This is a genomic window from Stenotrophomonas tumulicola (assembly GCF_014117215.1).
GTDB classification, from domain to species: domain Bacteria; phylum Pseudomonadota; class Gammaproteobacteria; order Xanthomonadales; family Xanthomonadaceae; genus Stenotrophomonas; species Stenotrophomonas tumulicola.
This window is the reverse complement of sequence record NZ_JACGXS010000006.1, coordinates 114,984-170,865: the sequence shown is the minus strand read 5'-3', so window position 1 is coordinate 170,865 and position 55,882 is coordinate 114,984. Positions and strand designations below refer to the sequence as shown.

The following is a 55,882-nucleotide window of genomic DNA, read 5'->3' as shown; positions in this document are numbered from 1 at the left end:
CTTCTCTTCACCTGCCGCACGCGGCGGACTCACCGCTGGACGACAGCCGCATGGCTATCGTCCATGGCACACGAACCTCTTCCGCAAAGGACGTCACATGATCAAGTGGGCCATCATATTCGCCATCATCGGCCTGATCGCCGGTGCACTCGGCTTTGGCGGCATCGCCGGTGGTGCCATCGGCATTGCCAAGTTCCTGTTCTGGGCCGGCATCATCATCGCCGTGGTGCTGTTCGTGCTGGGCATGACCATCGCCAGGAAGGTCACCTAGGCGCAGCGCGGCCACGCCCCGTTGCCTTCAATAAGGAAAGCCGCCTTGGCAACGGAGCGGCTTTCCTGCTTCTGCTGGCCTGCTGCCCGCATTCAAAGCCTGCGGTCAAGGAACTCGATGATCAGCCCTGCAACATCCATGGCATGCGTTTCCAGCGCGAAGTGTCCTGCGTCCAACAGATGGATTTCGGCATCGGCAATGTCGCGTTGATAGGCTTTGGCTCCTGGCGGAATGAAGGCCGGATCATGCTTGCCCCATACCGCGAGCAGCGGCGGCTGGTGATCGCGGAAGTACTGCTGGAAGGCGGGATAGGCGGCTACGTTGCTGCGATAGTCCAGGATCAGGTCCAGCTGGATGTCTTCGGCCCCCGCACGCGCCATGTAATGGATGTCCAGGGTGTAACCGTCCGGCGACAGTCGCGTCGGGTCGGCACCGGTGCCGTACTGCCAGTCGCGGATGGTTTCCGGTGACAGCGAGGCGCGGCAGGCTTCGCGATTGGCAGCGCTGGGCTCGCGCCAGTATGCCTGCCATGGTCCCCATTGGTCGCTGAAACCTTCCAGGTAGGCGTTGCCGTTCTGGCTGATGATGGCGGTGACTTTCCCCGGGTTCGCTGCGGCCAGGCGAAAGCCGACCGGGGCACCATAATCGAACACGTACAGGCTGTATTTCTCCAGCTGCAGCGCCTCGGTGAAGCCTTCGATGATCGAGTAGAGGTTGTCGAACGTGTAATCGAAGCGACCGCGCGGCGGCGCCTTGGTGTTGCCGAAACCCGGCAGGTCCGGGGCAATCACCCGGTACCGGCACGCCAGCAATGGCATCAGGTCGCGGAACATGTGGCTGGAACTGGGGAAGCCATGCAGGAGCAGCAGCACGGGCCCGTCCTTCGGTCCCGCCTCGCGGTAGAACACTTCAACCTCGCCTACCTGCAGCGTATTGAAGGCAAGGCGGCGCGGGTCTGGCGGATCAGGGAGCGACATGGTGGTTTCCGGACAGGTAAGGAGGCCCACGATGCTAGGCGGCACCCAGCGCAGCGGGAATCACCGGCCAGGTCAATTCACCATTGCAGGCCGTGAAATGCAGCCATTCCTGCATCGGCGCCGCGGCCAGCTGCTTCGGCGGCGCGCAATTCGCGCTTGGTGTCATATGGGGCGGCCTCGCGGCTGCGGCGATCGGTTGGTTTGCTACGCGGCGAGCGGCCTGACAGTTCATTCCTGCGAAGTTGTCCCGCTGGGCGCGTCGCCAGGCTGGCCTGCTGGATCGACCCATCCGCCGGGTGGCACGACCTGTATCGCCACGGAGTGCCCGCGTGCGGCCTTGCGCAGTTGCCTGATCGGATCGGTCACTTCCTGATAATCCTGCATGCCGGTGACACCGTAGTGGATCGGCACCAGCATGCGTGCCCCCAGGATGTTGGCGGCGGCCACGGCCTGGTCCGGCGTCAGCACGCCCGGCTGGCCGCTGGCTGGCTTTCGCCAACCGAAGCGCGCTCCATTGATCGGAAGAAAGGCGATGTCGAAGGGGCCGAACTGACGGCCGATACGCCACCAGTTCCCGTGCCACGACGTATCGCCACCGTGGAAGATCCGTCGTCCGCCAGCGGAGACCACCCAGGACACCTGGGTGTCGCCGTAGCCATCCGCTGCAGGCACCGGCGTGGCGGTGAAGTCACCCAGCAGTTGAGGTTCCCAGAGAGGGCTGGGCCTGGCCCGCGCACCTGCCGGTAGCGGGAAAGGCTGGATGCCCGCTGGATACGCCAGCACGCCACCACGCCGCAGGGCGTCAGCCGTTGCCTGCGCATCGTAGTGGTCCGGGTGTGCGTGGGTAATCAGCACGCTGGTGTCGCCCACGCTGTCGGCTACGGGTACCAGGGGGTCAGCGAGCGCCTTGCCCCATGCCTCGGGATTGACCAGCGGATCGATGAACAAGGTCGCCTGGGGCAATTGCAGGCGGATGCCGGCCCACGCCAAGCGTTGGATCCTGAGCGTAGGCGCCTGGGCTGCCTGCGCTGGCCCTCCCGGCAGCAGCATTGCAGCTGACATGCCTGCCAGGCCGATGAGGAACTGCCTGCGTCGCACGTCATGCGGCGTCACGGTTGCGTCGGACGTCATGCCACCTGCTCCCGCAACATCAGCGAAGCATCCAGCGCGAAGATGGACTGCGCGACGATGGCTTCCAGGTTGTTGGCATGCCATTGGCGCTCGAATGGGCTTGGCTCGACCGATGGCGCCAGGCAGTCTTCGATGCGGATCGTGGCAATGCGATGGACTGCCTCCGACGTGTCCGGATGCGCTCGCACATGCATCACCGCATCACGCAGGCGTGCCAGGTAATGGAGCGCATTATCAAGCACGGGTGCGTCGAAGATGCCCATGTGCCCGCCGACGATCCTGCTCCGTCCGAACTGGCGTATGCGTCCGATGGCAGCACGTAGCAAGGCCGGGTCGGCCTTGGACAGATAGACGATATTGCCGACGATGTTGTCGCCAACGCAGGCCAGGTCGGCGCTTGGCACGTCCACGCTGACATGGTCCATGGTCTTGCCGGGATTGTGCAGCAGGAGCAGTTCATGCCGACCCCAGCGGATCGCCATGTTGTCGAAAACCAGCTGCGGTTCCCGGTAGAACGCATCGACCCGGCGATTCTGCGAAAGAAACGCATGGCGATGATGTCGATGCGCCATCAGCAGCGCATCCGGAAACAGCGACGCGCCGGCTATGTGATCGCTCATGAAGTGGGTGGCGGCGATCATGCGCACGGTCTTGCCCATCTGGATGCAGAGTACGTCGCGCAACCAGGCGGCGTCCTGCACGCTGCCCAGGGAATCGACCAGCAGCACATCCCCGCCGTCAACGAAGGCCGTGGCGACCGACTCGACTTCATCGCCAACGAACATCAACACATCGGACTCCAACTCTTCGATACGCACGACGATTGCCTCCGTTTAGAGGAAGCCATCGTCGCGGATGGGAAAGGGGGACGACAAACGAGTTGTTCTGCCGTTCGCTTTAGAAAAACTAACGCGATACGATGCCGATTGAGCCTGCCAGAGCCTGGTGCCAGTGAAGCCTCGCCATCCCGCTCCACTCAATGCACTGCGTTCGTTCGAGGCCGCTGCCCGCCACCTCAGCTTCAACGTGGCAGCGCGGGAGTTGTTCGTCACGCCGGCTGCGGTCAGCCACCAGGTCAAGCATCTCGAGGAGTATCTCGGCCTGTCGCTGTTCCACCGCAGCCATCGTTCGGTGGCGCTGACGCCGGAAGGGCAGGCGTTGGCCAGCACGCTGGGCGCGGTGTTCGGACAGATCGACCGGGCGCTGGATCGTGCCGGCTCCCATGCGAACGCGGAACTGCGGGTGACGACCATGGAATCATTCGCGGCCAAATGGTTGGCGCCGCGACTGCACCGGTTCCACCTTGCACAGCCGGACATCCGGGTGCGCATCGACACCGGGAACCAGCATGCCGATTTCGTGCGTGACGGCATGGATGTTGCCATCCGTTATGGGCCCGGTGGCTACACCGGCGTCCACGCCGAGTTGTTGATGAAGGCACCGGCCTATCCGGTGTGTTCACCAGGGTTCCAGCGCGACTCGGCGCCCTCGCTCGACTGCCCTGACGATTTGAATCGGCACCCGCTGCTGCATGATGAGAGTGCAGTGGGCAGGCCCGGCGTACCCGCATGGGCGGACTGGCTGGAGGAAGCGGGCGCCAGCAAGGTGGAGGCCAATCGTGGCTCCATGTTTCCCAGCATTTACCTCGCACAGGAAGCTGCGATCGCTGGCCATGGCATTGCGCTGGGGATCGACCCCCTGGTGCGGGAGGATCTCCGCCAGGGCCGCCTGGTAAGGCTGTTCCCCCATGTAGCTAACAACGCCTATGCGTTCTGGCTGGTCCAGCGGGATGAGGCGGGGCAGCGCCCCGCCGTCAAGGCATTCTGCCAGTGGCTGCGCGAAGAAGCGGAGACGGATTCGCGCCTCGACCAAGCGGACGTCCGCGGAGCATTTTGAGAGCGAGCCTGGATGTCAGGGTTGCATTGCTGCGGGGCGTCGTGCATCGGGTATCGGCGCATTCCGGGGGGGGCGGCTCAGAAAGATGAATGTGTAGCGCACATACGCGGTGCCGGTGCTTTGTGGCACAGTTCCCGCGTGGCCTGACCACGGCGGATCAAGGAGATGGGTGGTGAACAGGATTTTGTTGGCGCTGGTGCTTTCCCTGGCCGCGGCATCGGCGATGGCGGCCGGCAGCGTGCGGTTCGGGGACAAGCTGGTGAGCACCGGAGATGGCGCGGGCAAGGTGACACAAGTAGCCGGCAAGCCGGATCGTGTCATCCAGCTGGAAAGTACGTTCAGCGGGAACGTGGGGGAACGCTGGGAGTATTACCAGGCTCGAAAAACAATCCAGATCATCTTCCGTGATGGCAAGGTCGCGGATGTGCAGGAGGTCTACAACTGAGAGCGCGCCCCATGCCGATCCGGCATGACCGCTGCCGCGCGGGCGGTGCAAGCCTGGAACGCCGGCGTCTGGTGGTACGTAGCACGCGCGGGCGGATTTTGGCTTACTTCGCGCTTCCCGACGCCGTCGCAGCACCATCTGCGGCTAATGCTTCGGGCGTGAACCGGTAGCGCTCGGCGTTCCAGGAGGACGCGATGCCGATGTCGTAGCCATGCACCAGCGTCACGTGGATGGCCGACATGCTGGATGCCGTCTTGTCGTTGGCGAGGAGGATCCGGGCGATATGCTCCGCGAGTGCTGCATCCTTGGTACGCCGGTCGATCAGGGACACCTGCGCGACCACCGACTTTACACTTGCCGTGCCATCGCTGCCGAATGCCATGTTGTGGACGACCTGCGCATTCTGGACCCCCGGCTGGGCGAGGATGGCTTTGTGGGCAGACAACAGGCCCGCGAAGGACGCGTTCTGCGCCAAGGGCCCGGTAAGTGCAGGCAGCGCGGCTGATGCGGCCAGCAGCACCCCGACCACGACCAGATGCACGCGCCAGACAGGTGCCGGCTTGACCAGGCCGACCGGCATGGACGCGGTGACCACGCAGCTTCCAGCGGCCAGGTCGTGCAGCGAACGGCGGCCGCGGCGATTGAACAGGTACAGGTAGAGGATCGAGAAGATGCCGCCCAGGACCACCAGCGACAGCCCATAAGCGAATGGCGTGGGCAACGCCGCCACATCGATTGGTGCCCTGTTGAGGAAGAACGGAATGCCCAGCACGCAGTAACGCAGCAGCGATTTCGGCAACGACAGCAGCGATCCATCCTGGCCGACCACGCGAACCCGAAGCAGGCGCTTGCCCAGCGTCTGGCCCGAGAATCGCGCGCTGTTCATCATCCCGAAGTAGGCCAGCGCTACGATGAAACCGAGCAGCCGCCCGTAGCCGCCCATTCGCGCGAACACATCGAACAGCGCCCAGCCAGCCAACATGCCGACGATGCCCAGCAGCAGTGCATCGACAAGGAACGCGGCGGTTCGCCGCCAGAAACCTGCCGCTGCGGGCGCAATTACCGACGCTTCATCCTTGATATCGACTTCCATGTATTACCCGTTGTCATATTCCTGCCGGGCATGATGCCATGGCTGTAATCGGAACGTACAGCCGCCTGGCGATCCCTGGCTATCGTGCAATTCCGCTGCCGCCACCGCTTGCGCGCATGCCTCCGTCAAGGCCATCTGCGATCATGGCCATCACGTCCCATCGTGAAGAAGGCCCATGGACCGCATCCAGGAAATGACGCTGTTCGCTGCCGTAGCCGAGCAGTCCAGCCTCGCCGCTGCCGCGCGGCGGGTCGGCCTGTCCACGGCGACGGTAACGCGGGCGGTGGCGCAGCTGGAAAGCCGGCTGGGCGTGCTGCTGGTGGTACGCAGCACGCGCGGCATGCGCTTGACCGAGGCAGGGGAGCGCTTTGCCGTGGACTGCCGCCGCCTGCTGGCGGATATCGATGCGGTGGAAAGCGCGGCGGCCGGGGTGCATGCCGCGCCCAGTGGCCTGTTGACCGTGACCGCTCCGCAGGCATTCGGCGCGCTGCACGTCACGCCGTTGCTTATCCGCTTTCTGGACGCGCAGCCCGGGATCGAGATCCGCGCGCTGCTGCTGGACCGCGTGGTGCCGATGCTGGAAGAGGGTGTCGACGTGGCGATCAGGATTGGCGCCCTGCCGGATTCATCGCTCACCGCCATTCCGGTGGGCACGCTGCGCCGCATGGTGTGCGCATCGCCTGCGTATCTGGCCGCGCGTGGCACACCTGTCCACCCGGACCAGCTTCGGCAGCATGCCACCATCACCACATCCGCTGCTGACAGGGCGCGCAAGTGGCAGTTTCGTATCGACGGGCGCGCGCATGCGGTGGATGCAGGTTCGCGGTTGAGCGTGACCTCGTACCATGCCGCCGTCAGCGCCGCGCTGCATGACGGGGGGCTGATCCAGGTGCCGTCCTACCAGGTGCGCATGCCGCTGCAGCAGGGGCACCTGGCGTGCGTACTGGAGGAGTTCGAGATCGCGCCCGAACCGGTGCATGTGGTGTATCCGGAGGGCCGCCAGGGTTCGGCCAAGGTGCGTGCATTCGTGGCGTTCTGCGTTGATGCACTCCGCGATGAGTTGCGCGTGGGTTACTGAGGATGATCCTGATGTCCCAGCATCCACGTCAGCGCCAATGCGATGACGAGCAGGCAGCCCAGCAGGATGATCCATGCGCGGGTGCTGCCCGGTCGACCCAAGTGGTCAAGGACCACGCCGACGATGTGTGAGATGAAGTCCAGCACGTGCAATGAGTCCTTTCGCTGACGCCAGCATGGGCGCGACGGAGCGGGGTGGTGGGGTAGCGGAGCGATGTTCTCACAATCGGTACCCGCAGCCGACCTGTCACAACCAGCGGCGCGTCCGCTGGCACAGCAGAGCGAACTCTGCAGGAAATTTCTGTGCCAGCATGCGTTCCTCTGGCAGGATCTGAAAGCGGGTGATGTATGCCATGAACATCACGACGGACAGCGGAGCAAGGGCATGCTGCAGCCACAGGCACCAACTGAGCAGAAGGCAGGTTTGTCCCAGATACATGGGATTGCGTGTGTACGCATAGACACCCTGGGTTACCAACTGGCTGGCGCGCCCCGGCGTAAGGGGGTTGACGGTAGTCCCTGCACGCTTGAACTGTAGTTTCGGCAAGAGATTGAGCGCCAATCCTGTCGGCCCGATCACCATCGCCGGAATTGTGAGCCAAGCGCTGTGTGTTGGACTATTTGAGGCGTGATGGGTCGTACACCAGGCGAGCAAGCCACAGACCAGCATCACCAGCGGTGGTGGAATGCGTGTTTCAATTGCGTCGAGCATGTGGGCACCGGCGATCGATGAATGCCTGATATACAGGCGGATCCCCCCAGGTAGTCCAGTAGCCAGTCGGAAATGGTGATTAGGGGTGTCGCCGCTGGGACTTCAGCGGTCAGTCTCCCATGAAAACCGTGAGATACACGGACAGGGTGGCCAGTGAGGCCAGGGTTGTTGCCAGGATCACACGGGACGACATCGCGGCGCGGCGGCCATAACGCTCGGCGAGCATGAACGGACCGGTGCCGGTTGGTAACAGCGACATCAACATGGCCAGGTGCATCTGCGCGCCAGGCAGTTGCAACGCTGTTGCCATCAGCCAGGTCACGGCGGGCTGGACCAGCAGTTTCATTGCAGAAAGAGACGCCCAACTGGCCACGGGTAAAGTTTCATGCTGTGCCGGCGAAGCCAGGAACATGCCCAGCACGACCAGCGCGCAGGGGCTGGCCGCCGCGCCCAGCAGATCCACCGTGGTGAGTATGGAGGCGGGCAATGGCACGCCGCCCAGCGAGATTATTGTACCGGCGAGCGGCGCCCATATCAGCGGATTCTTCAGCAATGTCCATGCGGTCCTGCATGCCGTGGCGAGCAGGCCGCCGCCACGCTGGCGCCCCAGTTCGATCGTGGTCAGTGCAAGTGCAAATAGCAGGCAGGCGGTCATGACCACCGACAGGCCGACGCCGGGCAGTGCCGTCGCGCCCAGTGTCAGCTGGATCAGCGGAATGCCCATGAATCCGGTATTGGCATAGGAGGCGCCGAGTGCGTCGATGCTGGCATCGGTCAGGCTGGCACCACGCCAGTACAGCCATGCCATCACCGGCAGGTATACGCCCAACATTCCCACGGCAAATACCGTTGCCAGCCCAGGTTGGGCCAGAGTGGACCAATGCGCCTTGGCCATGATGGAAAACAGCAGTGCCGGCAGTGCCAGCAGCACCACGAACCGGTTGAGCTCGGTGACCGCCGCTGGTCCTATCCAATCGGAGCGACGGACCATCGCGCCCAGGCCAATCAATGTGAAAAGAGGAAGAACCGCGGTGATGACGGGGGACATGCAGGGCCTGGAGGGAGCTGGGTCGGAAGCGAATGTTCAATCATGACGCTGATGGATTTGTGTGCGTAGGAACTCAAGGGTCCGCCGGGAAGCAATATCGGCGCTCTGGGCATGATGATGAGGGTGGCCAGCGGGACGATCGAAATTGGTGCCCGTGGCGTAGCGGTATACCGCAGGATTCTGGCTGGATTCCTGTAGTGCAGCGGAATGACCAGTAAAATGAGGATCGTTCGTGACCTGGTGCAGGATTGCCGGCACGCCCTCGTGTCCGCTCGCTTGCGGTGGCAGTCCACCCTGTCCGTAATAGCTGACACATGGCAGGTTCAATTGCCGCCAGGCGCGTAATGCCAACGAACCTCCCCATCCATGCCCCACGATCGCCAAGCGTCCGGCATGCGCAATGGCGTCCGCCGCGCTGGCGATCAGGTCCAGTGCCAGCGCTGGAGGGAGTTGCGCAGCCAAGGTCCTACCGCGCTGTTCGTTCTCGGCGGTGTAATCCATCTCGACATTACGTTGCAGGCTGTCGAACAGGGACGGGATGATCGTCAGGTACCCTGCATCCGAGTACCGGCTGGCGATGCGGACCACATCGTTATTGATGCCGAAGATGTCGTGCAGCAGTACGACGCCGCCATTGGGCTTGTCGTCCGGTGCCGCTTCCCATGCATTGATGCGGCCTTGCCGGGTGACCAGGGTAATCCAGTGGCTCATGGCGCTGTCCTTTCCAGTGAGGGCGAGTTCTGCCTGGGATAGGTGGCGACGCGCTGGTCTGCGATGGCTGATGTCGCAGCGTTCCTGCATGTTCTGCTGGTGCGCAGCAACTGTGCGGCGTTGCACCATGGGCGACGTCGGACGATCGACCGGTCGTTGGGCGAGAGCCCGTGGTTGCTCGTTTTGATGCGATGCGACATCGATTTCTCTCCAAAGAGTGTTGACAGTCCCATGCCTGCAACCGAAGGATGTGTTCCGAAAGAAACAGACGGGATGGTCGGTTTGTTTTTAATTTATAGCAGAGTTCAGACCGCCCAGTTCAACGTTTCCGCCACAGTCATCTACAGCCATCGCCATGCATGACGAGAGGATTTACCATGCCGCAATCCGCAACGCTTGCAAAAGATCCACCGCAGAGCCTCAGGCGCGTTCTCGCCGCCGGCTTCCTTGGAACCACGGTTGAGTACTACGATTTCTTCATCTACGGAACCGCCGCCGCATTGGTGTTCCCGAAGCTGTTCTTTCCAGAGCTGGGGGCCTCGGCTGGCGTGGCAGCATCCTTTGCCACGTTCGGTGTCGCGTTCCTGGCGCGTCCGCTAGGTGGCATCCTGTTCGGCTACATCGGGGACAAGGTGGGGCGCAAGACCACGCTGGTTGCCACCCTCATCCTCATGGGGGTGGCAACCGTTGCCATCGGATTGTTGCCGACAGGCGAGGCGATCGGCATCTGGGCGCCGATCCTGTTGGTAGTGCTTCGCTTCGCCCAAGGGCTTGCCGTAGGAGGAGAGTGGTCGAGCGCAGCCCTGTTCGTAGGTGAGTACGCGCCCAAGGAGAAGCGTGCGCTGTATGCACTGTCGCCGACGCTGGGCACTTCCGCGGGCCTGCTTCTGTCAACGATCACCTTCCTGATTACCGGCTACTCCATGAGTACCGAAACCTTCATGGCCTGGGGCTGGCGCGTACCCTTCCTGCTCAGCGTGGTGCTGGTTGCGGTTGGCCTGTTCATCCGGTTGGGTATCGCCGAAACGCCGATCTTCCGTGAAGCCATGCAGCGTGCTGACAAGATCGAAGCCGCCAAGGTGCCGCTTGTGGAGCTATTTCGCAGGCAATGGCGGGAAACGCTGCTGGCCTCCGGTTCGGTGATGATGTGGCTGTCGTTCTTCTATCTCGGCGCGGTCTACCTGACGAACTACTGCACCACGACGCTCGGTTTCAGTCGCAATACGATGCTGACCATCAATCTGGTGGGCGTTGGCTTCGACATCATCGGTACGGTCATCGGTGCGATCCTCGCCGACAAGCTGGGGCGTCGTGTCGTCATGGGCTTCGCCAACGGCGCTGCCATCATCTGGGCCTTCATGCTGTTTCCCATCGTCAATACCGGCAACGTGCTGTTGGTGGGGGTGGCTGTATCGGTGACCCTGCTGCTGGTTGGCCTGGCATGCGGACCGACCACGGCGTTGATTCCGGAAGTGTTCCGCACTTCCTACCGTTCTACCGGTACCGGTGTGGCGTTCAACCTCGGTAGCGTGGTGGGCGGTGCGATTCCACCCATCCTTGCCGCGCCATTGTTGGCGGCATACGGCAGCATCGGCATCGGAACCATGATGGCCATCATTGCTGCGGTGGCAACCGTCTCGATCCTGATGCTGCGCGAAACAGCCGGTACCGGCCTGCACGAGGCCGGCCATGCAGGGGGCGCCGAGACCGGCGAGGGCGCTGACATCGATTCCGCCCTGCGCACGCAGTCGTCCTGACTACCCAGCGGGCGCCCCACGCGCCAACGTCCCGCTGGTGTTCCATGACATTTCAAGGGCATATCAAATGAACCACAGCAAGGTACTTATCGTGGGCGCAGGCCCGGTGGGCATGATCAACGCACTCGGCTTGGCACGCAGGGGGGTTGAGGTCACTATCATTGAGGCGTGCTCGGGCATCGTGCCTGAACCGCGGGCCATGACCTACCATTGGACGGTGCATGAAGGCATGCAGCGGCTCGGTTTGCTGGACGACATGCTTGAGGAGGGCTTCAAGCTGCATGAAATGTGCTATCGCGTCTTCCACAGTGGAGAAGTCATCAAGCTGAGTCTGGACGCGATGCAGGGCCATACGCCGCATCCCTATGCGATCGTGCTGGGGCAGGACCAGTTGGAAACGATCGTCCTGCGTCACCTGCAGTCCTACCCCAATGTAAGCATCCAGTGGAACACCACGATGACGACGTTGGAACAGGACGCGCAGGGAGTCACGGTCCATGCCGATCAACGGGGTCATCCGATTGTGTTCCGGGCCGATTGGGTGATTGGAGCCGATGGCGGGCGCAGCTGCGTTCGAAAGGCCATCGGCGTTGGGTTCAGCGGCATGACCTGGCCGCAACGCTTCGTGGCGACCAATGTGCTTTATGACTTCGAGAAGCACGGATGGGATCCCTGCAACTACCTTGTGGACCCCGAGTTCGGGGCAGTGATCGCCAAAATCACCCGATCAGGCATCTGGCGCGTCACCTTCAGTGAGGACGCAAACCTGCCGCTGGATGGGGTGGGGGAGCGCATCCACGCCTACTACGCGAAGGTTTTCCCCGCCAAAGAGCCGTATACGCTGCTGCAGTACTCGGCTTACAACATGCACCAGCGGGTCGCTGACCGACTGCGCGTGGGACGCGTGCTTTTGGCGGGTGATGCCGCCCATGTCACCAACCCGACCAATGGCTTTGGCCTGGTTTCAGGAATGCTCGATTCGCAGGTGCTGTCCGAAGCGTTAGCCGCCGTGATACAGGGTCGGGCCAAAGAGGCTGTGTTGGACCGCTACGCCGCCGAGCGAAAGCGGGTGTTCGAAGAAACTGCTTCGCCCTCTTCGGTGGAGACCAAGCGGTTGGTATTCCATTCCGACGATCCTACCCGGCTGCAGGCGGACCTGGAGCGCCTTCGCCGCGTGGCTGTCGATCCGGAGCTGGCGCGTGCGCAGTTCATGATCGGCCATCGGTTACAGACGCCGTCCCTGGTACAGGCGGCCTGAGCAGATGATATCCATGCATGATCATTACGATGTCATCGTGGTCGGCGCGGGTCCGGCAGGCCTGACGCTTGCCATTGACATGGGCCAGCGCGGCGTACGGGTGCTGCTGCTGGAGCGCAATGCAGAGCCCGGGCCATGGCCAAAGATGGAACGGACCAATGCCAGGACCATGGAGTTCTATCGACGCTTGGGACTGGCCCAGGCTATCCGTGCAGAAGGCTACCCGGCCGATGCCTCGATGGACGTATTCGCGGCAGTTGACCTTGCAACCCCAATCGCGCACCTGCGTTATCAGACCGTTGCCGAGCAGCGCAGCTGGATCGCGCGGACGCGTGATGGGACCGCGCCGCTGGAACCCTATCAGCTGGTTTCGCAGTATGCGTTGGAGCCCGTGCTGAAGTCAGCAGCCGAGCGCACGCCGGGGGTGACCGTGTGCTTCGGGCATGCCCTGATGGGTTTCGAACAGGATGAGAGCGCGGTGAGTGCAACGGTCTGTAACGCCGCAGGCATGGAGATATGTGTCACTGCACGCTACCTGGTGGGTTGCGATGGTGGGGCCAGCTTTGTTCGCAAGACCTTGGGCATCCCGCTGGAGGGCGAAGGTGGCATCAAGCAGATGCGCCAGGTCCAGTTCCGTTCGCAGACGCTGTATGACCGCATTCCCATCGGAAAGGGACGGCATTATTACCTGGCCGATGGGGCTATCGTGGTGACGCAGGGAAACCGGGTCGATTTCACGCTGCATACCGACCTGCCGGCCGATACCGACTTCGAGCCGGTAATCCGCCGCTACATCCCGGTGGATTTCGATCTGGAGGTGCTGCGGGTCAATGACTGGACGCTGCACCTGCTGGTGGCTGCGCGGTACGCTGACCGGCGCGTGTTCCTTGCCGGCGACGCCGTCCACCTGGTCATCCCCACCGGTGGGCTGGGAATGAATACCGCAGTTGGCGATGTGCTGAACCTGTCATGGAAGCTCGCTGCGGCCGTGCAGGGCTGGGCGGGAGAGGGCCTGTTGGCGTCCTACGAGATCGAGCGTCGCCCGGTGGGCCTGTTCAATCGCGACGCGTCTGGTTGGGCAGCCCAAGGGCCAGCGCTATGGCAGCAGCAGGTTACTAGCGAGGCCCTTGTCCGCGGGGATGCCGGTGTAGCCGCACGGGCACAGTTGCAACCGCACGCAGACCGCCTGCAGCGTCGTGTCCACGAAATGACCGGTGCGGAGCTCGGCTACCACTACGCGCAGTCCCCGGTGATCGAAGTGGAGGACAGCCCACTACCGGTGTGGGACCTGCATCGGTATGTGCCAACGGCCAGGCCGGGTGCTCGGCTGCCGCATATGTGGTTGTCCGATGGGCGTGCATTGTTTGACCTGCTCGGCGCTGGATTCTCCTTGCTGGACCTGCGCGGGGGATTGGACACGGACGACCTTGCGGCGGAATTCGCGTCCGCGGGAGTGCCGGTGGTGCGGCTGGTCCTTGATGAGCCGGCGCTGGAGGAGATCTACGGCGCGCCGTTGGTGCTGGTGCGGCCGGACCTGCACGTGGCCTGGCGCGGGCACTCCGTGCCAGGCCAGCCATGCGCGCTAGTCCAGCGCATCACAGGATGGGGCTGAATAGCCCGGAGCGGTGTTGACAGCCAGCAGGAGATGCAGCGAATATCCTTGCATTCAAACAAACAGACTGTACGGTCTGTATATTGCAAGTGTGGTCCCGGATGAACAGACGGGACAGTGGCCCTAATGCAAGGCGGAGGGAACATGCAGCAGAACGTCGAAAGGATCGTAATTGCGGGTGCCGGGCAGGCCGGTGCGTCCGCGGCAATCGAGCTTCGTCGGGCTGGCTTCCAGGGTGGACTGGTACTGGTTGGCGATGAGGTCCATGCGCCTTACGAGCGTCCCCAGCTGTCGAAGGAAATGCTCAAGCCTGGCGAAGTCACGCTTCGCGCCATGCGCGAGGAGGATGTGTACGAGACATTCTCCATCCAGCTTGCCCTGGGCACGAAGGCCACGCATGTGGATGCTGAGCGCCGACGTCTGGTGATGGAGGATGGAACCCATCACGACTATGATCGCCTGTTGCTGGCAACCGGTGTCCGTCCGCGCAGCCTTCCGGACGCAGATGCACGCCGGGTACGCTACCTGCGTACCGTCGAAGATGCGCTCCAGTTGCGTGAGGATATCGAGCAGGGTCACTCCATTGCTGTAGTCGGTGGGGGCGTGATCGGACTTGAAGTTGCGGCGGCGGTCAATGCGCGCGGAAATCCGGTGGTCGTGATCGAAGCAGGGCAGCGCCTGATGATGCGCAGTGTCGATGAACGCATCGCACGCTACCTCGACCGGACCCATCGCGGCCGCGGCGTTGATATCCGCTATGGCACGCAGATCACCTCGTGGGACGCCTCCGGCATGCTGACGCTGTCAGATGGAAGCCGTATCCAGGCAGACCGCGTCCTGGTCGGCATCGGTGTGGTTCCCAACACGGAACTGGTCGCACATCTGGATATCACCGACGAACTGGGTGTGCGCGTGGATGCCTGCGGACGCACGGCGTTGCGGGATATCTATGCCACCGGCGACGTGGCGTCACAGCCGGGAGCCGGTGGTTTCGCAAGGGTGGAAACCTGGGCCAATGCACAGGACCACGCCGCTGCGGTCGCCCGCAGCCTGATGGGCGACGCTTCCCCTTATCAGTCACCGACATGGTTCTGGTCCGACCAGGGTATGACGAACCTGCAGGTACTGGGCAATGCCATGCAGGGCACACCGGTGTTGCGTGGGGATGAGCATGGCGACCGGTTCAGCATTTTCTGGCTTGACACCGCCGACCGCCTGACCGGCTGCTCGGCGGTCAATTCACCGAAGGACATGGCCATGGCACGACGCTGGATCCGGCAATCGGCGGTGCTGGAGCCGCGGCTGTTGGCCGACCTGTCCCACCCATTGCGCGACTGCCTGGCCTTGGCCGGCGCGACTACTGAGGAGATCTGAAATGAAAGATGATTTGAGCCTGGTGTTGATCGAGGAAGAGGAGCAGCGATTCCGTGTTTCACGCGGCGCGTTCGTACGCGAAGACGTGATGGCGGAGGAGTACGCGCGCATCTTCGACAAATGCTGGCTGTATGTATGCCATGAGTCCGAGCTGGCAAAGCCGGGTGATTTCGTTACCCGTACGGTCGCACGTCGCAACCTGTTGGTAACCCGGGATACGAAGGGTGATATCAACGCGTTCTTCAACACCTGCCCGCATCGTGGCGCCACGGTGTGCCGCGAACCTTCCGGCAACCAGAAGAACTTCCAGTGCTTCTACCACGGCTGGGTGTTCGGTTGCGATGGAAGCCTGAAGAGCCAGCCGGGCAAGGAAAGCTATGGTGAGCACTTCAACGAAGCAGGTAACGCCAACCTGGTTCCTGTCCCGCGCTTCGAGATCTATGCGGGCTTCTGCTTCGTAAGCTATGACCCGGGCATTCAGTCACTACCCGACTACCTGGCTGGTGCCAAGGAATATCTTGATGTGGTGGCGGTCCAGTCCGCAGCCGGGATGCAGATATCCCAAGGCGGGCAGCAGTACGCCATCCGCGCGAACTGGAAGCTGCTGGTCGAGAACAGTGTGGATGGCTATCACGCCGTCAGCACCCATGCCAGTTACCTGGATTACCTGAAAAATACCAACGGCAGCCTGACCAGCACGGCGTTCGAAGGCCATGGACATGATCTCGGAAACGGGCATGCAGCATTGGAATACCGTGCGCCATGGGGCCGCCCGATCGCCTCGTGGATTCCGCTATGGGGGGAGGAGGGAAAGCAGGAGATCGACGAGCTGTTCAACCAGCTGGTGGAGCACCACGGGCAGGAGATGGCCGAGCGCATTGCACACAAGAGCCGCAACATCCTGATCTACCCGAACCTGGTCATCAACGACATCATGGCCATCACCGTACGGACTTTCTATCCGGAGGCGCCCGACTACATGGTGATCAATGGCTGGGCGCTGGCGCCGGCTGAAGAGTCCGATTGGGCGCGCAAGTATCGGCTGAGCAACTTCCTCGAGTTCCTCGGCCCAGGCGGCTTTGCCACGCCTGATGACGTGGAGGCGCTGGAGTCCTGCCAGAACGGCTTCCGCAACTACAGGCAGGTGCCTTACAGCGACATCTCCAAGGGAATGGGCAAGGCAATGCCGAGTTATGACGACGAGCTGCAGATGCGTGCGTTCTGGACCCAGTGGGACCGGCAGATCAACGGTGCGCCCGAACCGCAGCGCATAGGGCAGGCCGATACCGGTCCAGTTTCGTCTGCAGCCGAAGCAGCTTGAGGAGATTGCAATGAGCGTTGTGGCACCCCTTGCGACTGAAAACACACCGGCGCCACTGCTGCCGGTCCGCAACCCCATGCTGCGGGCGGAAATCGAGGACCTGCTGTACCACGAAGCAGAGCTGCTCGACACCTGGAAGCTCAAGGAATGGTTGGCGTTGTTCACCGAAGACGGCACGTACTACGTACCCTCGACCGACCTGTCACGTGATGCCAGTTCGGATACCAGCCTGTTCTATATCGCAGATGATCCGGTGCGCCTGCGCGAGCGAGTGGTTCGCCTGATGAAGAAGACCGCGCACGCCGAATGGCCGCGTTCGCGTACCCGCCACCTGGTAAGCAACGTCAGGGTTCTTGCGGAGGGTGATGGAGAGATCAAGGCGGCGGCGGCATTCGCTACGTGGCGGATGAAGCATGGCAACACCGATGTGTACATCGGCAGCAGCCATTACCGCCTGCGACGCATCGACGGAGGATTGCGCATCGTCGAAAAGCGTATTTTCCTGGACCTCGAATCGCTTCGCCCGCACGGGCGCGTCAGCATCCTGCTGTAACTGATTTCCACCGCTTGTGCAGGGATATTCCATGAAAGTTCCTTTCAGATACAAGAAACTGGCCTATGCCGCCCTCAATGTGACCGAGCTGCAGCGCTCGGTCGCGTTCTACCGCGATGTGGTGGGGCTGGAGGTAGCCGAACAGGACGAGCAGGCAGCCTACCTGCGATGCAGCCGCGACCATCACAGTATCGTGCTGTACAGCGCGCCCGAGCGTGGCCTCAAGCGGGTGGCCTTCGAACTGGAAAGCGAACGGGACGTCGACGCTGCTTTTGCACACTTCCAGGCACTGGACATGGCGCCGGAGCGTGTCACCGGCACCGAGCTGAAGGCGTTGCACCAGGCTGCCGGATTCCGGGTGCGGGAACGCCATAGCGGCGTCCTGTTCGAACTGTTCAGTGGTCCGACGTTCATGGCGCGGGAGTATGTCCCCACGGTCGCAGACATCGCGCGGATCGGCCACGTGGTGATTTCCAGCTGCGATTTTCCGGGGAGCCAGGAATCGCTGGTACGCGACTTCGGCTTCAGGATCTCCGACCACATCGAAGGTCGCATCGCCTTCATGCGCTGCCATCCCAATCCGTTCCACCACACCTTTGCGGTAGGGCCGGGCAGCAAGAGTGAGTTCCACCATGTCAATTTCATGGTCACCGATATCGATGATGTGGGCAGGGCGCTCTATCGGCTCAAGCAGCATGATGTGAAGATCGTCTTCGGTCCGGGCCGACACCCCCCTTCCAACAGCGTCTTCCTGTACTTCCTGGATCCTGATGGAATGACCCTGGAATACAGCTTCGGCATGGAAGAGTTTCCAGAGGACGGTGCCCGTGAGCCGCGCTGGCTCGAACCAACACCGCAGTCGCTGGATACGTGGGGTGCCGTTCCCGATGCGCTGTTCGGTCGCAGCGGTACGATTGAAGGTGCGGCAACCAGAGCTACCGGGAAGATCACACCAAAGGTGATGGCGTGAGTGCGGTACCCGCCATCGGCGATCCGCCGCTGCAAGGCCAGGTGGCAGTGGTCACCGGCGCAGCTCACGGAATAGGCCTGGGCATTGTCGTGCGGCTGCTGGAACTGGGTGCCAACGTGGTGCTCGCCGACGTCGACCCGCAGCGGCTGGATGTTGCGATGTCAGACCTGCCAGCCGAACGCGTAGCCAGCCAGGCAGCGGACCTGTCCACCGAGGCGGCTGCACAGGCGCTGCACGGGTTCGCCATCGAGCGCTTCGGTGCGGCCGATGTCCTGGTCAACTGTGCCGGGGGAGGCGTGATCCTGCCATTCCTGTCGCACACGCCGGAGACGCTCAAGACTACGATCGACCGCAATCTGTGGACAGCACTGTGGTGCTGTCGAACCTTCCTTCCCGGCATGGTCGCGGCCGGCTATGGGCGAATCATCAATATCGGCGCGGATTCCGTGCGTAATGGCCTGGCCGACCACGCGGCCTACAACGCGGCAAAGGGCGGCGTGCATGCCATGACGACAGGTCTGGCGCGCGAGTTCGCGCGCAACGGCATCACCGTCAATACCGTGGCTCCCTGCGTGGTCAACACCGATGCGCTGGCCAGGTTCCGTGAGCGCGATCCGGAGACCGCCGAGCGTTTCATCGACGTGGTGCCGGTGGGACGAGCAGGAGAGATCAGCGAGGTCGCCTCCATGGTCGGCTACCTGGCACTGCCCGAAGCGGCGTTCGTCACCGGACAGGTGATCAGCGTCAATGGCGGCAGCACGATGCTGTGAGGAGCATGACATGAGCGAAACAAGCGAGCTGGTCGCACTGTGCGCGACCGATGACATCGAGCAGGGCGGGATCCGCCGCGGCACGCTGCCCGATGGGCATGCGGTGGCTATCTACAACGTGGACGGCGAGTACTTCGTCACTGACGACATCTGCAGCCATGGCGAGGCCTCGCTGTCCGAAGACGGCATGCTGGAAGGCCACCAGGTCGAATGCAGCTGGCACTTCGGACGCTTCGATGTACGCACCGGTGAGGCCTGCGCGATGCCCTGTGAGAAGGCGTTGCGGACCTGGCCGGTGAGGATCGAGGACGGCCGGGTCTTTGTTGATGCCGGGGAGGGCAACGCATGAGCATATCTGTCTCTCCGTCACTGCAGCGCCGAGTGCGCGTTGCGGCGCGTGCCTTGGCCCGGCACGGCCTGGTACAGGCATGGGGGCACTGCAGCGCTCGCATCGACGACCAGCATTTCCTGGTGTGTGCGTCCCGGTCGATGGGCAGGATCGGGGTAGGGGAGGACGGCACCGTCGTGCACGTCGATCGCCCCTTGCCCGACGGGGTATTGGGTGAGGTCCGGATCCACCAGCAGATCTACAAGCGTCGCCCCGCGGTAGGTGGCATCTGCCGGGTGATGCCGCCGGTGACCGTTGCACTGTCTACCTTGCGCCGCCTGCCGGTGCCACGCCACGGCGTGGGTGCTTTCAATGCCGCCTGCCGGTTCTGGGAAGATCCGCGATTGCTGCGCGATGATGGATTGGCCGGCGAACTGGCCGATTTCATGGGGGATGCGCCCTCGCTGGTGATGCGGGCCAACGGCGTGGTCACCGTGGGCGGCAGCATCGAGATGGCCGCCGGCTTTGCCTGGTGCCTGGAGGATGCCGCGCGGATGGAGGAGCGCGTCGCTTCGGTGGCGACGCTCGCTGATGTTGATGCCGGGCGGTTGGGCACTGGAGAGATTGCGCTGCGCCAGGTCAGTACCGGCAACGTATTTGAACGCCTGTGGGATTATATGGCGGGCGGCGACCCCGAAGCACTGGAAGGCGAATCCCGCTTTCCTGCCCCGGACTGGGGGCGGACATGCGCGTGATCGCGCTTGCCGGCCCGGCCCGGCCCGGCCCACGTGCAATGGAGCGCGGTTGCCCGGATGCGCACGCGCAGGGTACCTTGCACGCGATTCCCAGCAGACTTCATGGTCCCCATGGTCACAACAAAGCCCAAGGCGCGTCGAACCCAGGCAGAGCGCAGCGAGGAGACGCGGGCGCGTATCCTGGAGGCGGCGGTCAACGAGCTCAAGCACAAGGGCTATGCCGGTTTCCGCGTGAACGAAGTGGCGGTGTCGGCCAAGGTGTCGCGCGGTGCGCAGACGCACCACTTCCCGACCAAGGAAAGCCTGGTGCTGGGCGCAGTGCGCAGCCTCTACGACGACTCGTTCGCGCGCAGCATGAGGTTGATCGACTCGTTGAAGCCGGGCGAGGACGTGTTCGAAGCATTGATGCGCGATTCGGAGGCGTTCTACCTCGGGCCCAACTTCAGGATATCGGTCACCATGCTCAGCCAGGGCGATCACGAACCCACGCTGCGCCGCCAGATCCGCATCATCTCCCGCCATCGCCGCATTCCGGTGGAATCGGCCTGGCTGGATGCATTGATCCGCTGGGGGCTGCCGGACGAGCACGCCCGTACCCTGCTGTACATCACCCAGAGCGTGTTCCGCGGAATGGTGATGCGACGCTTCCTGCGCAACGATCCGGAATACACGCGATTCACCGTTGCACAATGGCGCAAGCTTGCCCAGGCGCAGATCGCGCTCCATCTCAAGCCGACCGCCGGCTGATTCCTGCGGCTGCCCAGGCGGCCTGCTTTCCTCGACAGGTCCAGCTTCCCGCATCCGCTGCGGGAGGCACGGGTGTGTCTGTCTGTTTTCACAATTGGAGAAATTCATGAGCCTGTGGCTAGACATGCTGGGGACGGAGATTCGTTACGTCCAGACCAGGAACTTCGGCAGCATCCGCGTGGCCGAAGCGGGAAAAGGCAATCCGGAGACCATCATCTTCCAGCACGGCCTCAACGGCCATCTGGAGGCCTACGCCAAGAACCTGATGGCGTTGTCGAAGGACTTCCACGTGATCGCTTTCGATTACGTGGGCCACGGTCTGTCCAGCAAGCCGGAAGTGGACTACACGCCCTATCTGTTGGCCGACCAGCTCGGCGAGCTCATGGATGCGATGGGCATCGAGAGGGCTCACCTGTCCGGCGAGTCGTTGGGCGGCTGGGTGTCGGCGATCTTTGCCACCCAACACCCCGAACGCGTGGGGCGGCTGATGTTGAACACCGCAGGTGGGTTGCCGATCATGACTGACAAGGGCCGACAGGACCTGCGGACGTTCATTGACCTCAACAAGCGCAACATCGACAACACGCCATCGTACGACTCGGTGCAAGCGCGCATGCATTGGCTGATGCATGAGAACAACCGGCACCTGGTCGACGACGAACTGGTGGACCTGCGCCTGGGAATCTACCTTCGTCCGGAAAGCAGGGCGGTGCTGCCGCGCCTGAACCGGATCATCGAGTTCCATGATGACCATCTCATCCCGTTGGAAAAGCTGCCCGCAGGCACGCTGTTCCTGTGGACGCGCGACAACCCCATCCACGACATGCCGACCGTGGAGGCAGCGCAGGCCAAGGTGCCTGGCAGCATCCTGTACGTGATGAAGGGCGATGCTGCGCACTGGCCGCAGTATGAGGCCATCGATGAGTTCAACAGCGTGGCGACGCGGTTCTTCAAGACCGGCCGGGTGGATTGAAATGCGTACAGATGATCTGGCCATCGCCGAACGCCTGTGGGAGGCCCAGCGCACGCGACATGCCTGCGCACCACTCCGTGACCTGTTGGCCGGTGATGCCGACGATGTCCAGGCGGCGCGGGCCTATGCGATACAGCAACACAACATCCAGCGTCAGCTGGATGCGGGGCGGCGCGTGGTCGGACGCAAGATCGGGTTGACCTCTCCGGTGGTGCAGAAGCAGCTGGGCGTGGATCGCCCGGACTTCGGCACGCTGCTGGACGACATGGCGGTCATCGATGGTCAACTGATCGACGCCAGCGCCCTGCTGCAGCCGAAGGTGGAAGCAGAGATTGCGCTGGTGCTGGGTCGCGATCTCACCCATGAGCGACACACCGTGGCCGACCTGATCGCCGCTATCGACCATGCAGTGGCCGCGATCGAGGTGGTGGCCAGCCGGATCGAAGGCTGGAACATCCGGTTCGTCGACACCGTCGCGGACAATGCCTCGTCCGGCCTGTTCGTCCTGGGCACTACCCCGGTGCCGCTGTCCCGCCTCGACCTGGCTGGCGCGCGCATGCACATGACCTGTGCCGGGGCGATCGTGTCCGAGGGAGTGGGCGCAGCCTGCCTTGGCAACCCACTCAATGCTGCGCGCTGGCTGGCAGACACGATGGTCCGCATCGGGACCCCGTTGCGTGCCGGCGATGTCCTCATGACCGGCGCCCTTGGGCCGATGGTCGCCGTGCAGGGGGCACAGACCTATACCGCGACCATCGACGGCTTCCCTCCGGTGCGCGCGGTCTTTACTTCAGGAGAAGGTCCATGAACGAGACAACGGAAAAGGCAGGAGTGGCCATCATCGGCTCCGGCAACATCGGTACCGACCTGATGATCAAGATCCTGCGTCATGCCAAGCACCTGCACATGGTGGCGTTCGTCGGCATCGATCCTGGATCGGATGGTCTGAAGCGCGCGGAGCGCCTCGGTGTGGCGACGGTGTCCGACGGCATTGAAGGGCTGATTGCGCATCCGGATTTTGCCTCGGTGCGTTTGGTCTTTGATGCCACGAGTGCGGGTGCTCACGCAAAGCACGAACGCCTGCTCCGCCCCCACGGTGTTCGGGTGATCGACCTGACGCCTGCGGCGATCGGGCCGTTCGTGGTTCCCGCAGTAAACCTGGACCAGCACCTTGGGGATCCCAACCTCAACATGGTGACCTGCGGCGGACAGGCGACCATACCGATGGTGCACGCGGTGGCGCGGGTCGCGCCGGTGGCGTATGCGGAGATCGTTGCCTCCATCTCCAGCAGGTCGGCCGGACCGGGTACCCGTGCCAATATCGACGAGTTCACCGAGACCACGTCCAATGCCATCGTGCGCGTTGGTGGTGCCAAGCGTGGAAAGGCAATCATCGTGCTGAACCCGGCTGATCCACCGATGGTCATGCGTGACACCGTATATTGCCTGGTCGATGGCAATGCGGACAGGGCAGCCATTGAGGATTCCGTTGCCCGGATGGCGCAGCAGGTGGCGCTCTACGTACCCGGGTATCGCTTGAAACAAGCAGTGCAGTTTGATGCCATCACTACCCGCATGCCACAGGAACCTGCTGGCCAGATCGTGGAGCGGGTCAAGGTATCGATCTTCCTCGAAGTCGAGGGAGCCGGGCACTACCTGCCGCCCTATGCGGGCAACCTGGACATCATGACCAGCGCCGCACTGGCAACCGCTGAGCGCATCGCGGCCGATCAGGCCGTCGCCGCATGAGGAATATCAGCATGTTCGACAAGACCCGGAAGATTTACGTTTCCGACGTGACCCTGCGCGATGGCATGCACGCCATCCGTCACCAGTACAGCCTGGACGATGTCGGCCGCATCGCAGCAGCACTCGATGCAGCCGGTGTGGACAGCATCGAGGTGGCCCATGGCGATGGGCTCCAGGGCTCCAGCTTCAACTACGGGTTCGGCGCCCACACTGATATCGAATGGATCGAGCGGGTGGCCCAGGTTGTCAAGCGAGCCAAGATTGCTACCTTGTTGTTGCCGGGCATTGGCACCGTGCACGATCTTGAAGCTGCCCATACGGCTGGTGCCAGCGTTGTGCGCGTGGCGACCCATTGCACCGAGGCCGACATTTCCCGCCAGCATATCGAGCATGCCCGGCGACTGGGCATGGACACGGTGGGCTTCCTGATGATGAGCCACATGACCACCCCACAGGTGCTCGCGGGCGAAGCCAGGAAAATGGAGGCATATGGGGCGACCTGCGTGTACGTGGTGGACTCGGGCGGCGCAATGAACATGTACGACATCGCCGACCGCTTCAAGGCCTTGAAGGACACGCTGGATGCCAAGACCCAGACCGGCATGCACGCGCATCATAACCTTTCACTCGGCGTGGCCAATTCCATGGTCGCGCTGGAGCATGGCTGTGACCGTGTGGATGCAAGCTTGACCGGGATGGGTGCCGGAGCGGGCAATGCCCCGTTGGAAGTGTTCATTGCTGCGGTGGACCGACTGGGGCTTCAACACGGTTGCGACGTGCGCGGGCTGATCGATGCTGCCGAAGACGTCGTGCGCCCGATGCAGGAGCGCCCGGTACGTGTTGACCGGGAGACCTTGGCGCTGGGGTATGCAGGGGTGTATTCCAGCTTTCTCCGGCATGCGGAAACGGCAGCTGGCAGGTATGGCCTCAGTGCATTCGACATTCTGGTGGAACTGGGCAATCGCGGGATGGTCGGTGGGCAGGAAGACATGATCGTCGATGTCGCGCTGGATCTGGCCCGCGCCCGCCAGACTGCCTGAGTCCCCCGAGGCATTCATCACTTGGATTGCATCCAAGTCCTTCCCGAGCCAGCCGATGGCGGACATCAGGTTTGTCCGCCATCGGCCATTGAGAAAAGTATGCCGTGAAGCCTGAAATCCACAACAGCTGAAGTCCAGCAGTCGTTCTCCCAACAGACCGCGCCCCCCACGAGCGGCAATCCATCGTCGAACGAACGGACCTGCCATGCAGGCCCGAAGGGGTTTTCCATGTCCGATATTCGTCAGAACTACAGTATCCGCATACAGTCACGTCGGGTGGCATTGACCACGGGATTGGCCACCATGCTTTTCTGCGCTGCCGCCCCTGCGTTGGCTGACACCGTCCCGGTCGGGGTCAACATCATGAAAGCGCCGCCGCCGGGGCAGCCGGTGCAACTCATCGCCTGGCTTAACGATTACAGCTACCTGCAGGATCCAAAGAACCGCACCGGGGCAGGGTGGGAGCGGTTGAGTTACATCCCGCTCGGCAATGATCCATCGCACTTTCTCAGCATTGGGGGTGAAGCACGGTATTACGCCCAGTACTGGGAACACGTGACGCTGGGTGTTCGACCGGATGACAGGAATGATTCAGTCGAACAGCGGTTGCGGCTGTATGGCGATCTGCACTGGGGGCCCAACCTTCGTGCCTTCGTGGAGCTAGGCGACAACTGGGAGTTCGGCGCTGAGTTTCCTACCCCGAACAACTTCGACTCGGTGGACGTCTCCCAGGCTTTCCTGGACCTGAGCTTCAACGCAGGTGGAAATCGCTTTACGTTCCGGCCAGGACGTTTCCAGATGCCATTGGGAAACGGCATCATGATGGGGACACGCGACGGCACTAACGTCCGCTATACCTATAACGGGCTCCGTGCATGGATGACGACGGTGGGTGGCAATCGACTGGACGTGTTTGCCGTGCGTCCCATGGCGGTGGGACGCGGAAGTTTCGACAACGACGACGACAACAGCCGCGATTTCAGTGGGGCCTATTTCGCACACCCAACCGGTAAGGGCAGCGGAGTGGACGTGTATTTCTATAACATGGGCCATGACCGGGTGGAGTTTCCTGGCCTGATTGGCGCACAGCGCCGGCAGAGTTATGGCGCACGTATGTTCGGCAAGCCGGGCCACTGGGATTACGATCTGGAAGGCGTACTGCAGCGCGGACGCTATGCCGGCGAGGATATCCGTGCCTGGGGCGTGATCAGCAACGGTGGCTTCACCTTCAGCAATACCCGCTTCACGCCCCGCCTCGGTGCGCGTTTCAATGCATTCAGTGGCGATGATGAGCCGGGCCGAGGCCGCTTGGGGACTTTCGAAGCGCCGTTTCCACGGACTGCGCTGCATACTGACGCGGGCCTGTTCGTGTTCATGAATCTGGTCAACTTCGCGCCGAGCATTGCCTTCCAGTTCACCCCCAAGGTGCGTTTCAGCGCCGGCCTGGATTTCCTCTGGCGGGAAAGCACGCAGGATGCGATCTATTACGGCGGCAGTGGGCGTCCTTTGGCGACGCCCACTACCCGCGATCGCCATGTGGCCACCAGCGTGGACCTGCAGTTGGATTATCAGGTCAACCGCAATCTGAACTTTCATCTGTTTACATCCCACATAGAAGCGGGCTCCGCGCTGCTGGCAGCAGGTGGCGCGACAACGGACTATGTGGGGATATGGGGGCAGTATCGTTTCTGAGCCCCAGGACCGAAAAACGGTGGCAGGCCGGAGCGCTGCGCAGCAAGTTGGTCTGACTACCGATGCCGTAGGCATCGGTTTAGGTCAACGTATGCTTGCTGCGTCCTGCTGCGGCAATTCCATGTTTCGCAGGCATCTTGTAGGCGGCACAAGGCTGGAGGGGGCCGTCGGTGCGGCATCAGTTGCTGGGGTAGACCGCATCACTGGACAACTCGATCTTGCCGAACGCACGTTGGTCATGGTGTCCGGGTTGAAAGTAAACACGACACCAGTGACCCGGTCGCCCGGATTGCCGCAGACTCGCCCGTTCTGCAGGCCCGACGTGTACTCGACATTGCTGACGTCACCAAAACCGACGCAACCACCACCCACTTCAATCCGGTAAAAGCGGTTTCCTCCATTCCGGCGCGGGTTTGTTTCGACCGTCAGGCCCTGGGGGCTGGCGCTCAGGCAGCGTCTTCGGGTATTGCCGGCTGCTCTTGCGCGCGATCCTGGCAAAGGTGCGGTCATCAATCGGGGCCACTGCACTGATAGCGCAGGCCCGGTCATCCACCAGCATGTGCTCACCCGGTCGCCCGCACGCCCAGCCTTCAGGTGTCTCCAAGCCAATCTCCCTGCCGTCCGGGACGCCTGCGCATTCCGCAGTGAAGTCCAGTCGATATGCCTGTCCATCGCCGCTGCGTACGGCAATCGAATCGGCTTCAGCCTGATTCACGTGCTGCACGTTACCTGCATCCAGGCAATGCGGCGCCGGTGCCGGGCCTTGCGGCGTGGATGGTCGCGTACGCAATAGCGCGGGTGCGGGTGAATGCCCGCAATCTGCAAGCAGGCGGTGGACGGGTTGTCGAACATTGGGCAGCGTCCGTTGGAAGGGTGGCTGCATATTTTCGTTTGCCGGGAACATGGGAAAGAACCGATGCGCAACCTTTCAAGCGACGCACCGCCAACGTGTGGCTTCTCGACCGTGCTTCAACGACAACTGCCCGCATGTTTCCTGGCGACGATCTGCCCGGGGCGTATCGTGGGTGTTGCCAATACTGCTGCGCGCCTGCCCCATGTGCACTCGCTGCCGGGGCAGGTATTGGCGGGCGTGCGGTCTGCTGTTGGGCGTCGTGACATCGTGGTCGGCTTGGCGATATGCGCGCTCCTGCACAATGCTCTGCCAGGCCGGCCGCAGACGCTGACGGGCCAAGCGGTGGTGGGGGCAGTGGCGGGGCTGCGCACGCTCTCCAACGCGTCCGGCGTCGGAGAGGTGTCCGGTATCAACGCAGATCCTGCGGAAAATGAGCGCGGGGTGCCTGTCGAGCAGCATATCGTCGCAGGCACGTTCCCTCGCGCTGGCGCTGTTCTTTACCAGGGCAATGACTATGACGATAGCCCTGTCACGGTCGGTTGGGGTGTCCACGCCCGTGGACGGGGACGGGTCGGGCGCCGGAAGGGCAGGCTGGGTATGGGGGGGCAGGCGGGCAACGGCGGCAAAGCGGCCAAACATGTAGACCGGCGGCGTCCCATGGGTGTTGGCGCAGGGATGAGCGCAGGCGTGAAGCACGCAGACCAGCGCGATACTTTCAGCCCGCCGGACGGTGCAGGGCCAGGCTATTCGGGGGCGGGAAAGATCAAAAAAAGAAAGAAGCCGCCTGAGCGCGCGAGCGATCCAGAACCACGTGCTGACAGGCAGAACGCAGGGCAGGGAGCAAGTGAAGGCGGCATATACGCTGGAGGGTTCCGTAGTTCATTGCCCCAGGCGCAGGATGATGACCAGGGCAACCCAAGGGTTGCCTCTACCGCGGTGGAAGGAAAGGCCTGCCTGCGCTTCGATAACCTGGACAGGACCCGTCATCAGATCAGCCGGCTGCCGCTGCTGGGGAATGAACCGGCGGCTGCCGCGGCAGATGTCCTGTTTTGTGTACATCGCGATGCCGTCGGCATGTTCCAGAACGTGTTCGCGGGAAATACGACGAGCGAAGGAGATATCGTCGCATTCCTGGCGATTCCCCATGCTCCGTGTTCCGACGGAGACGATGGGATGGTGAGGATGTATAGCGGGTTGGGCCAACTCCTTCGTGCAGAATCCCGGGAGCGTACGCCACTGGGTGACTATCGATTGTTCAGCGTGGCAACCCTTTCGGTCATCTCCGACCGGACCCGGCACGCGCATGGTGTTGCGGACGACCGTGTGATTCCCTCCAACCAGTTCACGGTGATGCGCGTTGGACAATGCATTGGGGGCGATCGGCACTTCATTTCATTCTTCGTGCGGCGTTCGGCTCCGCTACGGGAAGGCGTGAACTTCGGATTCAGCGAGATTGAGCAGGTGGGTGCGAATCTTGCTGTCCGTGACGGGAACTGGGTGTTGGAGAGCAACAGCGCAGACCTTGGCAACCTGATCCCTCGTATCGAAGACGTGTCGGCACTGCGCGTGATCGGGCGCGGGGTGGACGGAGGACCGCCAGAAGATTACCGGCATGTACGGATATCTGGTTCAAACCACGGCTTCGTTCGATTGGAAGCACTCCCCTCCCTCCCGGTGGACAGGGCGGCCGGCCTGCTGCCGGCCCAGGAAATGCAGGCACTCACGGTTGAGCGGGACGGAAGGCGATCTGCCGCCCGATCACAGATGTACAGGATGACGTTCCTCATTTCTGACGATGCCATCCTTTATGTGGATCGGGCGGGTAGGCGGGGGGCTCTCTACAATGGAATGGACGCTACCGGCTCCCGCGGCCTGTTGGCCTTGCCGGGAGCCGAAACTGAGTTCATGCAGCGTCATGGCTTGCAGGGGCGCACCCCCGGCGAGGCCATCGTCATCCTTGAAAATTATGGTTTCAGCAGGATGCCTGCGTCCGACGAGGCAGCACCGGGCACCCGTTTTCCGCTGAATGGATTCCGCATCGTTGCTGGCGGCCATGCGTCGCCGGCGTCACGGGTGGTGCGCCAGCACTGGAATGGACGGTCGGGAACCTTCGCGGTCGATGTCGATGGCAGGCAGGTGCGCTATGTCGACAAGGACGGAAGGGAGGGCACGCTGGGTTTCGCGACGGTTCGCCATCACCCGGAAGGCAGCATGGTGCTGGAGGGAAATGGGCTTCCGGACCTGCTGTTTGCCCGGCAGGCGGGTCTGCTGGAATACCTTGAGTACACGTGGCGTGACATTCGCAAGGCCATGCACGCGCAAGGTCTTGTTGAACACGAAGCCGGATGATGGCCGTGATGTGATCACCGCTGCTGCCTGTCCCATGGGTTGCAACGGATCAGGCCGAACAAAAAAGCCGGAACCCCTTGTTTGACGAGGGATTCCGGCTTTCTGTGGTCTACGAGAGACCAATCAATGGTGGAGGTGGGTGGATCGCGCCGGAGCATCTTTTTAAGTAGTTAAACTGCAAGGAGAAAGTTCTGTAGTCGCACTCTCAAAACGATACCCAATCGTAGCTGCAGGGGCGGTAGTAGGCTCGTGGGCGGCCGTTCTCAAAAGAGGACGGCATGCTGTGGAAAACTTTTGCGGCATTGGCATTGTTGGCTTGCGGACAGGCCTAGGCGCAGGGCGGTTCGATTCCGCCCACCGGAATTGAATCGAACGCAGTTCAAGCCAAGGCATGGCCGGTGGCAACGTGGGTTGAGGAGTTGTCGGCGTCACTCCGGCGGGCGGGAGTGGCGGAAGCGAAGGCACTGTCGGCGCAGGTGCTGCCGGGAGTGGCATGGTCCACGCGCGGCGCTCCAGGGACGTTTGCCGCCGTGCCGCCTGAGGGCAAGGCGGGTGGAGGCGGGGGCAACGCCAATGGCGGGGCCGCGACCAACGGACCTGCAGCTATGCCGGAAAAGTAGACGAAGCCCATGCGGTCTCCGCCGTGAGCTTCACAGGCCTCTGCAGCCGCTGCTGGGTCATACGCGTTTTTCACGAAGCCCACCGATGACCGTCTGCTGCGGGCCGTCGGCAGGGATAAAACCCAGAGCTTGGCCGTACAGGTAGCCCAGGAGCAAAAGCAGGAAGCCAAGGCAGCGGAGAGGCAGGCTCTCCAGACGCGGGATGGCACCAGGCAGGTCCGCAACTACGCCGTGGTGGCGTTTGAGCTGGCCCCAAAGGGGTTTTCGTGCAGTTTCCACGGCAGTTTGCGACGGTCGAACCCAAACCCGACCCTGCGCCGACGCGAGAGCTTGCCTCGAGGCAGCCCGCAGTGGGCCAGCCCCTGTGGCCGCCCGATATAGTCAGCCCGGCCTGTCGCCGAGGCTCTGATGCTGCCAACACGGGTCACGCCCCATGCGGATTCACAACCGCATAAGCAAGAGATGCGGGTAGTCTTGCTCCACTTCAATCGATAGGAGGTGACATGCGGGTTTTTGCAACATGCATGGAGTGCCAAAAGGAAACGGGGCATCCAAGCTTCGAGCCGTTCATGGTTCCCTACTATGAGGAAAGGATCGCCTACATTGACTGCTCGAGGGGGCACAGGTCCGCCATCATGCTTCAGGGACAGAAGTTTGAAGTTCTCATGGAGGAAGGGGCGAAGGCATTGCTCGCTGGGTTCACCCAGGGGGCGTGCTCAACATTTGCTTCTGCATTGGAGCGAACCTATGAATTCTCCTTGAGGGTCTTCATGAGGAAGCTGGGGGTTAATGCTGAAAAGTTCGAGGCCATGTTCAAAGAAATGGCCAAGATGTCGGAAAGACAGTTTGGCGCTTTCATGGCGATCTATCTGATTGAAATGGGGAAGCCCTATGCCCCCAATAAGAAAATAACTGAATTCAGAAATAATGTGATCCATAAAGGTTTGATTCCGACGCCTGAAGAGGCAAAGAGGTTTTGCTCCGAGGTCTACTCCGTAATCTTTGAAATAGCTGCTGACCTTCGGCGGGCAATGCCTGATCCCGTCAATCAAGCCGTTATGTGTGACCTGCAGGAAAGGAGCAAGAAGATTGCGCCTGATGTCCCTCGGGCAACCATGTGTGGTGGCGCATTTTTTAATCTTGCGAGTTGTGGAAACAAAGTTGATTTTTGCGAGGCGCTGGTCGCACTTGAGGAATGGGGTAGAGCGATTGAAGGGGCAATTCCAGTGATGACGGCATTGCACAGGTCCGGGGGCGAAAAGGAGGGGCTGTAGCTGCGATGAGGTAGTTCATACGTGAAAGCCTCGGGGCTTTGGCGCCGCGTCGTGAGTTCATTAGTTAACGCCGGATTGTAATGCCCCACTGATTTCCTGCTCAGGTACTACTTTCCCGGAAGGGGAAACCGATGATCGAAGTGATGGCAGAAGAGATCAAGCGCTGGACGGCCCGGTGCAAGTCAGCCCTGCTCCTGGAGATCATCCAGGGTAAGACGACGGTGGCAGCCGCCAGTCGGCAGTTCGACCTGACGCCGGCAGAGATCGAGAGCTGGGTGGAGGACGGCAAGCGCGGCATGGAGAATGCCCTGCGGGCCAAGCCTGAGGACGTGCGCGAGCAGTACGAGCGCCAGTTGAAGGATCTGCAGGAGACCTACGACAAGGCGATGCTGGAGATCCGCGCACGAAAGAACTGGCCTCCCTGCTGGCAAGGACCAGGGCTGATGCTCTCGGTCCAGCAGGGACTCAAGGACGAGCGCTTCGTGGTGTCGATGGCCAAGCTGTGCCAGTGATTTGGCGTGGCTCGTCGTAGCGTGTACTACAAGCCGACGAAGGCGTCGGGGCGGGTGAAGCCGGAGTTGGCCGAGCCGATCAGAACCATGATCGAAGCTGAGCCATCGTTCGGCTACAGGACCGTAGCGGCCCTGCTGGGATGAACAAGAACACGGTGTAGCGGATTTTCCAGCTCAAGGGCTGGCAGGTATGCAAGCGAACGCTTGGGCAACGCCCGCAGATTGAGGCCAAAGTATCTCGGGCAGAGCTGCCTGATCAACGCTGGGCGACGGATCTGTGTCGCGTATGTGGTGGCAAGGATGGCTGGCTGAGCCTGACGCTGGTGATCGACTGCAGTATGCATCAGTTACTGGGCTGGCACCTGCCGCGCACTGGCAGGGCGAGTACGGCATCAGCAGCAGTGGAGCAAGCCCTTATGTGAGGCGGGTGATCCGCACACTTAAGGAGCAGTGCGTGCATCGCCATCGCTTCGAAAGCCAGACGCACGCCCTGAGGATCATCGTGGACTGGAGCGACTACACCAAGCATTGAAGATGATGACGCCCGACGCGGCCTATGCTGCAACATTAACCGCATGACCTGAGCGAAAATCGGTGGGTCATTACATCCTCCGGGCCGGCGGTCAACCAATCATCGATCTAGGTAGGCTGCCCCCACGTCGGGAGGTGTGTAGGCATTGGCTGAATCGCGCAGACTTCGCATATCAATGCTTGGTAAATAGCCCAATCTCATTTCATCTAATTCGCAGTTTTCGACTTTATAACTTGGTGCCGAATTTATCGGCGCCAAGTCAGTTATTTAGCTTACGCGCCTACAGTAACTTCACCGTTGCATTTTCCGTAGCACCCGCCAATGGGCCCACCGCCGCCGCCGCCGGACCCGCCACCGCCACCAGGACTATCGCCCGTGCCACCGCCGCCAACACTCTCGACCGGTCGTGTCTGTACGCCTTCATAATTGCGCGAGCTGTTCAGTTTGTAGTCAACGCAGATGGTGGCTGTGCAGATCGTAATCACGTCGCCTATTTCGACCTGTGGGGCGAAGAAGTCGATGGTATCGGGGTAAGGGTCGTCTGCGAACCTTTCAAGCGCATCTTTCGCTGCCTGATCCGGATATGGCACTTGAAGCTGATTGCATTGGCTGCACGTTATTGGACCCCATCGCTTTGGTTGTGACGCAAAAACGGTATAGGCCAATGCCGTAAGGGCTGCTGTTGAAACTACTGCGACTAACAACTTGGAGGTGGTTTTCCTTGAAAATCTATCCATGATTATCCCGTGGGCTGGAACTAATTAATGCAGCATGAGGTCAGTATTTTCTCGCTACGTCCTTCGGATTCCTGTATCTGGTGCGGGGTTAGTCTTTTTGTTAAGTTTGATTGAATCCTCTGGTCGATAGGCGTCCCTGTCGCCTTGTGGGCTGCCAATCTGTAAGCATATGCTTCGACAGGGTTGGGTGGTGCAATGATTCCGTTTTTGTATACATCTGAAAGGCTGTAGAGTGCGTCTGTGCTTCCTGCCGAAGACGCTCTGTTCAAGTAGGTTATTGAGTCGTCCTTCCATTTCTGAACGAGTTCCGGCTTTAAGGAGTATTCTCTTATATCTCCCAGCACGTGGTCTGGATTGATCGAATACATGAGCATTGCCTCCAAGGATCCTTGTTCTGCTGCATTCGTCAGCCAATTTTTTTCTTGAAATTCTTCGCTGGTGAGCAGTCCTTCGCACTCTAGAAGGTTTTCTTTATCTTCCGTGGCGTTGCTCGTTGGTTTTAGTGGGCTTTCCCCTGTGCCGATCTCTTGATACATTATCCCGGCGTTGCGGAGGTGGTTCGCGCAATCAAGTGTGGCGAGGAAGATGTCATATGTCGCGACCGCATCCCCTGATTGAGATGCAGCAAGTAAGCTTTTTGCATAATTAAGCGCATCGCCAGGTGGTCGTAGCGGACCGCTTCGGCTGATCGAGAATGCTCTGCCGAGTTCCGGCTTCACAATGGCTGGAGATATTTTTCGTTCGTTTGCAAGCCTTTGAATGTTGATGGTTGCTCTAAGTTGACTGTGTTTTAGTTCGGCCGGGCTTCCGTCCGCTTCAGAAGTTTTGCGGTTAACATTTTTTTCGCCGGAAAGGTAGAGGCCCGCAGCTGCGCCGGCGGATATAATTGCGAGCAACGAGATGGTGAGTGCTTTTATCCGTTTCATGCGGCCTCTGATCTAAACAAGCTCTCCGCTGCGAGGGCTTAATATCTGACAATCGCAGTGAATGTTGGGGGCATCAATAAGGCAACTATCTGCCTTGTCGTAGGGGTTTTCCTACGGGACTACAGCCTCTTCGCGTTGTTCTCGAGCGCTTTTGTCAGGAACGTTGGCCGGTGAGGTGTTGAGATGTGGGCTCTGCGTCACGAAGCGGAGCTGCGCACCATGGTGGCGACGAAGCTGCGGTGGATCCGGAGGAATGTGGCTAGCGGGTGCTGAGGCGGGATGAGGGGGTGACGCTCTAACCGTTACTGCGGTCGTTTGGTTATCGGCTGGTGCGAGTGCCTGGACGCACTATGGTGGCATGACAAAGACCAGCATCAGCAAGGCTCAATGGGCGCGCACGAAGGCGGCTGGCCTCTGGCAACAGGCCACGGAACATGACCGTGATCGTACCGGTAGGCGGGAGGACAGGGCAGGGCAGGGCAGGGCGCCGCCGTGCTGCCAACTGTCTCCGCAGTGAGGCTGCGCGCTTCGAATCGATTGCGCGCCGCCTCCCCCCGACGCCTGACCGGGACGCATCGGAACGACGTTTCCCATGGGCAGCCGGTCCAGATAGTCGGCCCATTCCTGCATCATCCGGGTCCGCTCCACCAAGTGCGTACTTATGTACGGAGAGGCGTCCTTCTGGAACCAGGCAGCAATCTTCTTCTGGTGGTTCGGCACCCACGGGCGGGAGGTCAGCCATTCCCTGGCGACCACCTCGAAGGCTGCACCGCCGGCGGTGATGCGCGCTGCGGTGGCTGCCTTGCGCGCTCGCTGGGGTCCACCTGGCCAGCAGTCGGCGGGCGTCCTCCCGGGCTTCTCGGGCCTTGGCCAGCGACACGTCCGGGTACAGGTGGAGGGTCAGCAGCTTCTCTTTGCCGCCGGAGCGATACTTCCAGCACCAGCTCTTGGCGCCGGCCACGGTGATGAAAAGGAACAGGCCGCCGCCGTCTGCCAGCTTCTGAGGCTTGGCAGCAGGCTTGGCGCGACGGATAGCAGCGTCGGTCAGAGGCATTGGGGGTATCGGTTTTCAGTGGGCGGTTGATACCCCTAGATATACCCCCCAGCGTCTCATGGGTTGCAACGGAACAGCCCGGACAAGCATGGACAACAAAAAAGCCGGAACCCCTTGTTTGACGAGGGATTCCGGCCTTCTGTGGTCTACGAGAGACCAATCAATGGTGGAGGTGGGCGGAATTGAACCGCCGTCCGAAGGCACTCCATCCCCAGCACTACATGCTTAGCTCACCGTTGGATCTCGCCCCGAAACAGCACGGTGTGCAAAGCGCATCCCGGGACAAGCCTGTTGTGTTCTAGTGCCGGACTGACAGGCAGCCGCCCAGCTCGATTCCATGATAGTGACTCTACGCTGCGAGCATGGACACAGGCAGTTTCGAGGCTTCACCTTATGCGGCGAAGGATGACACAGGTCAACCGTTAGGCTGCGACTGCGAAATCCGAAGCGTAGTTGTCGTCGTTGGCAACTAGAGTTTTGCAGCTGGATTTACGAGGAAAGCTACCCCCTCGGCATGCGCCAAGCGACTTCACAACCCCCGTCGAAACCAATGCACCCCCGGTTTCTACAAGTGCTTGCAAGTACTGGCCCGGTTCCGGTGACGCGTGGAACAGGGCTGCCCAACGCGGTTGATGCTACGCCAATCCAGCTGAACAGTCACGCAAATGCATGATCTCGGGTAGCAACAGCCCATATTGAGCTGTTAACGTCTTGCCGACCTTCCTGCGACGTCCCCCGGGCGAGCATGGAACCTGGATTCCAGAGGTGAGGTACGTGCAGGTGGAAGCAACATACAAGCGCAGTCTGCGGCAACTGGTGGGTCCGGTCGGGGTGGGTTACCTGCGCCGGGCGGTGCCGCCAGGCTGGGTATGGGCCGGGTTGGCCGTGCTGGTAGCGGCGGCATGCTTGATCGAGCTGCCCGCCACGGCCGCTGCGGCACTGGTCGCCAGCGCGGTGGTGGTGCATTGGCCGCGCCGGAAGCGACCCTCCTTGGGCTATTGGCGGGTCATGGGCCTGCTGGTGCTGGCGCTGTTGGCCTGGGCGCCGGAGCCGGACCTGCTGTCGCACTGGTTCGAACACGGCCTGGCGGTGGCGCTGCTGGCGCTGGCCGGCGGAAGTGCGCTGACCCATGTGTTGCAGGCGCGACGCCTGTCGCGGCGTCTGCAGCATGCCGCAGACGCCATGGATGACCATTCGCTGCTGGCGCTGCTTCCCGGGGAAGCGGCCAGCCTGGCCCAGCGCTGGCGGGCGGGCGATGACAGCCATGCCAATGAGCTGGCCGTGGTGATGCACCTTGCGGTGATGCATGCGGCGTTGGCGCCGCAGATGCAGGCAGGGGCGGTGGACGCGTGAATCACGGGTAGTGCCGGAAGGCGGCCGCCGAGCATGGCTCGGCGCTACGGAGGCGGATCGGGGCAGGGGCGGCCGCCGAGTATGGCTCGGCGCTACGGAGACGGATCGGGGCACGGCGGCGCCGTCAGGCGTCGCGGTTGCCCCGGCGCATCACGCGCTGCTTCTCGATGGCCCACTCGCGGTCCTTGGCGGCATTGCGCTTGTCGTGGTCCTGCTTGCCCTTGGCCAGGGCCACTTCCAGTTTGATCTTGTTCTTGCTCCAGTACATCGCGGTGGGGACGATGGTGTAGCCATCGCGCTCCACGGCGCCGACCAGCTTGTCGATCTCGTTCCGGTGCAGCAGCAGCTTGCGCTCACGCCGGTCTTCGGCCACCACGTGGGTGGAGGCCTGGATCAACGGGGTGATCTGCGCGCCTATCAGGAAGATCTCGCCGCTTTTTACATAGGCGTAGGCATCGACGATGTTGCCGCGGCCGGCGCGGATGGACTTCACCTCCCAGCCCTGCAGGGCAAGCCCGGCCTCGAAGCGCTCTTCGATGTGGTACTCGTGCCGTGCACGCTTGTTCAACGCGATGGTTTTGTTGGCCGTCGCGTTCTTTGCTTTATCCTTGCCGCTGTTCTTGCTCATTCCCGTATTGTCTCCGATTCGGGCCCGCCCGGTCGATTACCTGCAGCCGAACCTGATATGCCAACTATCCGTCGTAGCGCCCTGGTCGAACACTCCGCGGCGCGCATGTTTGATCTGGTCAATGATGTCGCCGCCTATCCGCGTCGCTTCCGCTGGTGCTCGGCTGCGCGCATCCTGGAACAGGATGAGCAACGATTGGTTGCGCGGCTTGATCTGGGCCTGGGCTCGTTTTCGACCTGGTTCATGACCGAAAACACCCTGCAGCGCCCCAGCAGCATCGATATGAAGCTGCGTGAAGGGCCGTTCAAGAGCCTGCACGGACGCTGGGATTTCCATTCGCTGGCCGAGGACGCATGCAAGGTAACCCTGGAACTGCAGTTCGAGCCCACCTCGCGGTTGCTGGCGCCGGCGTTCGCGCTGGGCTTCCAGGGCCTGGCCGATCGCATGGTCAATGATTTCGTCCGCGTCGCTGACCAGCCGGAGTGAGCGATGAACCGTGTCGAGGTCGTGATGGCCTGGCCGGACCGGGTGCTGCAACGTTCGCTGGAGCTGGCCGAAGACGCCACCGTTGCCGATGCCATTGCCGCCGCCGCGCTGGAGGGTAGCGACGCCTGCCCGGCGGTGGCGGTTCACGGGGTGCTGGCCAGGCCGGGGCAGGTGCTGCAGGACGGGGACCGGATAGAGCTGCTGCGGCCCTTGCTGGCCGACCCGAAGGACAGCCGCCGGCGTCGCGCAAAGGCCACGGGCCGGTAGCGACGGGCCATGCCCGTCACCAGGCGGTCAGGCCACAGGGATCAACCGCCGCCCTTCTTCTTTTCCTTCGGCAGGTTGCGGCCGAACTGGCGCACGGTCTGCTGGGCCAGCTTGGCGTCCTCGGCCGGGAAGTAATCGCCTTCCCAGCGGGTCACCGCGTCATTTTCGAAGTAAACCGTGAAGTTCTTGGTCTCGGTCCGGCCGACGCGGTTCACGCGCTGGCTGGCCGTGTAGTCCCAGCGCTGGGCATGGAACGGATCGGCGACGGACGGGGTGCCCAGCAGGGCATTGACCTGCTGCTTGCTCTGCCCGACCTGGAGCTTGGACACGGCATCTTCCCGGATCAGGTTGCCCTGATAGATGGGTTGCTTGTAGATGATGCCGCAGCCCGTGGTGGACAGGGCAACGGCGGCGACCAGCAGGAGATTGCGCATCGGGAATCGCGGTTGGGGAAATCGATCCGATGATACACTCCCGGCGTGCCACCGCGACCCAATCCGAGGCAGCTGGCGCTAAATCGCCAATGAACGGAGACCTATGGAAACCCACGACCTGCGCAAAGTCGGCCTGAAGGTGACCCATCCTCGGATGCGGATACTGGCGCTGCTGGAACAGCGCACTGCCCACCATCACATGACCGCCGAAGACATCTACCGCCAGTTGCTGGAGCACGGGGATGAGATCGGCCTGGCCACCGTCTACCGCGTGCTGACCCAGTTCGAGGCAGCCGGGCTTGTGCTCAAGCACAACTTCGAAGGCGGCCAGGCCGTGTATGAGCTGGACCGCGGCGGCCACCACGACCACATGGTGGACGTGGACACCGGCAAGATCATCGAATTCGAAAGTGTCGAGATCGAAGAGCTGCAGCGGAAGATCGCGACCGATCACGGTTACGAGCTGGAAGAGCACTCGCTGGTGCTCTACGTGCGGAAGAAGCGTCGGTAACCCCGCTGCCATCGGCCGTACCTGAAGACCCGGGCATGCCCGGGTTTTTCGTTTCCGGCCCAAGGCCCCGACCATGACCCGGTAGCGCCGACCCATGGTCGGCGAGCGCAGCGGGCCGTTGCCTGAACGATTCCGCCGAGCATGGCTCGGCGCTACCAAGGCGGGGCGGACGCAGCGGACCGTCGGCAGGACGCGGCTCAGCCGGCCAGCAGCTTGCGGGCGGCGGCGCGGGCTTCCTTGCTTACTTCCACCCCGCCCAGCATGCGCGCCAGCTCTTCCTGGCGGGCTTTGTTGTCCAGCTTCTCCACCGCGCTCTGGGTCATGCCGTCCACCGGGGCCTTGCTGACCCGGTAATGGGCGTGGCCCTTGCTGGCGACCTGCGGCAGGTGGGTCACGCACAGCACCTGGCGCTTCTCGCCCAGTGCCCGCAGTTTCTGTCCGACGATGTCGGCCACCGCGCCGCCGATGCCGGAATCCACCTCGTCGAACACCATGGTCGGCACGGCGTCCAGGTCCAGCGCGGCCACTTCGATGGCCAACGAGATGCGTGACAACTCGCCACCGGAGGCTACCTTGCGCAGGGGGCGCGGTGGCTGGCCGGCGTTGGCCGCCACCAGGAACTCCACCCGTTCGGCACCCTGCGGGTCCGGCTTGCCGGCATCCTGCGGCTCCAGCTGGATCAGGAACTGGCCGCCGCCCATGCCCAGCTCGGCGATCAACCCGGTGGTGGTGGTGGACAGCTCGGTGGCCGCGCGCTGGCGGCCAGCGCTCAGTACCGCTGCCTGGCCGCGCCACGCAGCGGCGGCATTGTCGATTTCCCCGGCCAGCTTCTGCAGCCGCAGGTCGGCGCCGCGCAGCAGTTCCACTTCGGCGCGCATGCGCTCGCGTTGCGCGCCCAGCTCGTCCATCGGCACCCGGTGCTTGCGTGCCAGGTCGTGCAGGCGGCCGAGGCGGCGTTCATTTTCTTCAAACTGCTCCGGATCGGCATCCAGGTCGTCATGGACACGGTCCAGCAGGGCCAGCGCTTCCTGCAGTTGGATGCTGGCGCTGTCGATCAACGCATCCACCTCGCCCAGCCGCGCATCGTGTTCCACCATCCGGCCGAGGTCGCCGCGCACCTGCTGCAGCAGGTCAAGCGCGGAGCTGCCTTCATCCCCGTTGATGCGTGCGGTGGCGGTCTCGCAGGTGGTCAGCAGCGCACTGGCATGGGCCTGGCGACGGTGGCTGGCACCAAGCGCAACGATCGATTCGGGCTCCAGGTCTTCACTTTCCAGCTCGCGCAGCTGGTGTTCCAGGAAACCGATGCGGTCGCTGACGTCCCCTTGCTGGGACAGCGCGTCGGCCTCGTCGACCAGTGCCTGCCAGCCGGCAGCGGCCTGGCGTACGGCACGACGTTCTTCGGCGTTGCCGGCGTAGGCATCCAGCAGCGCGAGCTGCGACGGCCGGGTCAGCAGCGCCTGCTGCTCATGCTGGCCGTGGATTTCCACCAGCAGCGCCGCCAGTTCGGTCAGCTGGGACAGGGTTACCGGGCGCCCATTGATCCATGCGCGCGAACCGCCGTCGGCCCGGATCACCCGGCGCAGCTGGCATTGTTCGTCGTCGTCCAGTTCATTGTCGGCCAGCCAGCGCCGCGCGGCGGCCAGCTGTTCCAGCGCGAACTCGGCGGACAGTTCGGCGCGCGGGGCGCCATGGCGGACCACGCCGCTGTCGGCGCGCAAGCCTGACAGGAAGCCCAGGGCGTCCACCATCAGCGACTTGCCAGCGCCGGTTTCGCCGGAGACCACGGTCATGCCGGGGCCGAATTCCAGTTCGGTGGCGCGGACGACGGCGAAATCCTTGATTGATAAATGTCTGAGCATCGGTCTTATGGTCTCTCGAGCCGGGCAACGCTAGCACGCGGGGCAGGGCGGTCCAATGACTTGCCAAGCCGCCGTGAGGGCATTATCTAATGGGTGAGTCTCACAGGCTGATCCGATGTCGTCGTCTTCCGACCAACTTGCCCCACGTGCCCGCCATCTGCTGCGGACCCTGATCGCGCGCCACATCCAGGATGGCGAGCCGGTCGGGTCGCAGACGCTGGCGCGCACGTCCGGGCTGGACGTCAGTCCGGCGACCATCCGCAACATCCTGGGCGACCTGGAAGACCTCGGCCTGCTCAGCTCGCCGCATACCTCGGCCGGGCGCATTCCGACCGCGCATGGCTACCGGGTATTCGTCGACAGCCTGGTGCAGATGCATCCGCCCGGTGAGCAGGACCTCAGCCGCCTGCGCAGTGAACTGGCCAGCGGCGCCGGCACCCAGGCCCTGCTTGGGAGCGCGTCGGAACTGCTTTCGGCGATGAGCCACTTCGTTGGCGTGGTCAGCGCGCCGCGCCGCGGACAGTTCGCGTTCCGGCAGATCGATTTCGTCGCCCTGGATGCGCGCCGCGTGCTGGCCATCGTGGTATTTGCCGACAACGAAGTGCAGAACCGGGTCATCGAGGCGCGCCGGCCGTGGGAGCCGTCCGAGCTGGAGCAGGTGGCCAATTACCTCAACGCCCAGTTCGCTGGCCTGCCATTGGCGCAGATCCGCCGCCGCCTGCTGCACGAACTGCGCGACGCCCGCAGCGAGATGGAGCAACTGCTGGCGCACAGCATCGAACTGGCCGAGCAGGCCCTGGAGCCGCCGGCCGACGACATGCTGGTGGCCGGGCACACGCGGCTGATGGGGGTGCAGGACCTGTCCGACCTGGAACGCCTGCGCGAGCTGTTCGAGCTGTTTTCCAGCAAACGCGAGATCCTGCAGCTGCTGGAACGCACCATCGAGGCGCCCGGCGTACGCATTTTCATCGGCGAGGAAACCGGGGTGGTACCGCTGAAGGGGGTATCCCTGGTGACGGCGCCTTACGTGGCCGATGGCCAGGTGCTGGGCGTGCTGGGGGTTATCGGGCCCAAGCGCATGGCTTACGACCGCATGATCCCGCTGGTGCAGGCCACGGCGGAGGTGCTGGGCGCGGCCTTTTCGCCCGGCCAGGGCAACTCCGTTCCGCCTGGCGCTTGAAACGCAGCATCCCGCCCACACTAGGTGGGATGGAGGCGGGGAGTGACCGCCAGGGAAACGCACATGAACCAAGATCAGCACGAAACCGAATCCGTACAGTCCGCCGCCGAGGCCGACCTGGCCCTGCACGACCAGCTGGAGCAGCTGCGCGGCGAGCTGGAGCAGGTCAAGGCCGATGCGCTGCGTGAGCGCGCCGACCTGGACAACCAGCGCAAGCGCGTGGCCCGCGACGTCGAGCAGGCACGCCGCTTCGCCAACGAAAAGCTGCTGGGCGAGCTGCTGCCGGTGTTCGACAGCCTGGACGCCGGGCTGCAGGCCGCCGGTGACCAGGCCAGTCCGCTGCGCGACGGGCTGGACCTGACCTACAAGCAGTTGCTGAAGGTGGCTGGCGACAACGGCCTGACCCTGCTGGATCCAGCAGGCCAGGCGTTCAACCCGGAACATCACCAGGCGATCAGCCAGGTTGATGCCGGCGGCGCGGCCCCCGGTAGCGTGGTGCAGGTATTCCAGAAGGGCTACCTGCTCAACGACCGCCTGCTGCGTCCGGCGCTGGTGGTGGTCGCCCGCGACTGACCGGCCGTTCCGGGCGTGTGGCCGCCGGGCATGGCCCGGCGCTACCTGGCCCCGGTCGGCATCGTCGGACCCGCCCGGCGGAATTTTCAACCCGCTGAACACAGCGTCCCGGAATGGCTTGAATGTTCCACGAGCCTCCCCCACATCCCATTCATCCACCGGCCACGGCCGGATTGACCGAATAATCTTCAGGAGTCCCCCATGGGCAAGATCATTGGTATCGACCTCGGCACCACCAACTCGTGCGTGGCGATCATGGACGGCGGCAAGGCCCGCGTCATCGAAAACTCGGAAGGCGATCGCACCACCCCGTCGATCGTCGCCTACACCAAGGACGGCGAAGTCCTGGTCGGTGCCTCGGCCAAGCGCCAGGCGGTGACCAACCCGAAGAACACCTTCTACGCGGTGAAGCGCCTGATCGGCCGCAAATTCACCGACGCCGAGGTGCAGAAGGACATCGCCCACGTCCCGTACAGCATCCTGGCCCATGACAACGGCGATGCCTGGGTGTCCACCAGCGATGCAAAGAAAATGGCACCGCAGGAAATCTCCGCAAAGGTGCTGGAGAAGATGAAGAAGACCGCCGAGGATTATCTCGGCGAGAAGGTGACCGAGGCGGTGATCACCGTTCCGGCCTACTTCAATGACAGCCAGCGCCAGGCGACCAAGGACGCCGGCCGCATCGCCGGCCTGGACGTCAAGCGCATCATCAACGAGCCGACCGCCGCTGCGCTGGCCTATGGCCTGGACAAGGGCGACAACAAGGATCGCAAGATCGTGGTGTACGACCTCGGCGGCGGCACCTTCGACGTGTCGGTGATCGAGATCGCCAACGTCGACGGCGAGAAGCAGTTCGAAGTGCTGGCCACCAACGGCGATACCTTCCTGGGCGGCGAAGACTTCGACAACCGCGTCATCGAATACCTGGTCGACGAGTTCAACAAGGACCAGGGCATCGACCTGCGCAAGGATCCGCTGGCCCTGCAGCGCCTGAAGGACGCCGCGGAGCGCGCCAAGATCGAGCTGTCCAGCGCGCAGCAGACCGAAGTCAACCTGCCGTACGTCACCGCCGATGCTTCCGGTCCGAAGCACCTGAACATCAAGCTGACCCGCGCCAAGCTGGAAGCGCTGGTGGAAGAGCTGATCAAGCGTTCGATCGAGCCGTGCCGCGTCGCGCTGAACGATGCCGGCCTGCGCTCCAGCGACATCAGCGAAGTGATCCTGGTCGGTGGCCAGACCCGCATGCCGAAGGTGCAGCAGGCGGTGACCGAGTTCTTCGGCAAGGAACCGCGCAAGGACGTCAACCCGGACGAAGCCGTGGCGCTGGGCGCTGCGATCCAGGGCGGCGTGCTGGGCGGCGACGTCAAGGACGTGCTGCTGCTGGACGTGACCCCGCTGTCGCTGGGCATCGAAACCATGGGTGGCGTGTTCACCAAGATCATCGAGAAGAACACCACCATCCCGACCAAGGCCTCGCAGGTGTTCTCCACCGCCGAGGACAACCAGTCGGCCGTGACCGTGCACGTGCTGCAGGGTGAGCGCGAGCAGGCCCGCTTCAACAAGTCGCTGGCCAAGTTCGACCTGTCCGGCATCGAGCCGGCGCCGCGTGGCCTGCCGCAGGTGGAAGTGTCCTTCGACATCGATGCCAACGGCATCCTGCACGTATCGGCCAAGGACAAGAAGACCAACAAGGAACAGAAGGTCGAGATCAAGGCCGGTTCGGGCCTGTCCGAGGACGAGATCGCGCGCATGGTCGCCGATGCGGAAGCCAACCGCGAAGAAGACAAGAAGTTCCAGGAACTGGTGCAGGCCCGCAACCAGGCCGATGCCCTGATCCACGGCACCCGTTCGGCCATCACCGAACACGGCAGCAAGGTCGGCGGCGATGTGATCGGCAAGGTCGAGGCGGCATTGGCCGACCTGGAAACGGCAATGAAGGGCGACGACAAGGCACAGATCGAAGCCAAGTCGAAGGTGCTGGAAGAAGCCGGCCAGTCGCTGTTCGCTGCGGCTTCGGCCGGTGACCAGGGCGCTGCCCCGGGTGCCGATGCTGGCGCCGGTGCCAAGCACGACGACGTCGTCGATGCCGAGTTCACCGAAGTCAAGGACGACAAGAAGTCCTGATCCAGACCGACGCGGGACGTTGCCTGATGGCGACGTCCCGTCGTCGCATCAGGGTCCTGGCCGCCGACAGGCGAGTCGGGGCGCCCGACGCAGGAGCGGACACGGTCCGCTTTTCTGCTTTGACGAATCCCGACGTACCGGAAAGCGATCCACCCCATGAGCAAACGCGATTACTACGAAGTCCTGGGCGTAGCCCGCAGCGCCACCGACGAAGAGCTGAAGAAGGCCTACCGTCGCTGCGCGATGAAGTTCCACCCCGACCGCAACCCGGGTGATGCGGCTGCCGAAGCCTCCTTCAAGGAGTGCAAGGAAGCCTACGAAATACTGGCCGACGGCAACAAGCGCCGCATGTACGATGCCCACGGCCACGCCGCGTTCGAGCACGGCATGGGCGGCGGTGGCGGTGGTCCGGGCGGCCCGGACATGAATGATATTTTCGGCGACATCTTCGGCAACATCTTCGGTGGTGGTGCCGGAGGTCCGCGCCAGTCGCGTCGCGGCGCCGACATCGGTTACGTGATGGAACTGGACCTGGAAGAAGCGGTGCGTGGCATCGAGCGCCGCATCGAGATCCCGACGTTGGCCGAATGCGGCGACTGCGACGGCAGCGGCTCGGAGGACGGCAAGGTGGAAACCTGCAACGTCTGCCATGGCCGCGGCCAGGTGCGCATCCAGCGTGGCATCTTCGCCATGCAGCAGGCCTGCCACAACTGCGGCGGCCGCGGGCAGATCATCGCCCAGCCGTGCAAGACCTGCCACGGCAATGGCCGCGTGGAAGAAGACAAGGTGCTGCAGGTGAAGGTGCCTGCCGGTGTCGATACCGGCGATCGCATCCGCCTGGCGGGCGAGGGCGAAGCTGGTCCGGCCGGTACTCCCCCCGGTGATCTGTACGTTGAAGTGCGCGTGCGTGACCACGCCATTTTCCAGCGTGATGGCGACGACCTGCACTGCGAAGTGCCGATCCGCATTTCGCAGGCATCGCTTGGCGACAGTATCCGGGTGGCGACACTGGGCGGCGAAGCGGAGATACGCATCCCGGCCGAAACCCAGACCGGAAAGCTGTTCCGCCTGCGTGGCAAGGGTGTGCGTTCGGTGCGCAGCCGCACCGAGGGCGACCTGTATTGCCGCGTGGTGGTGGAGACGCCGGTCAACCTCACGCCCGACCAGCGCAAGCTGATGGAGCAGTTCGAAGCCACCTTCGTTGGTGAGGACGCGCGCAAGCATTCGCCGAAGTCGGCGACGTTCATCGATGGCGTCAAGGGTTTCTGGGACCGGATGACGTCCTGACCGACGCGCGCTGCGCACTGTGACGGGCATGGCCCGTCACTACCGGCCGTCACTACCGGGTAGAGCGGGGCCATGCCCCGCTGGGCTTTGTGCACCGGTGCTTGGCATGGCCCGTCACAGCCGGGGTGCTGCACGGCGTAAAATGCGCCGATGAGCGAATCCCTCGATAACCATCTGGTCCACGGCCGCCGTCAGCGGCCCGATGGCCCGTCGCCGATCGATGTCATCTCGGTCCAGTCCCAACTGGTGTATGGCCACGCCGGTAACAGCGCCGCCGTGCCGCCACTGCGCGCGTTGGGCCTGCGCGTGGCGGAAATACCGACCACGCTGCTGAGCAACGCGCCGTTCTACGACACCACGCGCGGCCGAGTGCTGCCGACGGACTGGTTCGCCGACCTGCTGCGTGGCGCCAGCGAGCGCGGCCTGCCGCAGCGTGCGCGCATGCTGGTGTCCGGGTACTTCGGAAGCGTTGGCAATGGAACCGCGTTTGCCGACTGGATCGATGGGGTGCTGCCGGCCTGCCCACAGCTGCGCTATTGCCTGGATCCGGTGATCGGTGACACCCATACCGGCCCCTACGTCGAGCCAGGGTTGGAGAAGGTCTTCGCCGAGCGCCTGTTGCCACGTGCCTGGCTGGTAACTCCCAATGCATTCGAACTCGGTCGCCTGACCGGCATGCCATCGCTGGCGCAGGACGATGCCATCGCCGCAGCGCGCGTTCTGTTGCAGCGCGGACCGGAATGGGTGCTTGCACACAGCGTTTCCGGCGACAGCGGCCAACTGGTCACGCTCGCCGTCGGCAAGGAAGGCATCTGGCGCTGGACATCCCCCTTGCTTGCGGTCGACGTAGCCGGCACCGGTGACGTGCTGATGGCGCTCATCGTGGCCTTCCTGCTGCGCGGGGACGGCATGCAACAGGCGATCGGCCGTGCAGTGGCTGGCACCCATGGTGCCCTCGAGGCGACGCTGGCCAACGGCCATGAGGAATTCGACGTGCTGGCGGCGGCGCCGGCGGCACTGGTGGATGTGGTGCGCTTCAGCGCCGAGCGGCTGGCATGAGCGTGCATCCACGGGTCGTCGGTATCGTGGGCAGCGCTGGCGCCTATGGGCGCTGGCTGGCCCGCTTCTTCGCCGAGCACATGCAGCTGACCGTGATCGGGCACGATCCGGCAGACCCGCAGTCGCATACCCCGGAACAATTGCTGGCCGAAGCGGACGTGCTGGTGTTCTCGGCGCCGATCCGGCACACGCCCGGACTGATCGCCGACTACGTGCGCGCCTCTGCCGGGCGTGAACATGGGCGCTTGTGGCTGGACGTCACCTCGGTGAAAGAGGCGCCGGTGCAGGCGATGCTGGCCTCGCAGGCGGAGGTGGTGGGCCTGCACCCGATGACTGCGCCGCCGAAATCGCCGACGCTGAAAGGCCGCGTGATGGTGGTCTGCGAAGCCCGGCTGCAGCGCTGGCTGCCCTGGGTGCAGGAACTGTGCACGTCACTGCAGGCCGAGTGCGTGCGCGCAACGCCAGCCCACCACGACAAGGTCATGGCGCTGGTGCAGGCCATGGTGCACGCCAGCCACCTGGCGCAGGCCGGCGTACTGCGTGGCTATGGCCCGGAGCTGGGCGACCTTGCCGCGTTGCTGCCGTACCGTTCGGCTTCGTTCGAACTGGATACGGCGATCATCGCGCGCATCCTGTCATTGAACCCGGCCATCTATGAAGACATCCAGTTTGGCAACCCGCACGTAGCGCCGATGCTGCAACGCCTGATCGACCAGTTGCAGCAACTGCAGTCGCAGGTGTTGCAGGGCGACGATGGCGCGCGTGCGCGCTTCCGTCGGCAACTGCTGCTGGATAACCGTGATGCCTTCGGTGAGCAGATCCTGGCCGATGGCAACTACACCTTCGAGCGGGTGGGATATCTGCTGGCCGACCTCACCGAGCGGCAGGCATTGTCGGTGCACCTGCCAGAAGATCGACCGGGTTCCCTGCGTGCACTGCTGCATGTATTCGAGCAGCACGACATCAGCCTGGCGTCGATCCACTCCTCGCGTACCCCGACCGGCGAAGTGCATTTCCGCATTGGATTCGTGCCGGGAAGCAGCGACATGGCCATTGCCGCGGCGGCGGCGGAAGTAGACGACAGCGGAATCGGCAGGGTGCTAGCCCGCTGACGGTTTCATCCACAGGCGGTGTGGATGGTTTTCGCACAAACATGTGGATAACCCAGCGCATCCCTTGCGACAAAAGGTTGTCAAGCCAGGTGGCTATTAATTGGCCACATCCAGCGAATCCCGGTAGCGCCGAGCCATGCTCGGCGGCCCTGCATTCGATTACCCTCAGATGCTCAACCGCAACTCACCACCTGCCGTCGAGAACTCGCGCCCATTGCGGACCAGCACGCGGCCATCCTCCAGTTCATAACGCGGCTCTGCATGTTCGCTGGCTGACGGGGCATCGTCGGCCTTGAACTCGATGATGATGCGGCTTTCGCCATTGGTATCGGTGGCGGGAAACTGACGGAACGACATCGTCTACCTCCTTCTTCAATCAACCACGGTGCGACGCAAGCCTGCGCCGCACCGTGTTAGCCGCGCGTGGTCAATCGATGAACTGCAGCTTGGCCAGGTCCGCGTACAACCCGCCTTCAGCCAACAGCTGCTGGTGCGTGCCCTGGGCGATGATGCGCCCGTGGTCCATCACCACGATGCGGTCGGCCTTGAGGATGGTGGCCAGGCGGTGGGCGATCACCAGCGTGGTGCGGCCGGCCATCAGGCGTTCCAGTGCCTGCTGCACGGCGCGCTCGCTCTGCGCATCCAGCGCGCTGGTGGCCTCGTCCAGCAGCAGGATCGGCGCATCCTTCAGCAGCGCACGGGCAATGGCGATGCGCTGCTGCTGGCCGCCGGAAAGGCGTGCACCACGTTCGCCCAGCTCGCTGTCGTAGCCCTCGGGCAGCGCGCGCAGGAAATCATCGGCCTCGGCGGCGCGCGCGGCCTCTTCCACCTCCGCGTCGGTGGCGTCCAGGCGCCCATAGCGGATGTTGTCGCGCGCACTGGCCGCGAACAGCGTGGGCTGCTGCGGAACCAGCGCCAGCTCGGCGCGCAACGCCGCCGGATCAAGCTGGCGCAGGTCCAGGCCGTCCACCGAGATGCTGCCGTTGCGCGGGTCGTGGAAGCGCAGCAGCAACTGCAGCACCGTACTCTTGCCGGCACCGGAGGGCCCCACCAGGGCGACCGTTTCGCCATGTCGCACATGCAGGTTGAAATGATCCAGCGCCGCGGTATCAGGGCGCTGCGGGTAATGGAACACCACGTCATCGAAGCGGATCTCGCCGCGCAGTGGCGCAGGCAATGCCTGCGGTGCGGACGGAGCGCGGATCTCCACGTCTTCCTGCAACAGCTCGCTGATCCGGCCCATGCCGCCGGAGGCGCGCTGCAGTTCGTTCCACACTTCGGCCAGCGCACCGACCGAACCGCCGCCGATCAGTGCGTACAGCACGAACTGGCCGAGCGTACCGGCCGAAAGGCGGCCGGCGATGACATCATGCGCGCCGAGCCACAGCACCCCCACGATGGCACCGAACACCAGCAGGATGGCGCTGGCGGTGACCAGCGACTGGGCGCGGATGCGTCGCCGCGCTGCGCCGATCGCATCCTTGAGTGCGTGGTTGAAACGGCCCTGCTCGTAGGGTTCGCGTGCATGTGCCTGCACCGTGCGCACCGCGCCCAGCGTTTCGGCTGCCAGGCTGTTGGCATCGGCGATGCGGTCCTGGCTGTCGCGCGAGATGGCACGCAGGCGGCGCGCGCCCAGGATGATCGGCAGCACGGCCAGCGGGATGCCCAGCAGCGACCATGCCGCCAGCCGCGGGCTGGTGACGAACAGCATCACCAGGCTGCCGACCACGGTGACGCTGCTGCGCAGGGCGACCGACATCGTCGAGCCGATCACGCTGCGCAGCAGCTCGCTGTCGGCGGTCAGGCGCGATACCAGTTCGCCGCTGCGGTTCCGGTCATGGAAGCCGGCGCCGAGGGTGATCAGGTGCGCATACAACTGGCCGCGCAGGTCGGCGACGACCTTTTCACCCAGCAGCGAGACGAAGAAGAAGCGCGCGGCAGTGGCCAGCGCCATCACGATCGCGACCAGCAGCAGCAGGGCAAATGCACGGTTGATCTGGCCGCCGCCGGTGAACCCGTGGTCGATCATCTGCTTGACCGCCGGCGGCAGGCTGAGCGTTGCGGTGGAAGACACCGCCAGCGCCACCAGCCATGCGCTGAACAGGCCGCGATGGCGACGCACGAACGGCCACAGGGTGCCGAGGCTGCCAAGGCGGCGCAGGGCAGGGCGGCTGGAGGTTTCAGGTTCGGTCATGCGCGGGTCACTCGGAAAGTACGCTCAAGCGTATGCGGTTACGGGTGGCGTCGCGCAGGCGCGTTTTCAATGCATCGCACTGGTCGGCCGGCACTTCGATGGTGACGGCCACGCCGTCGGCGTCGAATGTTTCGTCGAGCTTCTGCGCCGCATGTGCCGCCAAGGCGGCGTGCAGCGCCCCCAGGTCGTCGAAACCGGCACGCACCTGCAGGGTTGCCAGTGCCACCAACGGCAGCCGGGGCGCGCTGCGCAGGCATTCGGCCGCCGTGCCTCCATAGGCGCGTACCAGCCCGCCTGCGCCGAGTTTGATGCCCCCGTACCAGCGGATCACCACCACCATCACCCGATCGAAGCCCTGGCCGTCGATGGCGGCGAGGATCGGCCGTCCGGCCGTGCCTGCCGGTTCGCCATCGTCACTGGAGCGATAGTCGTTGCCGACACGGTAAGCCCAGCAGTTGTGCGTGGCATCGGCGATGGCGACCCGCTGCAGGAAGGCCAGCGCCTCGGTGGCATCGGTGACCGGTGCGGCAAGTGCCTGGAAACGACTGTGCTTGATGTCCTGGCAGTAGTCGACGGCAGCGGCGAGGGTATCGGGCATGTCCCTGCGATTTTACCCGGTAGAGCAGGGCCATGCCCTGCTGGTCTGCCGGCCGCCTGCAGCCCGGCCCGCCTCGGGCGATAATGTCCCGTTCCCACTGCAACCAGATCCCCATGAAGTCCCTTTGTGTCTACTGCGGCTCCAATCCCGGCAGCAAGCCGATCTATACCGAACGCGCCATCGCCCTGGGCGACCGCATTGCCCGCGAAGGCATGCGACTCGTCTACGGTGGCGGCAACGTTGGCCTGATGGGTTCGGTGGCCAACGCCGTGCTGGAGGCGGGCGGTGAAGTAACCGGCGTCATTCCGCAGCAACTGGCCGACTGGGAGGTGGCGCACCGTGGCCTGACCTCGCTGGAGATCGTCGGTTCGATGCATGAGCGCAAGTCGCGCATGTTCGATCTGTCCGATGGCTTCGTCGCCTTGCCTGGCGGCTTCGGCACCATGGAAGAGATCTTCGAAATGCTCACCTGGCGCCAGCTCGGCATCGGCAACAAGCCGTGCGCGTTCCTGGACGTGGACGGATTCTATGCACCGCTGCTGGGCATGATCGACCGCATGGTCGAAGAGCGTTTCCTGCACCCGGCCCAGCGCGCCGACCTCTGGTACGGCTCGGACATCGACGAAATGCTGGAGTGGATGCAGCACTACAGCCCCGCGCAGGCCTCCAAGTGGATCGACGAGAAGGTCCGCGGCGCCCTCCGCTGAGCAAAAAAGGGGACGGAGGGGATTAAGTCGTATCCGGCACCCAAGGGGCCAGATACGACTTAATCCCCTCCGTCCCCTTTTTTGCTGGTGCAACCCCGTTGGGGGCGTTCGTGCGTTGACGCTGGATGCATGATGAGCACCGCGCCCCTGGCTGCACCCACCCCGTCGTCCATGCCCGGCTATGCGCCGTCGCAGGCAGGGCTTACCCTGTGGGCCGTGGATACTGCGGCCCTGCCAACCGACGAAGCCTTGATGCTGGCCTGGGCCGGTGGTGACCTGCCCGCGTTCCAGGCCCTGTACGAGCGCCACCGAAGGCGCCTGCATGGGTTCCTGCTGCGCCAGGTGCGCGATCCGGCGCTGGCAGAGGAGATATTCCAGGACGTCTGGCAGCGGGTGATCGCCGCACGTACCGGTTGGCAGCCGGACGCCGCCTTCAGCACCTGGCTGTTCCGCATTGCCCACAACCGCCTGAACGATCATTGGCGGGCTGCGCGCCATCGCCCCCCTGCGCCAGCCGATGCTGACGAACGCGTGTTGGCGTTGGCCGACGAGCAGACGCCGGAAAGCGAACTGAGTGCATTCGAGCAACGCCGCCGCCTGCAGTTGGCCATGGAGGAACTGCCACCGGACCAGCGCGAGGTCCTGCAGTTACGGCTGGAACAGGAATTGAGCCTGGAAGAAATCGGGCAGATCACCGGCGTCGGCCGGGAAACCGTCAAATCGCGCCTGCGCTACGCGATGGACAAGCTGCGGGCAGGGTTGAACGCATGAACCGCCACGATCCCTTGACTCCCGAAGAACGCGAGCTGGCTCGCCTGCTGGGACGCCCGCAGGACCATGGCCCGGGCGCGGCAGTAGATGCAGCGATCCTGGCCGCTGCACGCGCGGCGGTGCAGGCCAACCCGGCATCGCCAGGCGATGACGCACAGGTCCCTGCGGCGCAGGCCAGCGAGCGACGCCTGAAGGCGCGCCGCCGCGCCCGCTGGCCAACGGTGTTCGGCGTTGCTGCGTCGGTGGTATTCGCTGTCGGCCTGGCCTGGCAGATGCGGCCGGAGCCGCCGGCCGCGCCGGTGATGGAAGCACACGCTCCGACACCGACCTCCGCACCCTCGCGTGCGGCGGGCGGCGACCAGGGCGGCGACCTGGCCGAGGCGCCTGCAGCGGCGCCCCAGGCGGCTTCTGCCCCTCCCGAGCGCGCAGAGGTACACGTGCCGCCCCGTGCCGCGCGGGCTGCTGTCCAGGATGCGCCGTCGGAACCTGTGCACCCGCAGGCACCGGCCGCCACCGCCGCGCCGAAGTCCACGGGCGCGCCACCTGCGGCACCGGCACCTGCGCCAGGGCCTGCGTCAGCGCCAGCGCCGCCGGGTGCAGCTGCCGCTCCCCGAGTGGCTGCAGCCACCAGGAATGCCGACGCCAGCGTGCTGCCGGATGCCTCTGCCGCATCGGCGGCGGAGCGGGTGCAGAGGGCGCCGGAACGTCATGTTGGCGCAGCGCCGGCGATGGCGCGCAGCCTGCAACGTGCGCCCGCCGCCAGTGCCCCAGGTGTCATGGGCGGTATCGCTTCGTCCACGCTGAGCGCAGGTGACGTGCAGGACCAGGTGCTGGCAGATTCCCAGCTGTCGCGCCGCAAGTGGTTGCAGAAGATCCGCCACCGCCGTGACGCCGGAGAAGTCGACCTGGCCCGGGCCAGCCTGGAGCGGTACCTGCTGCAGTATCCGGAAACGCGTTTGCCGCGCGATCTGCAGCCGTTGTTGTCGGATTGACCACAAGCCGCCGAACAGGATTCGGCGGCATGGGTGGGTTGGCCGCCGGGCGACGGGCCGCCGGGCATGGCCCGGCGCTACGGGGTGCGTGGCGGGGTTCGTGGGCCGCGGGCGACGGGCCGCCGGGCATGGCCCGGCGCTACGGGGTGCGTGGCGGGGTTCGTGGGCCGCGGGCGACAAACCGCCGGGCATGGCCCGGCGCTACGGGGGCGTGGCCCGGGTGGGGTCAGGCGGCGGCCGCCTGCTCGCGGCGCGGACCTTCGCGCAGGGCGCGTCCGACCAGGCCGACCAGCAGTTCCAGCTCTTCGCTGTCCATGCCGAAGTGCGGGGTGAACCGAAGCGAGTTCTCGCCGCCGTGGATGACGTTGATGCCATGGCGGCGCAGCCATTCCTCGGTGGAATTGGCGCCGTAGCACTTGAACTGCGGTGCCAGTTCGCAGGAGAACAGCAACCCGGTGCCCTGCACCCTGGTGATCAGGCCACCCAGCTCATCCTTCAGTTTTTCCAGCCTGCGCACGGCTTCGGCACCGCGTTCGGCGATATTGCGGCGCACCTGCGGCGTCAGCTGCGCCAACGTGGCACAGGCCACCTCCAGCGCACGCGGGTTGCTGGTCATGGTGTTGCCGTAGATGCCCTTGCGGTACAGCTGGGCGGTACGCTCGTTGACCGCAAGCACCGACAACGGATACTGCGCGGCATTCAGCGCTTTCGAATAGGTTTCCATGTCCGGCGGGTCCAACCCTTCGAAGCCGGGGTAATCCACCACCGACAGCACGCCATGCGCGCGCAGGCCGGCCTGGATCGAATCGAGCAGCAGCAGGCTGCCATGGGCGGCGGTCAGTTCACGCGCCAGCGCATAGAAGGCCGGCGGCACGGAGCGGCCGGGATCGCCTTCGCCCATCACCGGTTCCAGGAATACCGCCTCGATGAACCATTGGTTGCGCGCGGCATCGTCGAACACCGCACGCAGCGCCGCCTCGTCGTAGGGCGCAAGGGCGATCACCGAATCTTCGTTGCGGTAGCTGGCAAGGTGCTGCTGGTAGGTGCGCCGGCTGGAATCGGAATACAGCGCAGGGCGATCGGTACGGCCATGGAAGCTGCCCTTGATGACCACCCGCTTGACGGTGGCCCCGGCGTGTCGCGCACCCGGATCGGTCTGCAGCTTGCTGTTGACGTCGGCGATGCGTGCCGCCAGGCCTACCGCTTCGGAGCCGGAATTGAGGCACATGAATCGTGCGTACGGGCAACCACCGCGACGGTGCCCGATCTCCGCGCGCAGTGCGCGCACGAAACGTTGCTGGGAAAGGCTGGGGGTCATGATGTTGGCCATCACCTGCGGCAGCGCCATGGCCTGCATCACCGCTTCCGGGGTATGCCCGAAGCCGAGCATGCCGTACCCACCGGCGTCATACAGCACGGCCCCCTTCAGCGTGACCACCCACGGGCCGCGCGCCGCCAGCGCCACATAGGGCGTGACCGCGTCGTCGGCATAGAAATTGATGAAGCCATCCTGCATCGCCGCCACCTGCGCCTGCTCGTCCAGGGCCAGCACGTCGGCCAGCCCGTCCTGTACGCGTGCGAATTCTCCAGCGGCTGCTTCCACCGCTGCGACCAGCTGCGGGTGGCGCGGTGCCAGCTGGTCCAGCGTGGCATCGTCCAGGCCGGTGGTCAGGCGGGTGCCGGGGCAGGCGCGCAAAGGGGCGAGGCGTTCGATGAAGCTCATTGCAGATCTCCTGAAACGATAGGTCGCACGGCCCTGAAATGCAGAACGCGCGTCATGGGCGCGCGCTCGGATCGGCTCGTGCATCGGACTTCCGATTCGATGCTAGCACGCGGTTTTTTGCGCGATAACCCCGCCTGTTTGCTGCTGCATGGCAGCATTTTCCCTGACGTTCCTTGCTGGATGCATTGTCTCCCGGTAGCCGGTCGTACAATGCGCGCCATTGTCGACCTGTTGCCATCCACTGCCTTGAAGAAGTCCGATTTCCACTATGACCTTCCTGCCGAGCTGATCGCCCAGGCACCGCTGGCCGAGCGCTCTGCCAGCCGCCTGCTGCTGGTGCCGCCCTCTCCCGCAGGTTTCACCGATGCACACGTGCATGATCTGCCGACGCTGCTGCGTGCAGGCGACCTGCTGGTGTTCAACGACACCCGGGTGATACCGGCGCGGTTGTTCGGGCAGAAGGCAACCGGCGGCCGGGTGGAAATCCTGATCGAGCGCCTGCTGGGCGGGCAGCAGGCACGGGCCCAGGTCGGTGCCAGCAAGACGCCGAAGGCGGGCAGCCGGATCGCGCTGGACGCCGGCGGCGAAGCCGAGGTGCTGGGCCGCGACGGCGAATTCTACGTGTTGCAGTTCCATGTGCCCGAGGCATTGGAGCAATGGCTGCTGCATGCCGGACGGCTGCCGTTGCCGCCCTACATCCAGCGCGAGCCGGGACTGGACGACCGCGAGCGCTACCAGACCGTGTTCGCCCGTGAAGTGGGGGCCGTGGCCGCGCCGACGGCTGGCCTGCATTTCGACGAGCCGCTGCTGGCTGCGCTGCGCGACAAGGGCGTGGACTTTGGCCATGTCACGTTGCACGTGGGGGCGGGTACCTTCCAGCCGGTGCGCGCCGAAGAGCTGAAGGACC

At 63.6% G+C, this 55,882-nt stretch carries 56 protein-coding genes and 1 other RNA gene (1 of these 57 running past the window's edge); 38 read left to right on the top strand and 19 right to left on the bottom strand.

Annotated elements, in window-relative coordinates; translation table 11 throughout:
- Positions 1-97: 97 nt before the first annotated feature.
- Positions 98-271, top strand: a complete 174-nt coding sequence (locus H4O11_RS13180; protein ID WP_182339878.1) for a DUF1328 family protein — start codon at positions 98-100, stop codon at positions 269-271.
- 92 nt (positions 272-363) lie between these two features.
- Here the strand turns inward: H4O11_RS13180 and H4O11_RS13175 are convergent, their stop codons facing one another.
- From H4O11_RS13175 to H4O11_RS13165, 3 genes are all read right to left on the bottom strand, one after another.
- Positions 364-1,248, bottom strand: a complete 885-nt coding sequence (locus H4O11_RS13175; protein ID WP_182339877.1) for an alpha/beta fold hydrolase — start codon at positions 1,246-1,248, stop codon at positions 364-366.
- 228 nt (positions 1,249-1,476) lie between these two features.
- Positions 1,477-2,379 carry an MBL fold metallo-hydrolase gene (locus H4O11_RS13170; RefSeq protein WP_220466735.1) on the bottom strand — a complete coding sequence of 301 codons (903 nt, stop codon included), beginning with the start codon at positions 2,377-2,379 and terminating at the stop codon, positions 1,477-1,479.
- Positions 2,376-3,197 carry an MBL fold metallo-hydrolase gene (locus H4O11_RS13165; RefSeq protein WP_182339876.1) on the bottom strand — a complete coding sequence of 274 codons (822 nt, stop codon included), beginning with the start codon at positions 3,195-3,197 and terminating at the stop codon, positions 2,376-2,378. The genes H4O11_RS13170 and H4O11_RS13165 overlap by 4 nt, the downstream gene beginning before the upstream one ends.
- 127 nt (positions 3,198-3,324) lie before the next feature.
- Between H4O11_RS13165 and gcvA the strand changes: the two genes are divergently transcribed.
- Together gcvA and H4O11_RS13155 are read left to right on the top strand one after the other, a co-directional pair.
- Entirely contained in the window at positions 3,325-4,275 is a 951-nt protein-coding gene (gene gcvA, locus H4O11_RS13160) for a transcriptional regulator GcvA (RefSeq protein ID WP_182339875.1), read from the top strand.
- Between the two features lie 172 nt (positions 4,276-4,447).
- Positions 4,448-4,720 carry a DUF2845 domain-containing protein gene (locus H4O11_RS13155; RefSeq protein WP_182339874.1) on the top strand — a complete coding sequence of 91 codons (273 nt, stop codon included), beginning with the start codon at positions 4,448-4,450 and terminating at the stop codon, positions 4,718-4,720.
- A gap of 103 nt (positions 4,721-4,823) precedes the next feature.
- Here the strand turns inward: H4O11_RS13155 and H4O11_RS13150 are convergent, their stop codons facing one another.
- Complete coding sequence (locus tag H4O11_RS13150) at positions 4,824-5,813, bottom strand: RDD family protein (protein ID WP_182339873.1); 990 nt, start codon at positions 5,811-5,813, stop codon at positions 4,824-4,826.
- 175 nt (positions 5,814-5,988) lie between these two features.
- Between H4O11_RS13150 and H4O11_RS13145 the strand changes: the two genes are divergently transcribed.
- A complete protein-coding gene (locus tag H4O11_RS13145; protein WP_182339872.1) occupies positions 5,989-6,891 on the top strand; it encodes a LysR family transcriptional regulator in 903 nt (300 codons plus the stop codon).
- On the opposite strand, the gene H4O11_RS13140 is transcribed toward H4O11_RS13145, so the two are convergent.
- The 4 genes from H4O11_RS13140 to H4O11_RS13125 form a co-directional block, all read right to left on the bottom strand.
- Positions 6,885-7,037: a hypothetical protein gene (locus tag H4O11_RS13140; protein ID WP_182339871.1), complete on the bottom strand. Its 153-nt coding sequence runs from the start codon at positions 7,035-7,037 to the stop codon at positions 6,885-6,887. The genes H4O11_RS13145 and H4O11_RS13140 overlap by 7 nt on opposite strands.
- Before the next feature lie 100 nt (positions 7,038-7,137).
- On the bottom strand, positions 7,138-7,602 hold the full coding sequence (locus tag H4O11_RS13135; RefSeq protein ID WP_182339870.1) for a methyltransferase family protein: 465 nt from the start codon (positions 7,600-7,602) through the stop codon (positions 7,138-7,140).
- A gap of 109 nt (positions 7,603-7,711) precedes the next feature.
- A complete protein-coding gene (locus tag H4O11_RS13130; protein WP_182339869.1) occupies positions 7,712-8,650 on the bottom strand; it encodes an AEC family transporter in 939 nt (312 codons plus the stop codon).
- Positions 8,651-8,686: 36 nt separating this feature from the next.
- The gene (locus tag H4O11_RS13125) at positions 8,687-9,361 is read right to left on the bottom strand and encodes a dienelactone hydrolase family protein (RefSeq protein ID WP_182339868.1); all 675 of its coding nucleotides are present in this window, start codon (positions 9,359-9,361) and stop codon (positions 8,687-8,689) included.
- A gap of 63 nt (positions 9,362-9,424) precedes the next feature.
- Between H4O11_RS13125 and H4O11_RS13120 the strand changes: the two genes are divergently transcribed.
- The 17 genes from H4O11_RS13120 to H4O11_RS13040 all read left to right on the top strand — a co-directional run bounded on the left by H4O11_RS13120 (position 9,425) and on the right by H4O11_RS13040 (position 26,260).
- Positions 9,425-9,724 carry a hypothetical protein gene (locus H4O11_RS13120; protein WP_182339867.1) on the top strand — a complete coding sequence of 100 codons (300 nt, stop codon included), beginning with the start codon at positions 9,425-9,427 and terminating at the stop codon, positions 9,722-9,724.
- A 14-nt stretch (positions 9,725-9,738) separates the two neighbouring features.
- Positions 9,739-11,118 (top strand): MFS transporter, encoded by a 1,380-nt coding sequence (locus H4O11_RS13115; RefSeq protein WP_220466734.1) that lies wholly within the window; start codon positions 9,739-9,741, stop codon positions 11,116-11,118.
- Positions 11,119-11,185: 67 nt separating this feature from the next.
- Positions 11,186-12,376: an FAD-dependent oxidoreductase gene (locus H4O11_RS13110; RefSeq protein ID WP_182339865.1), complete on the top strand. Its 1,191-nt coding sequence runs from the start codon at positions 11,186-11,188 to the stop codon at positions 12,374-12,376.
- Between the two features lie 13 nt (positions 12,377-12,389).
- Positions 12,390-13,988: an FAD-dependent monooxygenase gene (locus H4O11_RS13105; RefSeq protein ID WP_182339864.1), complete on the top strand. Its 1,599-nt coding sequence runs from the start codon at positions 12,390-12,392 to the stop codon at positions 13,986-13,988.
- Positions 13,989-14,132: 144 nt separating this feature from the next.
- Entirely contained in the window at positions 14,133-15,362 is a 1,230-nt protein-coding gene (locus tag H4O11_RS13100; RefSeq protein WP_182339863.1) for an NAD(P)/FAD-dependent oxidoreductase, read from the top strand.
- 1 nt (position 15,363) lies between these two features.
- Positions 15,364-16,683, top strand: a complete 1,320-nt coding sequence (locus H4O11_RS13095) for an aromatic ring-hydroxylating oxygenase subunit alpha (protein WP_182339862.1) — start codon at positions 15,364-15,366, stop codon at positions 16,681-16,683.
- Positions 16,684-16,693: 10 nt separating this feature from the next.
- Complete coding sequence (locus tag H4O11_RS13090) at positions 16,694-17,236, top strand: aromatic-ring-hydroxylating dioxygenase subunit beta (protein ID WP_182339861.1); 543 nt, start codon at positions 16,694-16,696, stop codon at positions 17,234-17,236.
- Between the two features lie 31 nt (positions 17,237-17,267).
- Positions 17,268-18,206, top strand: coding sequence for a VOC family protein (locus tag H4O11_RS13085; protein ID WP_182339860.1), 939 nt, complete (start codon positions 17,268-17,270; stop codon positions 18,204-18,206).
- Positions 18,203-18,976, top strand: coding sequence for an SDR family oxidoreductase (locus H4O11_RS13080; RefSeq protein ID WP_220466733.1), 774 nt, complete (start codon positions 18,203-18,205; stop codon positions 18,974-18,976). Before H4O11_RS13085 ends, H4O11_RS13080 begins: the two co-directional genes overlap by 4 nt.
- 10 nt (positions 18,977-18,986) lie before the next feature.
- Positions 18,987-19,325 carry a non-heme iron oxygenase ferredoxin subunit gene (locus tag H4O11_RS13075; RefSeq protein ID WP_220466732.1) on the top strand — a complete coding sequence of 113 codons (339 nt, stop codon included), beginning with the start codon at positions 18,987-18,989 and terminating at the stop codon, positions 19,323-19,325.
- Positions 19,322-20,059 (top strand): class II aldolase/adducin family protein, encoded by a 738-nt coding sequence (locus H4O11_RS13070; RefSeq protein ID WP_182339858.1) that lies wholly within the window; start codon positions 19,322-19,324, stop codon positions 20,057-20,059. The genes H4O11_RS13075 and H4O11_RS13070 overlap by 4 nt, the downstream gene beginning before the upstream one ends.
- Before the next feature lie 111 nt (positions 20,060-20,170).
- Positions 20,171-20,806, top strand: coding sequence for a TetR/AcrR family transcriptional regulator (locus tag H4O11_RS13065; protein ID WP_182339857.1), 636 nt, complete (start codon positions 20,171-20,173; stop codon positions 20,804-20,806).
- Between the two features lie 106 nt (positions 20,807-20,912).
- The gene (locus H4O11_RS13060) at positions 20,913-21,779 is read left to right on the top strand and encodes an alpha/beta fold hydrolase (RefSeq protein ID WP_182339856.1); all 867 of its coding nucleotides are present in this window, start codon (positions 20,913-20,915) and stop codon (positions 21,777-21,779) included.
- A gap of 1 nt (position 21,780) precedes the next feature.
- Positions 21,781-22,587: a 2-keto-4-pentenoate hydratase gene (locus H4O11_RS13055; RefSeq protein WP_182339855.1), complete on the top strand. Its 807-nt coding sequence runs from the start codon at positions 21,781-21,783 to the stop codon at positions 22,585-22,587.
- Positions 22,584-23,528, top strand: coding sequence for an acetaldehyde dehydrogenase (acetylating) (locus H4O11_RS13050; RefSeq protein WP_182339854.1), 945 nt, complete (start codon positions 22,584-22,586; stop codon positions 23,526-23,528). The genes H4O11_RS13055 and H4O11_RS13050 overlap by 4 nt, the downstream gene beginning before the upstream one ends.
- Before the next feature lie 11 nt (positions 23,529-23,539).
- The gene (gene dmpG, locus H4O11_RS13045; protein ID WP_182339853.1) at positions 23,540-24,568 is read left to right on the top strand and encodes a 4-hydroxy-2-oxovalerate aldolase; all 1,029 of its coding nucleotides are present in this window, start codon (positions 23,540-23,542) and stop codon (positions 24,566-24,568) included.
- A gap of 228 nt (positions 24,569-24,796) precedes the next feature.
- Positions 24,797-26,260 carry an alginate export family protein gene (locus tag H4O11_RS13040; protein ID WP_182339852.1) on the top strand — a complete coding sequence of 488 codons (1,464 nt, stop codon included), beginning with the start codon at positions 24,797-24,799 and terminating at the stop codon, positions 26,258-26,260.
- A 373-nt stretch (positions 26,261-26,633) separates the two neighbouring features.
- On the opposite strand, the gene H4O11_RS13035 is transcribed toward H4O11_RS13040, so the two are convergent.
- Complete coding sequence (locus H4O11_RS13035) at positions 26,634-26,984, bottom strand: DUF6491 family protein (protein ID WP_182339851.1); 351 nt, start codon at positions 26,982-26,984, stop codon at positions 26,634-26,636.
- Between the two features lie 84 nt (positions 26,985-27,068).
- Here H4O11_RS13035 and H4O11_RS13030 point away from each other — a divergent pair, with 84 nt between their 5' ends.
- From H4O11_RS13030 to H4O11_RS13020, 3 genes are all read left to right on the top strand, one after another.
- Positions 27,069-29,462, top strand: coding sequence for a hypothetical protein (locus H4O11_RS13030; protein WP_182339850.1), 2,394 nt, complete (start codon positions 27,069-27,071; stop codon positions 29,460-29,462).
- Between the two features lie 1,123 nt (positions 29,463-30,585).
- On the top strand, positions 30,586-31,356 hold the full coding sequence (locus H4O11_RS13025) for a hypothetical protein (RefSeq protein ID WP_182339849.1): 771 nt from the start codon (positions 30,586-30,588) through the stop codon (positions 31,354-31,356).
- Between the two features lie 131 nt (positions 31,357-31,487).
- The gene (locus H4O11_RS13020) at positions 31,488-31,868 is read left to right on the top strand and encodes a transposase (RefSeq protein WP_246333472.1); all 381 of its coding nucleotides are present in this window, start codon (positions 31,488-31,490) and stop codon (positions 31,866-31,868) included.
- 1,289 nt (positions 31,869-33,157) lie between these two features.
- Here H4O11_RS13020 and H4O11_RS13010 read toward each other — a convergent pair.
- The 3 genes from H4O11_RS13010 to ssrA form a co-directional block, all read right to left on the bottom strand.
- Positions 33,158-34,063, bottom strand: coding sequence for a sel1 repeat family protein (locus H4O11_RS13010; RefSeq protein WP_182339848.1), 906 nt, complete (start codon positions 34,061-34,063; stop codon positions 33,158-33,160).
- Positions 34,064-34,382: 319 nt separating this feature from the next.
- On the bottom strand, positions 34,383-35,117 hold the full coding sequence (locus H4O11_RS19385; RefSeq protein ID WP_246333470.1) for an Arm DNA-binding domain-containing protein: 735 nt from the start codon (positions 35,115-35,117) through the stop codon (positions 34,383-34,385).
- Positions 35,118-35,281: 164 nt separating this feature from the next.
- Positions 35,282-35,677, bottom strand: a transfer-messenger RNA (tmRNA) gene (gene ssrA, locus H4O11_RS13000).
- A 205-nt stretch (positions 35,678-35,882) separates the two neighbouring features.
- On the opposite strand from ssrA, the gene H4O11_RS12995 reads away from it, so the two are divergent.
- Complete coding sequence (locus H4O11_RS12995; protein WP_343042831.1) at positions 35,883-36,470, top strand: hypothetical protein; 588 nt, start codon at positions 35,883-35,885, stop codon at positions 36,468-36,470.
- Positions 36,471-36,594: 124 nt separating this feature from the next.
- Here the strand turns inward: H4O11_RS12995 and smpB are convergent, their stop codons facing one another.
- Positions 36,595-37,098 (bottom strand): SsrA-binding protein SmpB, encoded by a 504-nt coding sequence (gene smpB / locus H4O11_RS12990; protein WP_182339847.1) that lies wholly within the window; start codon positions 37,096-37,098, stop codon positions 36,595-36,597.
- A 57-nt stretch (positions 37,099-37,155) separates the two neighbouring features.
- On the opposite strand from smpB, the gene H4O11_RS12985 reads away from it, so the two are divergent.
- Together H4O11_RS12985 and H4O11_RS12980 are read left to right on the top strand one after the other, a co-directional pair.
- A complete protein-coding gene (locus H4O11_RS12985; RefSeq protein ID WP_182339846.1) occupies positions 37,156-37,584 on the top strand; it encodes a type II toxin-antitoxin system RatA family toxin in 429 nt (142 codons plus the stop codon).
- A gap of 3 nt (positions 37,585-37,587) precedes the next feature.
- Entirely contained in the window at positions 37,588-37,851 is a 264-nt protein-coding gene (locus tag H4O11_RS12980; protein ID WP_182339845.1) for an RnfH family protein, read from the top strand.
- 41 nt (positions 37,852-37,892) lie between these two features.
- Here H4O11_RS12980 and H4O11_RS12975 read toward each other — a convergent pair whose 3' ends face one another.
- On the bottom strand, positions 37,893-38,285 hold the full coding sequence (locus H4O11_RS12975) for an outer membrane protein assembly factor BamE (RefSeq protein ID WP_182339844.1): 393 nt from the start codon (positions 38,283-38,285) through the stop codon (positions 37,893-37,895).
- Positions 38,286-38,388: 103 nt separating this feature from the next.
- On the opposite strand from H4O11_RS12975, the gene fur reads away from it, so the two are divergent.
- Positions 38,389-38,796, top strand: coding sequence for a ferric iron uptake transcriptional regulator (fur, locus tag H4O11_RS12970; RefSeq protein ID WP_182339843.1), 408 nt, complete (start codon positions 38,389-38,391; stop codon positions 38,794-38,796).
- A gap of 197 nt (positions 38,797-38,993) precedes the next feature.
- Here the strand turns inward: fur and recN are convergent, their stop codons facing one another.
- Positions 38,994-40,655, bottom strand: coding sequence for a DNA repair protein RecN (gene recN, locus H4O11_RS12965; protein ID WP_182339842.1), 1,662 nt, complete (start codon positions 40,653-40,655; stop codon positions 38,994-38,996).
- Positions 40,656-40,770: 115 nt separating this feature from the next.
- Here recN and hrcA point away from each other — a divergent pair, with 115 nt between their 5' ends.
- The 6 genes from hrcA to H4O11_RS12935 all read left to right on the top strand — a co-directional run bounded on the left by hrcA (position 40,771) and on the right by H4O11_RS12935 (position 47,990).
- Positions 40,771-41,835, top strand: coding sequence for a heat-inducible transcriptional repressor HrcA (gene hrcA, locus H4O11_RS12960; protein WP_182339841.1), 1,065 nt, complete (start codon positions 40,771-40,773; stop codon positions 41,833-41,835).
- 63 nt (positions 41,836-41,898) lie between these two features.
- Positions 41,899-42,408, top strand: coding sequence for a nucleotide exchange factor GrpE (grpE, locus tag H4O11_RS12955; RefSeq protein ID WP_182339840.1), 510 nt, complete (start codon positions 41,899-41,901; stop codon positions 42,406-42,408).
- Positions 42,409-42,609: 201 nt separating this feature from the next.
- Positions 42,610-44,532, top strand: a complete 1,923-nt coding sequence (gene dnaK / locus H4O11_RS12950; RefSeq protein ID WP_182339839.1) for a molecular chaperone DnaK — start codon at positions 42,610-42,612, stop codon at positions 44,530-44,532.
- Between the two features lie 156 nt (positions 44,533-44,688).
- Entirely contained in the window at positions 44,689-45,819 is a 1,131-nt protein-coding gene (gene dnaJ / locus H4O11_RS12945; RefSeq protein ID WP_182339838.1) for a molecular chaperone DnaJ, read from the top strand.
- 150 nt (positions 45,820-45,969) lie between these two features.
- The gene (pdxY, locus tag H4O11_RS12940) at positions 45,970-46,878 is read left to right on the top strand and encodes a pyridoxal kinase (protein ID WP_182339837.1); all 909 of its coding nucleotides are present in this window, start codon (positions 45,970-45,972) and stop codon (positions 46,876-46,878) included.
- Positions 46,875-47,990 carry a prephenate dehydrogenase gene (locus tag H4O11_RS12935; RefSeq protein WP_182339836.1) on the top strand — a complete coding sequence of 372 codons (1,116 nt, stop codon included), beginning with the start codon at positions 46,875-46,877 and terminating at the stop codon, positions 47,988-47,990. Before pdxY ends, H4O11_RS12935 begins: the two co-directional genes overlap by 4 nt.
- A gap of 165 nt (positions 47,991-48,155) precedes the next feature.
- Here the strand turns inward: H4O11_RS12935 and H4O11_RS12930 are convergent, their stop codons facing one another.
- The 3 genes from H4O11_RS12930 to H4O11_RS12920 all read right to left on the bottom strand — a co-directional run bounded on the left by H4O11_RS12930 (position 48,156) and on the right by H4O11_RS12920 (position 50,782).
- Positions 48,156-48,347 (bottom strand): hypothetical protein, encoded by a 192-nt coding sequence (locus H4O11_RS12930; RefSeq protein ID WP_182339835.1) that lies wholly within the window; start codon positions 48,345-48,347, stop codon positions 48,156-48,158.
- 70 nt (positions 48,348-48,417) lie between these two features.
- Positions 48,418-50,184, bottom strand: a complete 1,767-nt coding sequence (locus tag H4O11_RS12925; protein WP_182339834.1) for an ABC transporter transmembrane domain-containing protein — start codon at positions 50,182-50,184, stop codon at positions 48,418-48,420.
- A gap of 7 nt (positions 50,185-50,191) precedes the next feature.
- Entirely contained in the window at positions 50,192-50,782 is a 591-nt protein-coding gene (locus H4O11_RS12920) for an IMPACT family protein (protein WP_182339833.1), read from the bottom strand.
- A 113-nt stretch (positions 50,783-50,895) separates the two neighbouring features.
- Here H4O11_RS12920 and H4O11_RS12915 point away from each other — a divergent pair, with 113 nt between their 5' ends.
- The 3 genes from H4O11_RS12915 to H4O11_RS12905 all read left to right on the top strand — a co-directional run bounded on the left by H4O11_RS12915 (position 50,896) and on the right by H4O11_RS12905 (position 53,252).
- Complete coding sequence (locus H4O11_RS12915) at positions 50,896-51,489, top strand: LOG family protein (protein WP_182339832.1); 594 nt, start codon at positions 50,896-50,898, stop codon at positions 51,487-51,489.
- A gap of 252 nt (positions 51,490-51,741) precedes the next feature.
- A complete protein-coding gene (locus tag H4O11_RS12910; RefSeq protein WP_246333482.1) occupies positions 51,742-52,260 on the top strand; it encodes an RNA polymerase sigma factor in 519 nt (172 codons plus the stop codon).
- A complete protein-coding gene (locus tag H4O11_RS12905) occupies positions 52,257-53,252 on the top strand; it encodes a hypothetical protein (RefSeq protein WP_182339831.1) in 996 nt (331 codons plus the stop codon). Before H4O11_RS12910 ends, H4O11_RS12905 begins: the two co-directional genes overlap by 4 nt.
- Before the next feature lie 226 nt (positions 53,253-53,478).
- Here the strand turns inward: H4O11_RS12905 and H4O11_RS12900 are convergent, their stop codons facing one another.
- Complete coding sequence (locus H4O11_RS12900; protein ID WP_182339830.1) at positions 53,479-54,975, bottom strand: aminotransferase class III-fold pyridoxal phosphate-dependent enzyme; 1,497 nt, start codon at positions 54,973-54,975, stop codon at positions 53,479-53,481.
- A 210-nt stretch (positions 54,976-55,185) separates the two neighbouring features.
- Between H4O11_RS12900 and queA the strand changes: the two genes are divergently transcribed.
- Positions 55,186-55,882 carry the 5' portion of a tRNA preQ1(34) S-adenosylmethionine ribosyltransferase-isomerase QueA gene (queA, locus tag H4O11_RS12895; RefSeq protein ID WP_182339829.1) on the top strand. Its footprint extends 371 nt past the window's final position, so the window shows 697 of its 1,068 coding nt (coding positions 1-697); its start codon is at positions 55,186-55,188; the stop codon falls past the right edge of the window.

Excerpts from the sequence above, each read along its gene's own strand:
- H4O11_RS13180 (WP_182339878.1), top strand. The coding sequence starts at position 98 with ATGATCAAGTGGGCCATCATATTCGCCATCATCGGCCTGATCGCCGGT.
- H4O11_RS13175 (WP_182339877.1), bottom strand. The coding sequence starts at position 1,248 with ATGTCGCTCCCTGATCCGCCAGACCCGCGCCGCCTTGCCTTCAATACG.
- H4O11_RS13170 (WP_220466735.1), bottom strand. The coding sequence starts at position 2,379 with ATGACGTCCGACGCAACCGTGACGCCGCATGACGTGCGACGCAGGCAG.
- H4O11_RS13150 (WP_182339873.1), bottom strand. The coding sequence starts at position 5,813 with ATGGAAGTCGATATCAAGGATGAAGCGTCGGTAATTGCGCCCGCAGCG.
- H4O11_RS13145 (WP_182339872.1), top strand. The coding sequence starts at position 5,989 with ATGGACCGCATCCAGGAAATGACGCTGTTCGCTGCCGTAGCCGAGCAG.
- H4O11_RS13135 (WP_182339870.1), bottom strand. The coding sequence starts at position 7,602 with ATGCTCGACGCAATTGAAACACGCATTCCACCACCGCTGGTGATGCTG.
- H4O11_RS13130 (WP_182339869.1), bottom strand. The coding sequence starts at position 8,650 with ATGTCCCCCGTCATCACCGCGGTTCTTCCTCTTTTCACATTGATTGGC.
- H4O11_RS13125 (WP_182339868.1), bottom strand. The coding sequence starts at position 9,361 with ATGAGCCACTGGATTACCCTGGTCACCCGGCAAGGCCGCATCAATGCA.
- H4O11_RS13120 (WP_182339867.1), top strand. The coding sequence starts at position 9,425 with ATGGCTGATGTCGCAGCGTTCCTGCATGTTCTGCTGGTGCGCAGCAAC.
- H4O11_RS13115 (WP_220466734.1), top strand. The coding sequence starts at position 9,739 with ATGCCGCAATCCGCAACGCTTGCAAAAGATCCACCGCAGAGCCTCAGG.
- H4O11_RS13110 (WP_182339865.1), top strand. The coding sequence starts at position 11,186 with ATGAACCACAGCAAGGTACTTATCGTGGGCGCAGGCCCGGTGGGCATG.
- H4O11_RS13105 (WP_182339864.1), top strand. The coding sequence starts at position 12,390 with ATGCATGATCATTACGATGTCATCGTGGTCGGCGCGGGTCCGGCAGGC.
- H4O11_RS13100 (WP_182339863.1), top strand. The coding sequence starts at position 14,133 with ATGCAGCAGAACGTCGAAAGGATCGTAATTGCGGGTGCCGGGCAGGCC.
- H4O11_RS13095 (WP_182339862.1), top strand. The coding sequence starts at position 15,364 with ATGAAAGATGATTTGAGCCTGGTGTTGATCGAGGAAGAGGAGCAGCGA.
- H4O11_RS13090 (WP_182339861.1), top strand. The coding sequence starts at position 16,694 with ATGAGCGTTGTGGCACCCCTTGCGACTGAAAACACACCGGCGCCACTG.
- H4O11_RS13085 (WP_182339860.1), top strand. The coding sequence starts at position 17,268 with ATGAAAGTTCCTTTCAGATACAAGAAACTGGCCTATGCCGCCCTCAAT.
- H4O11_RS13075 (WP_220466732.1), top strand. The coding sequence starts at position 18,987 with ATGAGCGAAACAAGCGAGCTGGTCGCACTGTGCGCGACCGATGACATC.
- H4O11_RS13070 (WP_182339858.1), top strand. The coding sequence starts at position 19,322 with ATGAGCATATCTGTCTCTCCGTCACTGCAGCGCCGAGTGCGCGTTGCG.
- H4O11_RS13065 (WP_182339857.1), top strand. The coding sequence starts at position 20,171 with ATGGTCACAACAAAGCCCAAGGCGCGTCGAACCCAGGCAGAGCGCAGC.
- H4O11_RS13060 (WP_182339856.1), top strand. The coding sequence starts at position 20,913 with ATGAGCCTGTGGCTAGACATGCTGGGGACGGAGATTCGTTACGTCCAG.
- H4O11_RS13055 (WP_182339855.1), top strand. The coding sequence starts at position 21,781 with ATGCGTACAGATGATCTGGCCATCGCCGAACGCCTGTGGGAGGCCCAG.
- H4O11_RS13050 (WP_182339854.1), top strand. The coding sequence starts at position 22,584 with ATGAACGAGACAACGGAAAAGGCAGGAGTGGCCATCATCGGCTCCGGC.
- dmpG (WP_182339853.1), top strand. The coding sequence starts at position 23,540 with ATGTTCGACAAGACCCGGAAGATTTACGTTTCCGACGTGACCCTGCGC.
- H4O11_RS13040 (WP_182339852.1), top strand. The coding sequence starts at position 24,797 with ATGTCCGATATTCGTCAGAACTACAGTATCCGCATACAGTCACGTCGG.
- H4O11_RS13030 (WP_182339850.1), top strand. The coding sequence starts at position 27,069 with ATGCCCGCAATCTGCAAGCAGGCGGTGGACGGGTTGTCGAACATTGGG.
- H4O11_RS13025 (WP_182339849.1), top strand. The coding sequence starts at position 30,586 with ATGCGGGTTTTTGCAACATGCATGGAGTGCCAAAAGGAAACGGGGCAT.
- H4O11_RS13020 (WP_246333472.1), top strand. The coding sequence starts at position 31,488 with ATGATCGAAGTGATGGCAGAAGAGATCAAGCGCTGGACGGCCCGGTGC.
- H4O11_RS13010 (WP_182339848.1), bottom strand. The coding sequence starts at position 34,063 with ATGAAACGGATAAAAGCACTCACCATCTCGTTGCTCGCAATTATATCC.
- H4O11_RS19385 (WP_246333470.1), bottom strand. The coding sequence starts at position 35,117 with ATGCCTCTGACCGACGCTGCTATCCGTCGCGCCAAGCCTGCTGCCAAG.
- smpB (WP_182339847.1), bottom strand. The coding sequence starts at position 37,098 with ATGAGCAAGAACAGCGGCAAGGATAAAGCAAAGAACGCGACGGCCAAC.
- H4O11_RS12985 (WP_182339846.1), top strand. The coding sequence starts at position 37,156 with ATGCCAACTATCCGTCGTAGCGCCCTGGTCGAACACTCCGCGGCGCGC.
- H4O11_RS12980 (WP_182339845.1), top strand. The coding sequence starts at position 37,588 with ATGAACCGTGTCGAGGTCGTGATGGCCTGGCCGGACCGGGTGCTGCAA.
- H4O11_RS12975 (WP_182339844.1), bottom strand. The coding sequence starts at position 38,285 with ATGCGCAATCTCCTGCTGGTCGCCGCCGTTGCCCTGTCCACCACGGGC.
- fur (WP_182339843.1), top strand. The coding sequence starts at position 38,389 with ATGGAAACCCACGACCTGCGCAAAGTCGGCCTGAAGGTGACCCATCCT.
- recN (WP_182339842.1), bottom strand. The coding sequence starts at position 40,655 with ATGCTCAGACATTTATCAATCAAGGATTTCGCCGTCGTCCGCGCCACC.
- hrcA (WP_182339841.1), top strand. The coding sequence starts at position 40,771 with ATGTCGTCGTCTTCCGACCAACTTGCCCCACGTGCCCGCCATCTGCTG.
- grpE (WP_182339840.1), top strand. The coding sequence starts at position 41,899 with ATGAACCAAGATCAGCACGAAACCGAATCCGTACAGTCCGCCGCCGAG.
- dnaK (WP_182339839.1), top strand. The coding sequence starts at position 42,610 with ATGGGCAAGATCATTGGTATCGACCTCGGCACCACCAACTCGTGCGTG.
- dnaJ (WP_182339838.1), top strand. The coding sequence starts at position 44,689 with ATGAGCAAACGCGATTACTACGAAGTCCTGGGCGTAGCCCGCAGCGCC.
- pdxY (WP_182339837.1), top strand. The coding sequence starts at position 45,970 with ATGAGCGAATCCCTCGATAACCATCTGGTCCACGGCCGCCGTCAGCGG.
- H4O11_RS12935 (WP_182339836.1), top strand. The coding sequence starts at position 46,875 with ATGAGCGTGCATCCACGGGTCGTCGGTATCGTGGGCAGCGCTGGCGCC.
- H4O11_RS12930 (WP_182339835.1), bottom strand. The coding sequence starts at position 48,347 with ATGTCGTTCCGTCAGTTTCCCGCCACCGATACCAATGGCGAAAGCCGC.
- H4O11_RS12925 (WP_182339834.1), bottom strand. The coding sequence starts at position 50,184 with ATGACCGAACCTGAAACCTCCAGCCGCCCTGCCCTGCGCCGCCTTGGC.
- H4O11_RS12920 (WP_182339833.1), bottom strand. The coding sequence starts at position 50,782 with ATGCCCGATACCCTCGCCGCTGCCGTCGACTACTGCCAGGACATCAAG.
- H4O11_RS12915 (WP_182339832.1), top strand. The coding sequence starts at position 50,896 with ATGAAGTCCCTTTGTGTCTACTGCGGCTCCAATCCCGGCAGCAAGCCG.
- H4O11_RS12910 (WP_246333482.1), top strand. The coding sequence starts at position 51,742 with ATGCTGGCCTGGGCCGGTGGTGACCTGCCCGCGTTCCAGGCCCTGTAC.
- H4O11_RS12905 (WP_182339831.1), top strand. The coding sequence starts at position 52,257 with ATGAACCGCCACGATCCCTTGACTCCCGAAGAACGCGAGCTGGCTCGC.
- H4O11_RS12900 (WP_182339830.1), bottom strand. The coding sequence starts at position 54,975 with ATGAGCTTCATCGAACGCCTCGCCCCTTTGCGCGCCTGCCCCGGCACC.